This window comes from Sphaerospermopsis aphanizomenoides BCCUSP55 (assembly GCF_001586785.1).
Classification (GTDB): Bacteria; Cyanobacteriota; Cyanobacteriia; order Cyanobacteriales; family Nostocaceae; genus Sphaerospermopsis_A; species Sphaerospermopsis_A aphanizomenoides_A.
In genome coordinates, this window is record NZ_LUFH02000049.1 from 1 (window position 1) to 44,928 (window position 44,928).

Below are 44,928 nucleotides of genomic sequence, written 5' to 3' on the forward strand. Positions count from 1 at the left end.
GGATTAAGTGCTTCATAGCCACCAGCTAAGAAGGCGCGATATAGGGGGAGTTCAAACAGTTCCCGCATCACGTTTCTAGAGCGTTGTAAGTCTTCTACAGTTTCAAATAGCGGTACAACTCGAATTGTTCCTATAGCCAGGGCTGGGTCAAATAGTCTGGCTTCTTTGGCTAGGAGCAGAACTTCCAACACATCGCTGACTTCCCGGCACATACTGATAATGTACGTCTGACAGATGTTGATGCCAAATTCTTGTTGCAGCGATCGCACTATCCGGAAGGTTTCAATTACATCATTGGTTTTTTCCGAAAATGGTAATTCAGCAGGAATTAACGGCCGTCTGGTTTGTAATTCCCCAGTTAACCAAGCCACCCTTTGGGCTTCTGATAGTTCGTTATAAGCTTGGGGTAAAACTTGCAAGTATTCCAAAATCTCATTCAGCGCATCCGAATGACGAGATGATTCTTGCCGAATATCTAGTTGAGTGAGGTTAAAGTCGAAAATTTCTACTTGACAGATCAGGTTGTCTAGTTCTCGACAACTTAGACCCGTTTCCGTCAAATTGTGTTGAATCAAGCGCAGTTCTGCTAAAAATTCCGCCCCTGAACGGTACATAGGGGAATCTTCATTGGCTGGTGTTTCCCGATTATATAAAGCTAGATTGCGATCGCGGGTATTTTCCAGTCTTCTCAGCACATAAGCCAGTTTCAAGCGATATGGTTCTTGACGATAACGTAATGCTAGAGCATCATAAACATCACTCAAAGTAGATTGATCTAACTCCAGCGACTCTAGTAAATCTGGCAGTACATCGCTCCACTGCATTGACACACTCAATAATTCAATCAGTTTCTTCACCGATTGAATGTATCTTTCCAAAACCATTTTCCGCTGATAGCAAGCGGTTTTCCAAGTGACTTCTGGTGTTACTGACGGGTTTCCATCCCTATCTGAACCTACCCAAGAACCAAAAGAACAGAAGTTTTTACTGGGTGGTTCTAACCAAGGAAATGTTTGTGCCAAGGAATATTTAAGACGTTTATACAGTTGAGGAATACCGTCAAATAACACTTCTTGGAAGTAGTGCAGAGCATAATCTACTTCATCTAGAACTGTGGGTTTGAACTGGTGGAGTTCATCTGTACGCCACCACAGGCGGATTTCTTCCAATAATCGCTCTTTCACTTCTTGAGCTTCCCAAGGATAGCCACCAGAACGATTTTCCAAGTTATCTAGCTGCTGTAAAAGGTCTACTACCTGTCGCTGTTTATCCCTGATCGTATGACGGACAATTTCCGTGGGGTGTGCTGTGAAAACCAAGCGGATATCTAGCTGAGAAATCAGCCGTTGAATTTGCTGAGGTGGTACATTCAGTTTAAATAACAGAGGAAATAAAGCAGCAAATGTACCTTTTTCTTTAATTGGTGTTGTATCTGTCCAACTTTGTGATAATGAATCTGCGCCTAATTCCTTGGTGACAGGTAAGTCGTCTTCCCTTTGATTCGTTGAATAAATAATATTGGTCAGATGTTCCTGATCTATGCTATCTGAATCAGAATAGCGGGTTAATTGCTGCTTTTGCTCATATTCCTGTTCTATGATATTAATCAACTGAAAATAAAGAGCAAAAGCACGAGCAGCACGAATAGCCTCGTTGATATTCAGTTGTTCAATCAACTCTACTGCGGAGGAGGTTTGGTCATGAGTCGCTTGTCCTTCTGGGGAACACAAATCGCGCAATTGTCGCAATAAATCCACCATTTTTTGACCACATTCTTGCCGAAGAACCGACTCCCACAATTCCTCTACTACCTGTAGACGATGGCGCAAGAATAATTCCGAGGGGTAAAAACTCGCTGCTGGGGATGAAGAGTATAAAAGAGAACCCATATTCTTTGCTCTGTAAAGCCAATTACTGTTGACAATTTTAGTTTTTTGCTTGTAGCTCTATATGATTAACTGAAACCAATAATTAGGTTGCTAGTTAGGAAAAAGGGGGCATGAGGCATGAGGCAAAGGAGAAAATCAACAATTACCAATTACCAATTACCAATTACCAATTACCAGCCTAAACTAGATGACTAGCGACTTGGGTTAAAGAGTTATATAGATATATCAGATTGCAGATCAATAAGGTACAGAATCTAAATTTAAAGCTGGACAACAAGCCAGTTTTACTGCTGATTTCTGACCAAGACCCGTTGGGGTGGGGTATGGGGTGTGGGGTTTCCAGACCGAGCTAACAACCTTGGGAATACAAGCCCTATCTTTTCAGGACGCGAGCATCCTGGGGAGTTTAAGCTCTGTCCAACCCTGTCTTCCCTACACTCTCTACCCTACACCCTGTTGGTGACTGCTGAATTCTGCTGTATTTAGCTGTTACTTAATTCCTGTTGATCTCCCAAGTTGAGAATAGGTAGGCGATCGCCCCTAAAGACTTCTTCACTGGCTTCACCTAAAGCTTTCAATCCCTCAGCAGTGGCTTTTTCTGCTATAAGTAGCAGTAGCATAGATGCTGTACCTATTTGCAGGAGACAACATTGAGGAATACTAGACAAAATCAGATTTAATCCGTTAGTAGGTGAGGGGTTCTGGTTTAGAAGTGACATTGCTAATTCTTGGTAATTGGCAGATGAGTAAAATTAGGAGGCAGAAGGCAGTGGTTCGACTTCGCTCACCAACCGGAGGCAGAAGGCAGAAGGCAGAAGGTAAATCTTTCTCCCCACACCCCACACCCCACACTCCCAGACAGATAAGACTATCTTTGACCATTTTGCAAGCTCCAAAGGTAACAAAATTGTTAAAAAAAAACTGCAAAATGTGATAAATCTATGTTTCTAGTTTACAAGTACAGGCAAAATCCCCCAATACTCGCTTCCTGTTAAACTTAACTTCATAATGAAAACACTATTACTAGATCGCCAGCAAACCTTAGTGCAGTGGGTAAGCCAAGCAACAGGAATCAACACTTTCGGGGTGAAAGTCCGGTTGTTGGGAAATGACCTACATATCCTTTGTGAAGGTACAGACTGTCCACAACGTTGGCAAACTCTTTCTGATTTGCTGCAAGCACTACAGCAAACAGACTTGGATAGCTTAACCAATGAGGAACAATCCCCAATATACCAAGTATTGGTTTACGGTCGAAAAAAAGGAGAATACCGTCCTCAATGGTGTCATCGGGTCTACTTAAATCAGTTAGATCGGCATCTAGAACAAGTACAACAGGCGCTGTTATCAGAATCAGTCAAATCTAAAACAATTGGGGTCAGTGGGGCGCTGATTGTCTCTAATGAAAGTTTGGCACGTCAGGGCAACCCAGATGCTATTGCTCGTTATCTTAGCGAAAATCTCAGTAACTTGGGTGTGGCAGTCCAAGTTAAAAGTACGCCATTTGAGTCTAAAACCAACTCTCAAAAGATCGGTAATCGTCTGTGGATCTTTTGTCAGTCAAGTTATAGTCCTGATGCTACCTTATTGGCAGAACCAATAGCCCAACAGTTGCGGCATCTCAAGTTGTCTGGCTATGAAGATGCAGTCATTGTCTCCCAAGTTCGGGGTGAGAATGCTCCTGATTGGCGACTGCGGGTGGATTTGACCCCACCAGAAAAAATGCTCAAAGAATGGGCGCGTTGGGGAGATGTACAAGCGATCGCTCGGTTATTAACTGAGGTACTATCAGATTTTAAAATTTCTGTCCAAGCTGCTCTGAAAGAATTTACTCTACATATCTTTTGTACACCAGCTGTTGACCCTTTAAAAAATGCTCCCGCCCCAGAAAAGGAAGCTTGTTTACAAGTTATTGTCTCTCAGCTAGAAGCGATCGCTCCTCAAGGTATTCTCGCTGCTGCTATCTATGGACAAAAAACAGGTGATCAGCAACCTGCTTGGGTAGATTGGGTGTCTCTCCCCGCTTCAATACATCCTGCTTTGGCAACATCTACACTGGCTCTAGGTAGTGCTGGTGACGAACCAGCTATTATCTTTTTGCTGGAAAGGTTACTTAATCATGATATGGATTGGCGCTTAAAAACAGGTGGCATTCGCGTTCTGCTTTTGCGTAAAGGCGATTTACTGCACGTGATGTGTGATGCACCCAATTGTCCCACCCGTCAACAAGTGGCCACTAAAGTCACTCAATTTATTCGTCAACTCAATATTCTTGGACTTACTGGTGTCAGAATTTATGGCCGTCGTGCAGGTGATAGCGAACCTGTTTGGCATCATGGTGTTGATTTTGAACAACGCCACCGATTAGTACCAGAAGCAACACCAGAATTTGCTGCTACATCTGAATACGTAAATGATTTGCTCACTAACGAAACTGATGAGCCTATTGTGCGACCTGATTTAACAACCCAGGAAGTTCAAAGTTTCGTGAAGGAAGCAGCACAGCATTGGCTAGAAACGGCTCATAAACAGGTCAAAAAGTTACTTGTGGAAACTCAATTGTTTGCGGACACTAACCAAGCCATTGAACACAACCCTGATGAGCAAGGAGTTGGGGGTAGTTTCATCTGGATAGCTTTGGGATTTATGCTCACACTCCAAACTGATTGGATGTTAGGTTACGTCATTAATCGTATCCAAAATTCTCCCCAAGGTGCTAGTATTTTATCCTCATCATCCTCCCAATCTCAAACATCTTTGACATCAGGCACGGATCAGAGTCAACGCACAGCATTTTTTACCAGCAGCAACAATACCCAATCTTCTCAATCCTCTAATTCTGCCTTTAATGCTTCTGGTTTTACCCAAAATGATGAGGCGGAAAATTTGCCCAATTCCCCATTAAAACAAAAAGCTAATTCCACCGCTATTCTTTTAGCAGCGCGATCCCGCAAGGCGGGAGCTTCGCTAACACAAATGCCCAGCTTTGGAGCAAGGCAATTAGATGAACAATTAGCACTTTATAAACAGCGTTTAGCGACAACAGGAAAACCACCAGATATCTTAATTATTGGTTCTTCTCGCGCATTAAGAGGAGTTGACCCTGTTGCCCTGACTAAAGCTTTAGCAACTCAAGGTTATGCAACAACTGACGTATTTAATTTTGGTATTAATGGTGCTACAGCCCAAGTTGTAGATTTTATCATTCGCCAAGTTTTGCAACCATCAGAATTACCAAAACTGATTATTTGGGCAGATGGTTCTAGAGCTTTTAATAGTGGACGTAATGATATTACATTTAACGCCATCGCTGCATCAAAAGGATATCAAGAAGTTTTAAAAAGAGCTAATCAACCAAAAAATAGTGATAATTTATCACTACAAGAAACAAATCAATCAGCAGACAACAAAATCACAGATCAGGCACGAAATGTTAATACTTATGAAGTAGCTAATGAGTTGCTAAATCAGGCTTTAATGAATATATCTGTCAGCTATAAAAACCGTGACCAAATTAAAATTTTATTGCAAAAAAAATTACAAGATTTACCATTTAATAACAACCATCAGTCAGTTTCATCAATAAGTAAATCAGCAACTGAGCAACCAGAAGATGAATCTCAATTATCAGTTGATTTTGATGGGTTTTTACCCCTGTCTATTCGCTTCAACCCAGTGAAATATTATCAGAAACATCCCAAAGTATCCGGAAGTTATGACAACGACTATAAATCTTTCCAACTAGCAGGAAACCAAGATACAGCCCTACAATCAGTGATTGAGTTTACTAAAAGTCAGCAAATACCAATAGTATTTGTGAATATGCCCCTTACAGGAGATTACCTAGATCCAGCACGGACAAAATATGAACAACAATTTCAACAATATATGTTAAATGTTTCCACAACTAATGCCAACTTTATCTACCGGGATTTAAGCCAAATTTGGTTAAAAGGACATGACTATTTTTCTGATCCTAGTCATCTTAACCGTTACGGAGCTTATGAAATATCCAAAAAATTAGCTATTGACCCGATGATTCCTTGGAATTTTAAGTAAATGGTGACTAGGAACTGGGAACTGGGAAGAAATTTTTATTAATGACTAATAACCAATGACTAAAAAATGAAGTTTATATCAATATTTTACGGGCTTTTTTTGTTGAGTATTTTGGGAATTTACTGGACTGTAGCCGCACAGAAGTTAAGATTGTGGACTCTACTCATAGCCAGTATGGTATTTTATGCCTCTTGGCATATTCAATACCTACCATTACTGTTAGTGCTGACTTTTATTAACTTCCGTCTAGGTCTAGAAATTGGTAACAACACCTCACCAGGAAAACATTCCCAAGACTGGAAAATTTCTAATGAAGATTGGCAAATTGCTCAATCCGACTGGAATCTTCGTCGTCTAAAAGTTTTGTGTCTTGGTGTGATTTTAAATGTCGGACTTTTATTAAGTTTTAAGTATTTGCCTATTGTTTCAAAATGGATATTTAACGTACCTATAGATTCACCAAATACTCCTTTTAAACTAATTACACCCTTGGGAATTTCCTTTTTTACATTTGAGTGTATCGCTTATTTAATAGATGTCTATCGTGGAGCGCCTGCTACTGAGCAGTTTTTGAAATTTGCTACATACAAATTATTTTTTGCTAAATTAATTTCTGGCCCAATTACTCGTTACCATAACTTAGCAGTTCAATTCAATACACTGCAATTTCCTAATATTGATAAATTGGCAGAAGGATTATGGTTAATTGCTAGAGGTGCAGTTAAAAAAGGTATTCTCGCCGATAATCTGGGAATTTTTGTTGATTTATGTTTTGGTAACTTACAAAGAGCAGGTAGCACAGATTTATGGTTAGCTACCTTTGCTTACGGCTTACAATTATATTTAGATTTTAATGGTTATGTAGATATTGCCCGTGGGAGTGCTTTACTTTTTGGGTTAGTTTTACCTGAAAATTTTGATTTCCCCTATTTTAGTACCAGCATTGCAGATTTTTGGCGACGCTGGCATATAACTTTGGGTGATTGGTTACGTAATTATCTATACTTTCCTTTGGGTGGTTCTCGTCGGGGATTACTTCGTACCTGCACAAACTTATTGATAGTGATGCTAGTTGCCGGTATCTGGCATGGTTCTGCGTGGGGCTTTATAATTTGGGGAATATTGCATGGTGTAGCTTTAGTAGTTCATCGTCTCACAGAAGCCATCAGCGATCGCTCGAAAATTTTGATTCTATTTTGGCAAAACCCTGTCGGTATAGTTTTCGCTTGGTTGTTAACCCAATTTATGGTTTTCACATCTTGGATCTGGTTTCGTCTCCCCAACATCCAAGATTCTGTTTTAGTTATACAACACCTTTGGGGTAAGACTGCTGATGCCCAGTTTGCAGAAAAAGTCTATGTAGAAGCCCTTAATATGAGCCAATATCAGCTTTCTTATTTACTCATCAGTTTATCTGTTCTAATGATTATCATCTATGCCTTTAAACGAGGGATGAAGTTAGAGTTTAGCTGGCCTATCAAACTTGTTTTCGTACCTTTATGCTTCTATGCCGTTTGGATATTAGCACCTGAAGGTGGTTTGCCTTACATATACTTTGATTTTTAGTATTTTTTGTGAGGACTTACGCAGAAAAAACGAAAAATTAAAGGTTTGGACAAAGGGGTAAAGTGATAGAAAAATTAAGGTCGAGAAGAGGAAACCCTCTACACCCAGTCCATGACTTACGTCAAGCTGTAGTATCACATATAACTTCCGTGCCTAAGTCCTGTACTGCTTGGCTGTAAATCCGGTTACATTATCAAAAAACATAAAAGTATTATATATACTAATATAACTGGTCTTTACAAAACTAAACTGAGCCTCTAATATTATAGGCAAGTAGGCAAAACAACCTACAAAATATCATAAACAAAGCAATCATAAAATGACCACAACCTTACAACAGCGTTCAACCGCTAACGTATGGGATCGCTTCTGCGAGTGGATCACCAGCACCGAAAACCGTATCTACATCGGTTGGTTCGGCGTATTAATGATCCCCACCCTGTTAGCAGCAACCACCTGCTTCATCATCGCCTTCATCGCAGCTCCTCCCGTTGACATCGACGGTATCCGTGAGCCAGTTGCAGGTTCTTTAATCTACGGAAACAACATCATCTCTGGTGCAGTTGTTCCTTCTTCTAACGCTATCGGTTTGCACTTCTACCCCATCTGGGAAGCAGCTTCCTTAGATGAGTGGTTGTACAACGGTGGTCCTTACCAATTGGTAATTTTCCACTTCCTCATTGGTTGCGCTTGCTACCTGGGTCGTCAGTGGGAATTGTCTTACCGCTTAGGTATGCGTCCTTGGATCTGCGTAGCTTACTCTGCACCTTTGGCATCTGCTACCGCAGTATTCTTGATCTACCCCATCGGTCAAGGTTCTTTCTCCGACGGTATGCCTTTGGGTATCTCCGGAACATTCAACTTCATGATCGTGTTCCAAGCAGAACACAACATCTTGATGCACCCCTTCCACATGTTGGGTGTAGCTGGTGTATTCGGTGGTTCCTTGTTCTCTGCAATGCACGGTTCTTTGGTAACTTCCTCCTTGGTTCGTGAAACAACCGAAACCGAATCTCAAAACTACGGTTATAAATTCGGTCAAGAAGAAGAAACCTACAACATCGTTGCAGCACACGGTTACTTCGGTCGCTTGATTTTCCAATACGCTTCATTCAACAACAGCCGTTCCTTACACTTCTTCTTGGCTGCATGGCCAGTAGTTGGTATTTGGTTCACCGCATTGGGCATCAGCACAATGGCGTTCAACTTGAACGGTTTCAACTTTAACCAATCCATCATTGATTCTCAAGGTCGTGTCATCGGTACTTGGGCAGATGTAATCAACCGCGCTAACTTAGGTATGGAAGTAATGCACGAGCGCAACGCTCACAACTTCCCCTTAGACTTAGCTGCTAGTGAAGTTGCTCCTGTTGCTTTGACTGCTCCTGCAATCAACGGCTAATATTCAACTGGGTTTAATAAGCTTAGTTAAATAAAAGATACCCTCCAGTGATGGGGGGTATTTTTGTTTGTCTGAGATTTAAGGATTTACAGGATGTGTTTTTTTTATGGGAGTAAGGATTTTTAGGATTTAAGGATTTACAGTTTACAGGATGTGGTGATTTTGAAAATTACGTAAGATATAATCTTAGTAATTTATAAATTTTCATATTCCACAAAAATATCAATAATATATCAGACAAATAAAAATATTAAACACCAACCAAAAAATCATCAATTAAAATCCTGTAAATCCTCAAATCCTGGACATCCTGATTCAGACAAAAAACCACAACGTCAACTCAAATCCTAAAAATCCTAATTCCAACCAAAACCCCGCTTTCGATATTATAATGACCGCACCTGGCTGTTTTGAAATTGAAAACAGAATATATTTAAACCTGTAAATACTTATTACTGAAAATTTATGAGCGAAGCTTTATTTAGTATTGAAAATTTGCGTGTAGCTTATCCGCAACGTGGCGTAGAAGAGGAAAATTGGGCAGTTGATGATGTATCTTTTACTCTCTTAGCTGGTGAAAGAATGGGTTTGGTGGGTGAGTCTGGTTGTGGTAAATCGACTATTGGTAGGGCAATCATGCGTTTGTTACCTGCTGGGAGTCGAGTTGAAGGTAAAGTATTTTTTCGAGGTGATTCGGTCTTATATTTAACACCTATTCAAATGCGAAAATTTCGCGGTGAAGCGGTGGCTTTGGTTTTTCAAGACCCAATGACGCGCCTTGACCCGTTGATGACCATTGGTAATCATTGTCTGGAAACTCTACAAGCACATTTCCCGGAATTAACCACACAACAAGCCAAGGAAAAGGCTTTAGCAACTTTAGAAAAGGTGAAAATTCCTGCTAGTCGCTGGAGTCAGTACCCCCATGAGTTTAGCGGAGGGATGCGTCAACGGGTAGCTATTGCGTTGGCTTTACTTCTAAATCCTAAATTAATTGTTGCTGATGAACCCACAACCAGCTTAGATGTAACAGTTTCTGCCCAGATTTTACAAGAATTAACCCGATTGTGCGACGAGGAAAACATGGGATTATTATTGATTTCCCATGATTTGGCTATGGTAGCGGAATATTGCGATCGCATCGGTGTCATGTATCAAGGCAAAATGGTAGAGATGGGTAAAACCGAAACTGTATTTAAACAACCCCAACATGAATATACCCAATCTCTATTAAAAGCAGCCTTATATATTCAAAAAGAAGAGGGAATGGGTAACAAGGAACAGGGAACAGTAAGTAAGGAAAATCCCATTTTAAAAGTTACAGAACTCAAACAACATTACACCATAGAACCAAATTTTCTTGAACGTCTATTTAAAGGTGAAGGACAAACAATTAAAGCTGTAGATGGGATTAATTTAGAATTATATCCAGGGGAAATATTAGGATTAGTAGGAGAATCTGGTTGTGGTAAAAGTACACTTTCTAGAACCATCTTACAATTAATTCGTCCCACAGCCGGAAAAGTTGAATTTTTAGGACAAGAATTAACAAATTTATCCCGTCAAGAAATCCGTTCTTCCCGTAGACAAATTCAAATGGTATTTCAAGATCCCCATGCTTGTTTAAATCCAGCTATGACTGTGGGACAAAGTATAGCTGATCCTTTGTTTATTCACAATTTAGCTAATGCTGAACAAGCCAAAGAACAGGTTTTATGGATGTTAGAAAAAGTGGGTTTAACACCAGCAGAAACTTATTATCAACGTTATCCTTCTGATTTATCGGGAGGACAACAACAACGAGTTGCAATAGCTAGAGCATTAATTACTCGTCCTAAATTAGTAATATGTGACGAACCTGTGAGTATGTTAGATGCCAGTGTCCAAACACAAGTGCTAGATTTGATGTTGCAACTCAAAGCCGAATTTGAATTAACTTACTTATTTATCACCCATGACTTATGGTTAGCAAGATTTTTGTGCGATCGCATCGCCGTTATGAATGGTGGTAAAATAGTAGAACTAGGTCGCACCAAAGAAATTTTCGCCAATCCCCAACACCCCTACACCAAAACCCTTTTAGCTGCTGCACCTTTATTAGCCAGGGTTTAATATGAGTTGTAATTGTAGGGGTTTAGCACTGCTAAACCTTTGTATATTGCTTGCACCAGTGCTTCGCTATCATCGCCAAAATACTTCCACAAAAAAGCGCAAAAAAAGAGTATGAGGTGGTTGACAACAGACTTTAAATTTGTTATGATAAACTCGATAAGGAAGAATTATCTTGCGTTAAGCATATTTAATGTCTAAAAATCCACCTTCTAATTCATATAAAAATAAGACCTATTCCGCAGATAAATGGCAAGAGAGAATCGCACAAATAGCATATCGTTTTAATAAAGAATATCAAAAAGAACCCTTTGAAGTTCCCACAGAAGTAGAAGAAATGCCAGTTTATAAAGAATGGAAAAACGGCATCTTAGCTTATAAAATTGCTTCTCCATTTTGGGAAATTGCCCAACCTCAAAAAAACCAAAACTGTTTAGATATCGGTTGTGGTGTCAGTTTTTTAATATATCCTTGGCGAGATTGGCAAGCATATTTCTACGGACAAGAAACTAGTAATATAGCACGCGATACTCTCAATTCTCGTGGTTCACAATTAAACTCAAAACTTTTCAAAGGCGTAGAATTAGGGGCAGCACATCATTTAAACTATCCTTCAGAACAGTTTGATTTAGTCATAGCTACTGGATTTAGTTGTTATTTTCCTCTAGAATATTGGAATCTTGTATTACTAGAAGTCAAACGAGTATTGAAACCTGGTGGACATTTTGTATTTGACATTCTAAATTCCGAACAACCTTTAGCAGAAGATTGGGCAGTTTTAGAAACTTATTTAGGTGCTGAGGTATTTCTAGAACCTGTATCTGAGTGGGAAAAAACAATTAAAGCTGCTGGTGCTAAAGTCGTGAAACGGCAATTAGGAGAATTATTTGAGTTATATAAAGTAAAATTTTAAAATAAAATTGGCTGAATGTTCAGATGCTGTGAGAGAAGGTTTAGCCTGAACATTTATTGACCAAAAGCTAATTATAATTATGACTGTAAAGACAAGACTTAGCGAACGCCATATACGAGACAAGATTTCTTCTCCATTAACATTAAATTCAATATCCAGAAAACTTAATAAATTCTCTGGACACAGTGTATTATTTGTAAATATTTTACTGAGAATTTTGTCCCTAAAACCGCAATGAATATCCGCCATGCCACAGAAGCAGACTTGCCGACTATTGTAGCAATTTATAACGCCGCAGTTCCTAGCCGCATGGCAACCGCCGATTTAGAACCTGTATCTGTAGAAAGTCGCGTGGCTTGGTTTAAAGGGCGATTACCCTCACAACGTCCTCTGTGGGTAATTGAAGTAGAAGGTGTGATTGCTGGATGGCTGAGTTTTCAATCATTTTATGGCAGACCTGCTTACCATTCCACAGCCGAGATTAGTATTTATATTTCCCCAGATTTCCAGCAACGAGGTTTAGGAAAGCAACTTTTAGAAAAAGCAATTAGTGAAAGTCCAAATTTAGGTTTAAAAACTTTAGTCAGCTTTATTTTTGCTCATAATTATCCGAGTTTAAAACTGTTTGAAAAATTTGGTTTTCAACATTGGGGACATTTGCCCAAAATAGCCGATTTAGATGCGGTTGAAAGAGATTTAATTATTATGGGGTTGCGAGTGTGTGAAAAGTAAAATAGTAAGTGACAGGTGACAGTTAAAAGGAAACAGATATAGATTATTTTCCTCTTACTTTCTGCCTCCTGCCTTCGTTAAATATTTAACGAGATGTTAAACTATCAAAGCGGTATTCAGTCCCCACTTTTAGCCTGTTAGCATTGTACCGAGGAGACATCAACAAAGAAGAATCATAAGGATTTGGTAAATCAGGAGTGCGAAGATAAGGATCATTCATCGCTTGTTGCATCATAACATCCTTATAAACAGTATTCACCAATTCAGCATCTTTAGCAATTTCATTATCTGGGAAAGTTGTTCCGAACTTGCCACCTGGGCCAAATAAAGAATCTACCTGACGCTTTAAACTGCCATTGTCATAAAAATTAGAATCATAGCGAAAATACGCTCTTTCAAAAGTATCAGGAATTAATTCATAATTCTCTGGCTGCATTTGAGCAACTGTCATCACGGGAAACGCTGTGCTACCAACCAGCATTACCAGCAGTCCAGTCAAGCCTCTCAAATTTATACTCATGTTCACGACTCCTCAATTTTTGGGCGTATCTTAATTTATGCTTAATTTCAGAACTCTCAAAAGTTCAACCTTTGGTGTAGCACAACTTTTAATGATTTGTAATGTCTTATTCTACCGAAACATCTAACCAATTGGATATTTGGGCAACTACTACTGATTTAACTACCCTGCATCAGAAGTTACTAGATTTATTTTGCCAGCTTGCTTATCAAGAAGGTGATTTTATTCTCTCCTCTGGGCAACGTAGTTCTTACTATATTAATGGTAAACAGGTAACACTTCACCCTCAAGGTGCTTTGGCCGTAGGACGATTACTTTTACAACTCTTACCAGTAGATACACAGGCAGTAGCAGGGTTAACACTGGGTGCTGATCCCATTGTTTCCGCTGTGAGTGTAGTTTCCGTCTATGAAAATCGACCTATACCAGCGTTGATTATTCGTAAAGAAGCTAAAGGTCATGGCACAATGGCTTATATTGAAGGGCCGACCTTACCCGCAGGTGCAAAAGTAGTGGTTCTGGAAGATGTTGTCACTACTGGACAGTCTGCACTCAAAGCTGTTGAAAGGTTGCAAGCAGCAGGTTACATCGTAGATAGAGTAATTTCTTTAATAGACAGACTACAAGGAGGCGCAGAGTTATATAAATCTGCTGGATTACAATTTGACGCGCTGTTTTCTATTCGAGACTTACAAGAACGCTATCAGCAAATATAGCAGGTGACAGGTGACAGGTGACAGGTGACAGGTGACAGTTAAGAAAATTTATTCTTACTTTTGCCTCTTGCCTTTTGCCTTTTGCCTCTTGCCTTCTAAAGTTAGTATCTTTTTGGTAAGTATGCAACTTATAAGTGCGTACTTTTAATTTTATCTAGCAATACTTTAATATAAATACAACAAGTTCTTTATAACTTGTAAAAAATAAATTTTTTGGAAGTTGTTATTCCTGTTGATTATTAAGCTAAATGTCATTCAAAAATTGAATTTTGATTGATAAAAAATCAGCAGCATAACCGATTTTTAACAATTAAAACCCATTCTTAATGAGGTGAAATTATGTCTCAAAATACTCTTAACTACATCATTCATAAAGGCAATTTACGAGGTCATAGTCAAATTGACTGGCTTAATAGCTATCATACTTTTTCCTTTAGTCATTTTTATGATCCCAACCGTATGGGATTTCGTTCTCTCAGAGTAATTAATGACGATCGCATTGCTCCTGGTGCTGGCTTCCCTACTCACGGACATCGAGATATGGAAATACTCACCTATGTCTTATCAGGTGCAGTTGAACATCAAGATAGTTTGGGTACAGGGTCTGTAATTCGTCCTGGTGAAGCACAAATTATGAGTGCGGGAACTGGGATTATGCACAGCGAATTTAATCATTCGCAAACTGAAGAATTACACCTTTTGCAAATCTGGATTTTGCCAGACCAACAAGGACTATCACCAAGATATGACCAAAAAACTTTTCCTGTGGAAGAAAAACGAGGAAAACTACGTTTAATTGCTGCCAAAGATGGACGTGATGGCGCTATAACTATTCATCAAGATGTGGATTTATACGCCTCTATTTTACAGCCGGGTGATGTGGTAAATTATCATGTTCAACCCCATCGTTATGCTTGGTTACAAATAGCTAAAGGTGAGGTTTATTTTAATGGTAAACCGCTAAAAACAGGTGATGGAGTGCAAATTAGTGGAGAAGAAAAACTAGAAATTAGTACAAACCTCAGTGCAGAAATCTTGCTTTTCGACTTAGCTTAATAGAATTTTTGAATACAGAAACGAATCCCAGCACCGAAGTTTTATGAACGGACTGGGCTTTTTTTTCAACCTAATGTTGCTCTTCTAAATGATATTTGACAATCAACAAACAATTTCTGTTATCAGAATCACGTTCATAAACAACACGATCTGCCACGCGCCGAATCAGAAACCATCCATAGCCGTGGTCTTGCAAAGTACCTGGTTGTGGTTCTGGGACCTCATCGGGATTAAAAGGTTTACCATAATCCCACATTCTCATTTCTAGCCGATCCATCCACAGACTTAGTTCAATTTCTATGTCTGTTTCTGGTGGTAAGGCCAGATGAGCATGACGAACTGCATTGGTAAAACCTTCTACCAATGCTAAATTGAGTTTGTGAAGTTGGCTTTCTGGCCAACCTCGTTGAGTTAAATATTGCAGAGAAAACTTTTCAAACCATTGTTGTACCTGGTTTTGGAGCTTAAGATCGCTCTTCACCGTCAGATGGTCTTGCTGCACTATGGTAAGCATTGACCGTGACTTGAATATTAAGTAATGGAAAAAAGTTAGTTTTGTAGTTCTTTTGTTGGTTCAAAATTTTGGAGTTTTTGTTTGACATCCAAAATTGAAAATCCCCAACAAAACCTAGATTCTGAAAATTAACGCCTGCTTGTTTCAAAAGCATATCATCCAGAAGTATGAGCTGCTAATGGGTTGTATCAGCCTTGCGGCTAGTCATCATTATACCCATAACTTCGGTATATGCTCTTGAAACTCACAGGCGTTACTGCTTACAGCACTTTATGGAAACTAAACTTTGAGGCAACTAAATAATTAGAACAGTCCCAAAGTTAGAGATTTATCCAATGGTAATGCAGCACCGATTCCTAACCAGATGGTAACTAAAGTACCAAACAAAAATACTGTTGTTGCCACTGGACGACGGAAGGGGTTTTGGAACTTGTTAACGCTCTCAATGAAGGGAACGAGAATCAATCCCAAGGGTACGGAAGCCATTGCTAATACTCCTAACAGTTTGTTAGGAAGTGAGCGTAAAATTTGGAAAACTGGGAACAGATACCACTCTGGCAGGATTTCCAAGGGAGTAGCAAAAGGATTAGCAGGTTCGCCGATCATTGCGGGATCTAGTACAGCTAGAGCCACAATACAAGCAAATGAACCCATGATCACGATAGGGAAGACGTAGAGCAAATCATTAGGCCAAGCGGGTTCACCATAGTAGTTGTGACCCATGCCCTTGGCAAGTTTAGCTCTTAAGATAGGATCGCTCAGATCCGGTTTTTTCTGTGTGGACATTTTGAGATGTGGTCTCCTGCTTAAGTGAAGGTAAAGCATTAGTGAAAGCTATCAGCTATTTAGGTTCAGCTGTTCGCTTTTGCGTTTGATGGTAAGCCACACATTTAGTATGACACTAAGTTTCACTTTGCTAGTTGAAGTAAGTGCCTATATGTTTTTAGGGCTTACTGCTTTCAGATAACAGTGTTTGTTTTTAACTTAAATGTTATTTGCCATAAGTTTAAAACAAACATCTCTGATCTGGAAGCTGTTGTTACCTATTCACGGATAACTTTAGATTACAAAGGCCCAGAAATACCTTGCTTACGGATCATCAAGAAGTGGAACAGCATGAAGACCGCAATTAACCAGGGTAAAACAAAGGTGTGGGCGCTATAGTAGCGAGTTAGTGTAGCTTGACCGACACTAGAACCACCACGGAGTAAGTCAGAAATTAGAACACCAACTACAGGAATCGCTTCGGGTACACCACTAACGATTTTCACCGCCCAGTAACCAACTTGGTCCCAAGGCAAGGAGTAACCGGTAACACCAAAGGAAACTGTAATTACAGCGAGGATAACACCACTTACCCAGGTCAATTCACGGGGCTTTTTGAAACCACCAGTCAAGTAGACGCGGAAGACGTGGAGAATCATCATTAACACCATCATGCTGGCAGACCAGCGGTGAATGGAGCGAATTAGCCAACCGAAGTTGACTTCATTCATGATGTACTCCACAGAAGAGAAGGCTTCTGCGACTGTGGGCTTGTAGTAGAAAGTCATAGCAAATCCAGTAGCAAACTGGATCAGGAAGCAAACTAGGGTAATTCCACCCAAGCAGTAAAAGATATTGACGTGGGGAGGGACGTACTTACTGGTTACATCTTCAGCGATCGCTTCTAAATCCAAGCGTTCCTCAAACCAGTCATAAACGTTGGCCATACAATCTCAAGTTCCTAAAAATCAGTTGCGGTTGATAAAACTCCCAAATATCAATTTTGGGATTTTCACAAAGAGTAGCTCTTTCGCAGAGTTGTTAAGGTTTTCAGAAACTTAACATTCTGTAAATATGGAATATATTGCGATCTCTTTGCAAGCCAACGCTGAAAATGTTGGTTTCAAAGTAGATTTTATCGTTTTTGAGGAGGGATATGCTCACCAACAGTTGCTTAACTTGCCTAACAATTGGATGAGAGCCATCCACCTCTTCTATAAAAAAAGTAACATAGTCGAGAGATAGATTTCATCAAAAAGGTGGCAACGAGTCATCCAATTTGGGATTTGGGATTTGGGATTTGGGATTGATCCCACTGATAAATCAGGGGGTTTGAGGATTTGGGATTTTAGACCTTCGCAAGTTTCAGCGGTTTGGCGATGTCTTTGTCCAGCAGTAGAAAAACTCCTGATTGATGCCACGGATAAATCCCCCGACTTGTCCCATCAAGGAATTATTGGTTAGTCACAGGTAATTTGGGTTGACATGGAATGGAAAATAGGGCTAGGAACTGAATCACAATATCTATCTAAATCTACTCATTTACTGAAAGAGTTTCAACTTTAACACCCAAAAAGTGTTATTATTGTCCAGTATTTAGGTGATAACCAAGCCTAGAATACTCAATAGTAGGGTGAGTTAAACCCAATCTTAAAGCCTGTGGACTGGGTAGTGCCGACACTTCCAGAACGAAGCAGGAAGTAAATGAAACTCAAAGTAGATTTGAGTCGGTTTTATATAACGGTTCATGAACAAACAGGTTTTTCGGTGGGGATTTTCATTACTTTTGGCTTTTTGTTTGGTTTTTGGCTCGCTTGTGTCACCAGCAATGGCTATGACGCAGGAGCAAAAGCTAGTTGCTGAGGTTTGGCGCATTGTTAATCGCTCTTATCTGGATGAAACATTTAATCATCAAAACTGGGCAGATGTACGTCAACAGGCGCTAAAAAAACCTTTGCCAAACGATCAAGCCGCATACTCGGCAATTCAGAAGATGCTCAAAAGCCTCGATGACCCTTTTACCCGGTTTCTAGACCCAGAACAGTACCGCAGTTTGCAAGTTAATACTTCTGGAGAACTAACGGGTGTGGGTTTACAAATTGCCCTCAATCCTCAGACTGGTGGATTGGAGGTAATTACACCTATAGAGGGTTCGCCGGCACAGAAAGCAGGGTTAAGACCCCGCGATCGCATTTTGAAAATTGAAGGATTATCCACAGAAAATCTTACTCTTGATGAAGCTGCGACGCGAATGCGCGGACCTATCGGTACTGTTGTCACTCTTTTAATCGGACGAGATGGAGAAGCAGACCAGGAAATTATCTTAGTGCGCGATCGCATTGAACTTAATCCTGTCGTAGCTGAATTGCGTTTATCCCCCCAAGGAAAACCTATTGGCTACTTGCGCCTATCTCAGTTTAACGCTAATGCCACAATGGAATTGGCACACGCTATTTCTAGTCTAGAAAAAAAAGGCGCAGTTGCCTACATTCTTGATTTGCGAAATAATCCCGGTGGCTTGTTACAAGCGGGAATTGAAGTTGCCCGTCAATGGTTAGATTCAGGTACTATTGTTTACACTGTCAATCGCCAAGGTGTTCAAGGAAGTTTTGAAGCTTTCGGGCCTGCTTTAACAGAAGATCCCTTGGTAATTTTGGTTAATCAAGGAACTGCTAGTGCTAGTGAGATTCTTGCTGGTGCTTTGCAAGACAATGGACGCGCCAAGTTAGTAGGTGAAACTACTTTTGGCAAGGGACTAATTCAATCTTTGTTTGAGTTATCTGATGGTTCAGGTCTAGCTGTCACCATAGCTAAGTATGAAACTCCTAACCACCGCGATATAAATAAATTAGGTATTAAACCAGACACTATAATACCCCAACCACCTATCACTCGTGAGCAAATTGCTACAGCAGCCGATAGCCAATATCAAGCTGCTATGGAACTGTTAAGCAAAAATTCGGTAGTAGCTGGAAAAGGGTAACAAGTCAAAAGTCAAAAGTCAAAAGTTTTACTTTTTGACAAATCAACAGGATTGAAAAAGGAATCAGTATTAGATTTTTGAACCTGAGTTATTTTGTACTTGTTGGTCTCAACTCTGGTTATAAAGTTCTCACTGTCACGACTTGCGGAGGTGTAGAGTCAGGTGGATAAATCACATCTAACTGCACCATTCGTTTAGTTCCTGGTTTTAATACCACTTTCAGTAAAGGATCTAAAACTTGGCCTGTACGATGCCATAGGTGTACATAGCGCGTTTGTTGCTTACCATCATCATCTGTATATTTGAGTCGCACCGTACCCCGGAAAAAAGGAAAATCTAAAGACGGTTTTCTAAAACGTACACCTTTTTGAGCTAATTTATCTTCCTTTAATGGTGTTTCTAAGGTGACAGATACAGTCTGGTCTTTATCAGTCCTATTACTTAAAGGCAAACTGAGACTATATTCTACGCCATAATTACCATGTGCTTCATAAGCCGTATCTGGATAGCGTACCAGCATTTTTGCAGTTTGGCTTTGTTCTGTACCCAATTTACCACCACGCAAAGTTGCGATCGCATAGGAAATAGCCTTTCCAGGTTCGGGAATAGTCAAGGTTTGGGTTTTTGGGTTATCTACCAAATTTGCTTTCCAAGTTGCACCTTCAGATACACCTGCTACCCGTCCATAAATTAATTGACCTCCTTTAGCATCGGGTGGTGTGGGGGTTTTATCTCTTGGCCCTGCAAAATTACCACTCTTTAATAAATCTTGCCATTCTGCTAAAGTGGGCGCACGGTCAGTACCATCAGCATTTTTCTTCGCAAACATAGCTAAACTCGCTGCATAAACTTTACCACTACTACGCAAGCGGAAAAAGCTAGACCGACCATTGACAGGTTTTTCTAAATTTCGCACGGGGATAGAATGATTTAACAACATTCGACTTCCCCCAGCAGGAATTATTAACTTAGTTGGAAAATCTTTTTGACGCACTCCCCGCAGTACATCTGCTACAGCCCTAGCTCCTGGGCCTGAAAATACTTTACCATCATTATTTTCCAAGTAGGGCGCTAAAGTCACAAAAGGCGCATCCACCATTAAATAACTTGCACCTTGTAAAATATCCACAGTGATAGGTTTTTTACCTGGGTTATGCAACATCACACCCAGATACAGAGTTTGCAAATCTTTGGGAGTATGAGTATAGTGGTGAGCAAATAAATCAAATCGTCCTTGAAAGGGAAAATTCAGATGTGCAGTTGGAACTTTTTTCCCATCAGGTGCAAAGGTAGAAAGTAAAATCCCTTCTGTTTTAATCCATTCTGGACTGTTGCTATTGAAAACGGGTATTTTATCTAAGCTACCAGGTAAAGGGCGCACTTCTCCAACTTGAACAATTTCTTGGGGTGCTGGTTTAGGTGGCGTTTGGGCATCTGCTTTATTTTGGCTATGATGTAAATTTAATGTACATCCAATGGTTTGAGTAATAGCGAGTCCTGATATGAGTATGAATACAGGTTGACTAAATCTATTTTTTAGCTGACTAATTGGCATAAGACAGAATCTTCCAGAAAGCGATGGAGTAGAAAATTAGCAATTATAGATACAGGTTGTGGAAAGTTGATTTCCGATTTTATTAGGGAACAGGAGTGAAAGATTTTTTTCAGGCTTGTTAGGTAAATTTTGCACATCTTAAAGCGCATACTGATTTATCACAATTACTATCTGCAATTTTCTGTAATTAGGGTAAATTTAAAGGTAGCCTTGTCATTTCGACTCAGGAGTTAAATTGATGGATATACTCATTGAATCGACAAAGGATTTTGAAAAAGATTTAGAAAAGTTTACCGATACGGAGAAATTTAGAATTATTAAAGAAATGAATCGTAATTTTGAACTGTTATCTTCTGAAAATAATTCTTTTTATGAACATAGCGAACAACTCAGAAACATAAAACTAAATCATGATTACGATTCTACGATATATTGTTTAAAAATTAATGAGCAACAAAGAATTATTTTAACTATTGATGATGATCCAATTTTTGGTTGTATATTAATCACTTTATTTAGAATAGTGAATGTAGAAGAAGCGCAACAGGCATATAATGCCATTGCAGAGTTAATTTATCAAGATTTCACGGTGGAAGAAAATCAAGATTTAGAATTTCATTGTTGTTAATGGCACAAATTAAACCTCTTCTCGATGAATATGGTGTAATTCATGAAGCGATGAAAATTTTACCAGAGGAATTGAAAATTGATTTTCTAGAAGCTTTGGCTGAATTAGAAGATAATGAATGTCACAGAACAAGAACGTTTCCAAAAACAAGATTACATAAAGTGACAGGAATTAAACAAGCTATTTATCGTGCGGATATTGATAAAATCTCTGGATGGCGGATTCATTTACAGTATATTGAAGGGAAAATTCATCTCAAAGATATTATCGGTGGTCAACATCACGATAATGTAATTGAAGTGATTAAATTAAAGAAGGATAGATATGATTAGCAATTGACAATTGACAATTGATAATTGAATGAGATACAAAACTATCTGGGAAATATATACACTAAGAGACTTTCAACTCTGTTCCCTGTTCCCTGCTATAATTGATTTTATCCTAAAATGTTATCAACATTCAATTGAATTTCAGGAAATGCTTGTATCTCTAAAATATCACCCTGACGGAAAGTCTTAATTTCACTATAACCATTGTCTGTAGGTTGGCAATAAACTATGATTACTTGTTCATAAATATCAACTAACCAAACTTCGGAAATACCGCTACTAGCATAAAGCGGAATTTTCACTTCTCTGTCGTATTCAATGCTGCTATCTGCAACTTCAATTAACAGCAAGATATCCTGTGGTTGGGGATGTCCAGCTTCATAGAAATCTGCACGGGGTTTGAGTAATGTTATGTCTGGTTGTGGTTCTGATAAATTGTTTAATATAATTGGATTTTGAGAATCAATTATTGCTTGTTCAGCTAACAGTTGAGATAGTAAATTAATTAATCTTCTCACGCAAGTTGCGTGTCTTCTACCAATTGGTGACATTTCAATAATTTCCCCATGAATTAATTCTACTCTGTCATCTTCTGTCAAAATACCAGCTTCATTCATTTGGTGGTACTGGGAAATATTAAAGCGTCTTTTTGCCAATTGTACAACCATGATGATTCTCCTAGGTTGACTTCATAGTTTAACTATAGCAATCCTGACACAAAGCAGGACTGCTATTTTGGAGGTTACAAATAATCAAAAAATACTTCTGGTACTAATCTTAATTCTCCTGATTTAAATCTGGCAATATCTACCCATAAAGCGCGATGTTTACGTTCTGGTGTTTCAGAAAAGGTTAAACTTTCAATTTGGTAAAACTGAGGATCTGCAAAATCGCATTGATAAAGTTGGATGATTTCGTGTCCCTGTTTACCGTTGAAGATAAACAGGTTTTCAATACAACTTAAATAGCGAATGTTAGTTAATTCTGCTTGAATTTCTTCCTGAAATTCTCTTGCTAAAGCTATGTGACTAGGTTCACCAAATTCTACACCACCACCTAAAGCGCGGTAAAATGTGGATTGTTTAGTGGGGTCGTATCCTTCAGAAACAAATATTCTCTCACCATCTCGAATTAGTGCTAGAACTATAACGCGAATTTCACCTGGGTTATTCATTGTTGCTGTTAATTATCGTAAATTGAGTAGGCGCGAGTTTCATTATCTTCAACTGGCCAATCTGAATTTTCGCCACCAAGATATAGCATTTCAATAGTGACGTATTCTTCGCTTAATTGAGTAAGAGCATTAATAAGTATATCGAGAGCAATCGCATCACTAGTTCCCAAATCAAACCAGCATCTTCCCCATTCTCCCTCATACTCAAATTCGCCCATGTTGTGCATCAAGGCGAGAAAGCTTTTATCATAACCTTGTGGATCATAATTCATATAGCTGATGTCCAAACCAGTTTCTTGTACCTGGAGATTTTCAGCGTTGAATGCTCCCAATTTACCTAGATAAAACCAGGAGTTGAAGACTTCTTCTACATATTGTTTTTCTTGTTGTGAGGGAATGGTACTAAATTTTAGCCAAATCCAAACATTAAAAGGATCAAATTCGCGGAATTCAATGTGCATTTTTGGTAATGGGTGATTGGTAATGGGTAATTGGTAATGGGTAACTGGTAATTGGATTATTTATCTTCCCTATTCCCTGTTCCCTATTCCCTTCTTTCGACTAATTATCACAGATTATTCAACCGATTCATAGCTTGAGAGCGTTCGTATTCTATTTGTTTGACTAGACCGGCGGAAAGTTGGGATTTTTTAGTTAAAGCTTTGTCAAAATTAGCGATCGCATCCTTAATTAAATCCTGGCTTTTTTCCTTTTTCCCCTTTTCGTGGAGAATTTGGGCTTTCAGATAATAAATTTCTGGGTTATCGGCTGTTATTTTTAAAGCGCGATTGACATAATCTAACGCCTGAGAGTATTTTTTCAAATCTCGATAGGCCAAAGCAATACCCCGGTTGACTAAATATCCCGGTGCTGCATTTTTTTCTAAATTTTCAATTGCTTGATCTGGACTGGTAAAAGGCAAATTAACAGCTAACATTAAATTCATATAGCCGCGAATTAAGTTTAACTCTGGATCATTTTCAGAAATAGCTTCTGCTTTGTCTAAATATTCATAGACCTTTGTCAATCGGCTTAATGCTTTTGATACTCCATTAACACTGCCATCACGGAGGAGAATTACTGCACCTTCTAAAAAATTCCCCACTCCTGTGTATAAATTTCCTCTTAATGGGTCACTAGCAATTAGTTTTTGACCAGCTTCTAAGGTCTTTTTACTATACCTATCTAAGCCACCCAAATCTTGATTTGTGTATGCTAAAGCCGCTTTCATTGCATAAGCTAGAGGTTCATCTGGTTCATCGGAGATGGCTTTTTTGAGAAAATCTTCTGCTGCTGGATAATTTCCGTCTTGGAAAATCGCTTTAAAAGCCGCTTCGGTGCGATCGCCTATTTTCCGGGGTTCACTACTCCGAAACGGATCACCAGCATAAGCGGTATTAGCCCATAAATTCATGGACATTACAGTAGCTAAAGCCACTTTAGCCAACAGAGGAAATCGGCAAAACATCATGAATGGAGGAATCAAAAATTTTGTAGACATGATAATTTCCAGAATAATTACGGTTGTAATTGTCTTATGTTTTACTTAAAATGCCAAAAATATCGTTAATTGCAAGATGCGTCTTTTACTGCCAAAATTTCTACATAATTTAGACTGTGGGGAATGATTCAGGTTTCCTGATTGGTGGTAGCGATTTTCTCCTATAAGTCTGCCACAATAGAAAAAAGTGAATGATTCTTGCTGCTAGATCAAGTTTTTGATTATGAAACTTTGCAGAATTTACTAAATGCTTTTGTTCTAGCTCATCAGTTATAGCAGTAGCCAATGTGGTTAGGACATGATGAATCTCCGAAACTGAGTAATAATAAGGATTTCACTCTTGCCTTTTGCAAGAAAGCCTCTTGCCTTCAGCTATATTCGCTGACTTTTGGTAATTTTAACAAATGCTCTATCTCAGAAACCTAACTTATCACCCCACAGCCAGCCCAAACGCAATTCTCAAATCCATTAACCTGGAATTAGCCCCCCAGCACCTAGGTTTGATTATTGGCCCTAGTGGTTCGGGTAAAAGTACCTTACTAGAAATTTTATCGGGACTAGCTGATCCCACTTCTGGCGCAGTTTTTTGGCGAGAACAACAACTGATAGCTGAACAGCTACAACAACTAGCTGGGATAGTGTTTCAGTTTCCAGAAAGACACTTTTGTGGTGGTACAATTTTAGAAGAATTACGTTTAGGACATCCCGAATTAGGGTCAGAGCGAGTTCACCAGGCATTAAACGAAGTCGGATTAGATCATTTATCCCTATCTACACCACCTCATGCTCTCAGCGGTGGACAGCAAAGGCGTTTAGCTTTAGCAGTACAATTAATTCGTCAGCCTAATGTACTATTATTAGATGAACCAACAGCAGGTTTAGATTGGTCAATGCGTCGTCAACTAGTCAATTTATTAGCCAAATTGAAAAAAGACTGGACATTGTTAGTTGTAACACACGACGCTGGGGATATGTTGCCAATAGCAGACCGTTGCTGGACATTAAATCATGGAGTTTTAGAATCAGTTGAACCTAAAACATTAGAACAGAAAAGTGCCGAAACAGCAGTAAATTGAAAAATTAAAAATTTTGTGCTAATTCGCCAACAAAAAAACAAGTATTGATTAAATCAACATGAATTTATAATCTGTATCTAGTTTACCAGCAATGGTAGAACTTTGGAAAAAAACATTAAATTGGCAACCTACAAATCAGCAGCAAAATCAATTCCAACAACTTTATCAATTAATTATCGAAGCCAACCGCAATCTTAATTTAACTCGTATTACCGAACCAGAAGAATTTTGGGAAAAACATCTTTGGGATTCTTTGAGGGGAACTGCACCAAAACAAGAATTTATCCCTGTTTTGCATGAAGATGCCTCTGTAATTGATATTGGTACTGGTGCAGGTTTTCCTGGTGTACCAATTTCTATAATTTTTCCTAATACTCAAATAACTTTGTTAGATTCTACTCGTAAAAAAATTAATTTTATTGATACAATATTAACCAATCTTTCACTAAATAATGCTAAAACTCTGGTGGGGAGAGTGGAAGAAATTGGTCAGGAAAATCAACATAGACAAAGCTATGATTTAGCAGTAATTCGCGCCGTAGGTAATGTTTCAGCTTGTGCCGAATATAGCTTACCGTTGGTCAAAAAGGGCGGTTTAGCTGTAATTTATCGCGGAAGTTGGACAGAAGAAGAAAACCAAAGTTTAGAAAGTGCAGTTAAGCAATTAGGTGGAAGAGTTGAATTAATTGAAGAATTTACCACTCCTTTAACTAATAGCATTCGTCATTGTATTTATTTGCGGAAAGTGGGAAATACACCAGCTAATTTTCCTCGTGCTGTTGGTATTCCTACTCACAAGCCTTTGTAATGTTGTTAATAGTTAATATTGGAATCAGGATTTACAGGCTGCTTAATTCACAATACCTGAGCGAAATTCCCGCAGTGCTTGAGCATGATTTTCAATCTTAATACACTGTGTCAATAAAGCTACATTTAAATTGGGTAAAAGTTGGGATTTAGAAACCATTTCATATCCCTGATTTCCTAAACTATAAAACAACAATTCATCATTGACCCAAAACCAAACTTCAGGAATCTTCAAGCGTTTGTATGCTTCCAGTTTGTCAATTCCGCCACTGGTGACAACAACTTCAATGACTAAATCAGGATGTTCTCTATTGAGTCCCAGTTCATAAGATTCATCAGCTTCACGTTTAACTTTTTCAAATTCGCTTTCAAGAGTCATTGAACCCGTGGGAGTAAAATCTAAACCCAGAAATTCTAGATAGATTTCTAATAAAGCAGCAATACGTTTTTTGATAGTTTCGTGTTTTTTACCTGGCACTTTGCGAATCTCCAAGACACCATCTAAAAAAGACAGCCTTACCCCTGGGCGGTCAATTAGTTGTTCAACAGCTTTAAATTCTCGCCAGGTTAGGTCACTAATTAAAATTGGTTCTGTTTCTCTTTCAATGAGTGCAACGGTCATGATCTAGACCCCAATTTAGTTATTGAATTAATTATAAATGATCAAATATGTTAATATGTGAATCCCCGACTTATTTAAGAAATCGGGGAACTAAGTTCTTAAAAGACTCGATGCTGCAAGGATGGCATTTGTCGGCGCACCTGTTCTAATCTGGTGGGTTTGATTTCTGCGATCGCTACTCCTGGTTTATCTCCCGCATCTGCTAAAATCACACCCCAAGGATCGATAATCATGGCGTGTCCGTGGGTTTGACGACGAGCATAGTTAGTACCAGTTTGGGCTGGTGCAATTACGTAACAGGTATTTTCTATTGCCCTAGCTTGTAGTAATACTTGCCAGTGGTCTTTACCTGTAAAAGCTGTGAAAGCCGCAGGGACAAAAACAACATCTGCTCCCTTGTCTGACAAATGTCGGTACAATTCCGGAAAGCGGACATCATAGCAAATGGAAAGTCCGATATTACCTAATTGTTCCGAGAAATGCACTGGCGGTAATTCTTTTCCAGCCATAACGGTGCTAGATTCTTGATAGGTGTTACCATCAGGGACATTCACATCAAATAAATGCACTTTATGGTAGCGAGCGAGTTCTTCACCGTTCATGTCCACTAATAAAGCAGTATTGTAGACTTTACCTGTACTATCTACAGGCACAGGAAAGCCACCACCAAGGATGGTAATTTGGTGGCGTTGCGCCATTTTTTTCAGAAATGCTTCTGTTTCTTGAGCAATAATATTCCCTTGAGCGAGTTTATCTTTTTCCTCTCCCATAAAGGAGAAATTTTCTGGTAAACCCACCAACTCTGCACCCTGATGCACAGCCAGATCAATTAATTCTTCTGCTTGTGCCAAATTTTCCTGTAGATTAGGCACACTGGTGATTTGAATAGCGGCGGCTAAATAAGACTTCATGGATTCAACAACAAACAGTGGATGACGAGATAGATTTTCAAATATATCCTTACTTCTAGAGTCATGGGATCTAGTGAAAATTGCGTTATAACATAAGTTGCTACTGGTGAGAACGCAAATAGCAAGAGGCAGCAGTAATCAGCAAATTTGACTAATATACAGTTAGTAGTTTTATTGACAAATGTCCTCAAGCTACTTTGACCAGAGTTACCCGGAATGGGTAAACTGCAATACCACGCCACTTGCTTCAAGCCGGGAAACCCGTCCAACGCAGTGGCTTCTCTATCCCTAAGCTAAAAACCGCAGGGACTATTTTTCTAGCTATATTCAAACTAGCTATCCGCATGAATTAGCCTACCACTTTTCTTGAAAATACTCACCTATCCAAATTAGGGTTTAGGGGGTTAATAAGGGTGTGCGGTAGGCGGTATGGGGTCTAGGGTATCCCGATCAATAAATTGAGGAGTCACTGCACAGTCACTGTAAAATCAAACTCTCATCATTTTTTTCTCATTTCATCCATGCAACTGGTATTTACTCATTAAATCTTAAAAAATAGCATTACATTAAAGCATAACCGCGTTTATATATATCCTGTGCGTAATCAGTCCAAGCACCTTGTCCCCAATATCGAAAACAGCTTGTTTGTAGCAATAAGTTATGTAATAAAATTTGGCGGTAATGATTTTGTCTAGTGACAGATTCACCTGATGTATCAGCTAATAATTGATCAAATTTTTCATGAAATGAATTACTTAATTCATACATGGGAGATAAAACATTTTCGTATCCTTGTACCCAACTAATATGATTTGTCCATGATGCGCCATCAACATGAAAATTATGGTTGGTTTTCTTGATTTCTTGAATGGCTTTTTCTACAGCATCTGGTTGAAAATTATCTGTGGAAATTTGCTGCCAAATTTGATGTTGTCCTACTGGTTGACAAAGGGGAAAATCATCAGGTTGGCAACCAGCGTTTGCTAATAATTCTAAATATTCTGTACCACATACACCAACAATTCCTGTTTTACCTCCACCATGCTGCACCATATCCCACCAGGCTTGTTTAAACCCACTGGGAAATTCATTCATCATTACACCACCGTTTTCACCATCACCGATTTGACTAACTATAGGTGGTACTAAAAAATCACCTAATTGTTGTTTAGATAAGGTTTTAGCTTCATAATATGGCTGCATTTGAGCAACTAATTTAGTATCTGAACCTTGGGTTTTAATTAGGGCAATAATACTAGTTGTTTCCCCTTGGGAATTGCGAGCAATTAAACGATGTGGTAAATGTTTTTTGGTAATAGATTCACCGTTGATTGTTTCTATTGTATGTTCCTGTACTAATAACCAACGATATCCACATTCTTTCAGGGCTTTAATAAATGCAAATAGGGTATCTGGATGATTTGGTAAGTGCATTTCTGGTGGTGAAAATCCTTTGACTCGTGCTAGTGCTTCCCAACCAAAAATTGCCGCAAAATGATGTTGCCAAGCGATAATATGGAGTTTAATATCTGCTATGGGGGTGGAAGGAATGACAGCATGACTCCACATTGTTCCCAACCATTCTACATAAGGTTGATAGGTGGAATCACAGGTAATGCGTTTGAGGTTGTCGAGGATGTCACTTCGTCCCATTTGTCGCAGTCCCCATAAAAGATTACCAGAATAATCCAACATAATACGGGGATTGCAACCTTGATTTACTAGTTCGGGGATGAAGTCTCCCATGCGACTGTAACAATAAGCAAAAGGTGCAGCGTTGTGGTTGTCTCCTTCCTGTTGATGTTCAAACATATATTGCAAATTGCTGATCAGTGAACCGCTATGTCCCGCTGGTATAGTGGGTTGGTGCATATGGAGAGCGATCGCAAATACAGCATTAATATCTGCTAATTTAATATTGGTTGTTGGTAAAAATACAGGTTGATCATGATTGACTACAGAAAGCACTTCTGTTTCCCACCCAGAAATATTTGGTAAATCATTGATGATTTCGGGCAAAGTTGGCAGATTATGAGGTAATTTAAACATTTATGTTTGCTCAGAAACGATGTACAACAGTTAATTTTGCACCGATATTTTAGTAATGAATACTCCCAGTCACGCTATTTTAAATTTGGTGATTTTTAATCAACAAATCCGTACTCAGTCCAGTTTAGCGATTTTGATCGGTGCAGTCCTTCCAGATATTCCCATTTTTGTGTTCTACTTCTTGATGAAGTTTGTTTACCGTTTATCAGAAAGGCAAATTTGGTCTGAGGTTTATTATCAACCTTTTTGGCAAGCTGTTGTCAGTACGTTTCATTCAATTCCTTTAGCTTTGTTGGGTATATTAATTGGTCATATTGCTAATTGGCAAGTGATTGAGGTGTGTTTTATCAGTATGGTGTTACATTCTTTGTTAGATTTGCCGGTTCACAATGATGACGCGCATCGGCACTTTTTTCCGTTGAGTAATTATCGTTTTATCAGTCCTTTTTCTTATTGGGACGTAAATCATTACGGTAGGATTGTTGCTTTGGTAGAAATTCTATTAGTTTTAGCAGCAAGCATTTATCTTTTTCTCGGTATTCAAGCTTATTTAGGTGCGGGTTTGTTGATTGCAGTTAATGTGTTTTATTGGTTTGGATATTTTCGGTTTTATTTGAAAAGGAAGTAAGTATTTATTATTATTTTTAATTTTAATTTCAGCAAAAATAAGTTAGAAAAAAGCAATAATCTGAAATTGATATCAATGTTAAAGCGTTAGTTATTTCCCTTGAACAATATTATTCATATTATTGATTTATATTTATTACTCAATAATTAACAATTATATAGAATTATTAAACATCGATAAAATACCAGACTATTAAATCAATAATAAGGTAAGATTTTATTCAAGCATTTTTTCAAACATCTAAATTATTAGAGCATTAATTATGGTCAATCAGCTATTTTATGGTGATAATTTAGAAGTGTTGAGAAAACACATCAAAGATGAAACCGTGGATCTTTGTTATATTGATCCGCCATTTAATTCTAAACGCAATTATAATCAAATTTATAATAATGTCGGTAAAGAAGATCAAGCACAAGCACAGGCTTTTATAGATACATGGACATGGGATGATCACGCTAATCAAGGTTTAGCAGAAATTCAAGAAAACTATTTAGGACATTTCACTTCTCAAAGCATTGATTTGATTTCTGGCTTAACAAAAGTTTTAGGTAAAGGTAGTTTATTAGCTTATTTGGTAAGTATGACTTTGCGGGTTGCAGAAATTTACAGGGTTCTGAAACCTACAGGTAGTTTTTATTTACATTGTGATCCGACGGCATCGCATTATTTAAAGATATTTATAGATGCTATTTTTTGTTCTCAGGGTTGAAATTTTCAAAATGAAATTACTTGGAAAAGAACTACTAACTCAGGAAGTAGTAAATCTATTTCTAAGCGTTTTCCTTCTAATGCGGATATCATTTTGTTTTACACTAAATCTGATAATTATTATTTTCAGCATATTAGACAAGAATATTCAGATAAATATAAATCAAGATTTACAAAAAAAGATGAAAGAGGATATTATTATTTAGATAATCTTAAAACATATTCTGAAGAAAGATTGCGAAACCTCCAAGCTGAAAACAGAATTGAATATACAAAAAATGGAACTCCTAGAATCAAGAACTATCTTCATGAAACTCAAGGAGTTATTATGGATAATATTTGGACAGATATACAATCAATTAATTCTCAAGCAAGAGAAAGACTTGGTTATCCTACACAAAAACCAGAAGCATTGTTAGAAAGAATTATTCAAGCTAGTAGTAATGAAGGTGATATAATTCTAGATGCTTATTGTGGTTGTGGGACAACGGTAGCAGTTTCCCAAAGATTAAATCGGCAATGGATAGGGATTGATATTACTTATCAAAGTATTAGTTTAATTCTCAAAAGATTAGAAGATGCTTTTGGTAAAGGAGTATTAGACAATGTTATGATCAGTGGCATTCCTAAAGATATGAAATCTGCGGAAGCTTTAGCATTGAAAAAAGATGATCGCACTCGCAAAGAATTTGAAAAATGGGCAGTATTAACTTATGCTAATAATCGTGCTACCATCAATCAAAAAAAAGGTGCAGATAAAGGTATTGATGGAATAGCTTATTTTACAGGAGATAAAGACGAACCAGAAAAGATTATTTTGCAGGTGAAATCTGGAAATGTTAAATCTGGAGATATTAGAGATTTACAAGGAACAATTACCCTGGAAGGTGCAGCATTAGGAGTTTTTATTACTTTGAAACCACCGACTAAGGAGATGATTAAAACTGCCAAAGAAGCAGGAATTTATAAAAGCCGTTATATGAGTCAACCAGTAGATAAAATTCAAATTGTTACTGTACAGGAAATTATCGAACAACAAAAACGTCTAGATATTAGATTAAGTTTGGAAGTCCTAAAATCTGCGGAAAAACAACGGGAAGTGAAACAAACACAACTAGAACTTTTTGCTGATGAATAAGTACAAAAATACAGGACTTACGCAAAACAGAAGGAAAGTAGCGGTAATTCATGAATTACCGCTACGTAATATTAGTTTAATAGTATTTAGCGATGACTGAATTTTCAATAAAGCTATCCCACTAAAGATAAATCTGCTGTCAATCTCTGCAAAACTTGTTTCAAAACTATTGCTGTCCAATCAATATCCGCTTCCGTTGTTTGTTTTCCTAAAGTTAACCTCATTCCAGACAAAGCTGCTTTTTGCGAATAACCCATTGCTAATAAAATCGGACTGGGGCTTAATTTTCCACTATGACAAGCAGCACCTGCACTAATGCCAATTCCTGCTAAATTTAACTGACGAACTAAGGTTTTACCACTAATTTTTTTGCCATCTGCATATTCTAAATAAAAGCTGAGATGATGAGGTAAACGGTGAATTCTGTCACCTGTGGGAATTAAACCGGGAACATCTGCTAAAAGTAAAAATAAGCGATCGCGCAATTGTGTTAATCTCAATCTTTCCGTTTCTAATTCTTGTTTCGCTAATTCCGCAGCAACTCCAAAACCAGCAATAGCAGGTGTTGCTTGTGTTCCTGAACGCAGTCCTTTTTCTTGTCCACCACCACCTAATAATGGTATTAACTCTACACCTGGACGCACATATAAAGCACCTGCACCCAAGGGTCCATATATTTTATGACTAGATAAACTTAATAAATCAACTGATAAATTCTCTACATCTATAGGTAAACGTCCAGCAATTTGTACTGCATCGGTATGGAATAAAGCACCATGTATTTTGGCTATTTTTCCTAATTCTGCTATCGGTTGAACAGTTCCTACTTCACTTTGTCCATAAATAATAGATACTAAAACTGTGTTATGTCGCAAAGCTGCTTTTAAATCTTCAGGATTAATTCTACCTTTACCATCTACTTTCAACCTGGTGACATCCCAACCCCAATTTTCTAACATTCGCACTGGTTCATTAATAGCAGAATGTTCCACACTAGAAATAATAATATGTTGGGGTACAGAATAACATCGCGCCACACCCATAATTGCTAAATTATCTGCTTCCGTTCCTCCAGATGTAAAGATCATTGATTCAGGAACAGCATTAATTAAATTTGCAACTTGTATTCTTGCTTGTTCTACCACCAATGCGGCACGGTTGCCCCATTCATGTAAACTAGAAGGATTACCCCACTGTTGATTTAACACTGCTTGCATTGCTGCGATCGCTTCTGGACGAGTGGGAGTAGTAGCACTGTAATCTAAATATATTTGCATAATATTTGCATAAAACAATAATTGAGGTCATCTGCAATTCGACATACACCTGATGGGTAATAATAAATAATGTCTACCCTGAATCTATTTTACAGATTACCGTGTCTATTTTTCCTCATATCAGGTTTTTATCTTCTATCTGTTTATCTCTATTGACTCTCATCAGTTGTCAAAAAGTCCAATCTTCAAATCAGCGTTTAGCACCATTACCACAAGATCCATTAATTCAAGTTTACTTTAATCAATCTGAATCTTCAGAATACCAAGAAACTTACCGTCAGCAAACCCGCCTAGGAGACGACTTAGAAAAGCAGATTATTGATGCTATTTCCCAAGCGAAATCTACCATAGATGTAGCAGTCCAAGAATTACGTTTACCTAAAATCGCCCAAGCATTAGCAGCAAAACAAAAAGCTGGTGTGAAGGTGAGGATAATTTTAGAGAATAACTATTCTCGTCCTTGGAGTAGCTTGAGTGCAACGGAAGTACAGAAACTAGAACAAAGAGAACAGGAACGATATCAAGAATTTCGCAAATTTGTGGATATCAATCAAGATCATCAAATCACACCAGCAGAAATTAATCAACGTGATGCCTTAGTAATTATCCAAAATGCCCAAATTCCTTGGATAGATGATACAGCAGATGGTTCTTTTGGTAGCAGTTTAATGCATCATAAATTTGTGATTGTCGATAATCGCTTTGTGATAATTACTTCCGCTAACTTTACTTTAAGCGATACTTCAGGAGATTTTAGTAATTCTAGCAGTTTAGGTAATGCCAATAATTTATTAAAAATTGACAGTCCAGAATTAGCAAACTTATTTACAGAAGAGTTTAATATTATGTGGGGTGATGGTGCAGGAGGTAAATTAGATAGTAAATTTGGACTGAAAAAACCTGTGCGTTTACCAAAACAAATAAATTTAGCAAATAACAAAATTACAGTTCATTTTTCGCCCACATCCTCAACTCAACCTTGGAGTAATTCTAGTAATGGTTTAATTGCTAAAACCTTAAATTTAGCAACCAAAACAGTTGATATGGCATTATTTGTATTTGCTGATCAGGATATTGCTAATATTTTAGAAAATCGTCACCATCAAAATGTAGAAATTCGGGCTTTAATTGAACCGCAATTTGCCTATCGTTCCTACAGTGAAGCTTTAGATATGATGGGATTAGCTTTAAGTGATAACTGTAAATATGAAGTTGATAATAAACCTTGGAAGAAGCCAATTAATACAGTCGGTGTACCTATTTTAGCCAAAGGAGATTTACTGCATCATAAATTCGCCGTCATTGATAACCAAACCGTAATTACAGGTTCACACAATTGGTCAGAAGCTGCTAATAATGGCAATGATGAAACATTATTAGTAGTTGAAAATCCTACGGTTGCTGCTCATTATCAACGGGAATTTAACCGTCTTTACGCCCAAATTAAACCAGGATTACCGCCAAATATTCAAACAAAAATTGATGCCGAAGTAAAAAAATGTCCGCAAATCAAAACTCCTTCATCTCTTCCTGAATTAAGGAGTAGCAAAATAAATCTCAACACAGCAACGCAGTCAGAATTAGAAACTCTTCCTGGTGTGGGTAAGAAATTAGCCCAAAGGATGATTATTGCCCGTCAACAGCAAAAATTTACATCTTTACAAGATGTAGAAAAAGTGCCAGGAATCAGTGCTAGGATGGTAGAAAAATGGGACGAAATCATCACATGGTAAGAATTTCATTTTTTTCTAACTCCATCCATAGAAAGGATAACAATGTAAATCTATTCTTTGAGAAAGAGGAAAAATAATGAACTACTTATTAACATCAACCTAACCGATATTACCCGGAGTTGGTTTATGTCTATCAAGATAAATGAATTACCCCAAGATATCAAAGCAATTTTACCAGAACACGCACAACAGATTTTTGTTGCTGCTTTCAATGCGGCGCAAAGTAATGGCATGAATGAAGAAGATACCCTAGAAGTAGCTTGGAGTAGCGTTAACAATGAATATGAACCTGATAGAGAAGGTAACTGGCACAGAAAACCAGATGACCCCGCTACACATCATAAAGCTGTCATGTCTGGTGGTAATTAGAAGAATCCATGAAACGGTAAAGGTGTGTAATCAATACAGTTTAAGATACTGTGTTAGATGTTAACGGAATTTTATGGTTTCCAGCGATTTTCGGGGTAAGTTGCTAGTTAGGGCTATCAGAAATGGCTAACGCCTCCCGTCAGGGATACAGGATGTCCAGGATTTAAGGATGAACAGGATTAAGAGGATGTTTGAAAAGTCATGAAAGATACTAAAAACCCCTGTGGTAAACCTCTCCCCTACAAGGAGAGAGGCTTTAAAATCCCCATTCCCTTGTAGGGAAGGGGGCTGAGGGGTTAGGTTTGAGAAAATTTGTGTTAATAATACTTTTCAAACATCCTCTAATACCATTTCTTTGTGAGGCTGCGCCGAATTTTGTAACCTGGTCTTTTCCTCCTCTGTGTTCTCTGTGTCTCTGCGGTTCGTTCCTTTCTAAATTTGGCGCATCTTTATACAGAATTGGTATAAGACTGTACATAAGGGTAATTATAACAAATGGGTAATTCCTAGTGTTTTAAACCGCTTTTTTTTGAGCTTTTTTTTGAGCTTTTTTTTGAAAATTTATTATCCTGTACTAAATGAAGAGTATGCTGTACAAATTGCTAGAGATTGGAACACAAAAGACAAAGCTTCTGGATATGTGGGTTATGTAACACGATTTAAGAGGATGTTTGAAAAGTCTCTCATGGTGTATCAAAGATTTTCAGATCCCCCTAAATCCCCCTTAAAAAGGGGGACTTTGAATCTAGTTCCCCCCTTAATAAGGGGGGTTAGGGGGGATCTAGAAGTGTTGAAAATAACCATCTCAAACTTTTAAAACAACCTCTAAGGTAAAAACCGAATTTCTCAATCAATACACTGTGCAAACTGTCGGTAGTTCTCAACATCAAGAGTATTGGATACCTGCTGAAAAATTAGATGAATTTAATGCTAATATTGTAGATATAATTGAAGTTATTGCTGAATTTAGAGCGACGTTGAATTAAAACCAGGTATGTTAATTATCAAAGACGAAATAAAAATTCGTCCCATGCAAGATAATAAACAAGATTATCTACTCATGACCAAATGGCGTTCCGATGAAGAAGTATTAAAATTTTATGGTGGTAGAGATGATCCTTATAATTTCAAAAAAGTTATCCAAACATATAAACCTAGAATCTTAGGCAAAGAACCTTTAATTCCTTGCATTTTTGCCTATAAAAATCTAGATATTGGTTATTTACAATATTATGCTCTCAATCAATTACCACCACATCTGAGAGAAATGTATTCTCTCACAGAAACAGAAGATGTTTATGGCATTGATTTATTTATTGGTGAAACTGAATATTGGAATCAGGGCATTGGTACAAAAGTGCTTTCAACCGCGATAAATTATGTTTTTACACAACTGCACGCTGTTAAAATCGTCATTGACCCAAATGTAAAAAATCCCCGTGCTATTCGCTGCTATGAAAAATGTGGGTTTGTAAAAATTAAGCTATTACCCTGCCATGATCTGCACGAAGGAAAGTATCAGGATTGTTGGTTAATGGCAATAGACCGCAATAAATCATTACAATAAAACAAACTACTTGCTGAAATTTAGTCGTCTATAAAAACCATGACTCAACCAACTACAAAAATTTGTATACTAGGTGGCGGCTTTGGTGGATTGTACACCGCCCTGCGTTTAAGCCAATTACCCTGGGAATCTACACCCAAACCTGAGATTATTTTAGTAGATCAGAGCGATCGCTTTGTCTTTGCCCCGCTGTTGTACGAACTCCTCACCAACGAACTCCAAGCTTGGGAAATAGCCCCACCATACCAAGAACTGCTACAAGGTACAGGTGTGCGGTTTCATCAAGCAGTCGTTTCAGAAATCGACACCGACAAGCAACAAGTACAATTACAAGATGGCCAAAAAATTGCCTACGACCGTTTAGTATTAGCATTAGGCGGCGAAACACCCCTAGATTCAGTTCCCGGTGCAAGTAACTATGCTTACCCATTTCGCACCATCACAGATGTTTATCACCTAGAAGAAAAACTCAGAATTTTAGAAGCATCAGAATCAGAAAAAATTCGTGTTGCTATTGTGGGTGCTGGTTACAGCGGCGTAGAATTAGCTTGTAAACTAGCAGATAGAATTGGGGAAAAAGGACGTTTCCGCCTCATTGAAATCAGCGACCAAATTTTACGAACTTCCCCAGAATTTAACCGCGAAGCCGCCAAAAAAGCCTTAGATACCAGAGGCGTGTTTATAGATTTAGAAACCAAAGTATTATCAATCCAAGAAAATACCATCTCCCTAGAGTATAGAAACCAAGTAGACGAAATTCCTGTAGATTTGGTAATTTGGACAATTGGCACCAGAGTTTCCCCAGTGGTGAAAAATCTACCCCTCAAACAAAACCAACGAGGACAAATCTCCACAACACCAAAGCTACAAGTGCTAGAACATCCCGAAATCTTTGCTTTAGGAGATTTAGCAGACTGTCTTGATGCAGAAGGAAAACAAGTCCCCGCAACCGCACAAGTCGCCTTTCAACAAGCTGATTATACCGCTTGGAACATTTGGGCTTCTTTAACAAATCGTCCATTACTTCCCTTCCGCTATCAACAGTTAGGAGAAATGATGGCCTTGGGGGTCGATAACGCCACCCTCACAGCTTTAGGCATTAAACTAGATGGCTCTTTAGGTTACATCGCCCGTCGTTTAGCTTATTTATACATATTACCAACGTTACAACATCAATTGAAGGTAGGGTTTAGTTGGTTGGTGAGTCCGATGATCAAAACCTTGTCTAAGTAAAATTAGGTGACAGGGAATAGGGAATAGGTAGAAGGCAGAAATTTTGGATTCTGGATTTTGGATTGTTTTTTGGTTGACTCCAATCTAAAATCTAAAATCTAAAATCTAAAATCTAAAATCTAAAATTTTTTCCCCCACACCCTTACACCCTTACACCCATTCAGTTACAATCCTGATGACGCAGGTTGAGGGGTATGTGTTTGAATAACACAAATATTTAGTTAGGAATTATGAAAAAACCGAAAGTAATTTTTTTAGATGCTGTAGGTACACTCTTTGGAGTTAAAGGCAGCGTAGGCATAGTTTATAGTCAAATAGCCCAAGAATTTGGCGTTTCTGTTGCCCCGGAAATCCTCAATAAACACTTTTTTAAAAGCTTTAAAGCTGCACCACCACCCATATTTCATGATACAGATATTAAAGATATTCCCCAGCGAGAATTTGATTGGTGGCGAACTATTGCCCTCAACACCTTTGAAGGTGCAGGTGTGATCCAGGAATTTTCTGATTTTTCCGCTTTTTTTAGCGAACTATATATTCACTTTGGTACTGCTGAACCTTGGTTTGTCTATCCAGATGTGCCTCTAGCTTTGGTAAACTGGCGACGGTTGGGAGTTGAACTGGGTGTGCTGTCTAATTTTGACTCTCGTTTATACTCAGTATTGCAAAGCTTGGGACTCAGAGACTATTTCCAATCCATTACCATTTCTACCCAAGTACGTACAGCTAAACCAGATACGCAAATTTTTAACATTGCTTTGCAAAGCCATGACTGTTCGCCAGAGGAAGCATGGCATATTGGTGATAGTATTGCAGATGACTATAATGGTGCGAGAAAGGCGGGTATGAGGGGTATTTGGATTAACCGCCAGCATAATTACTAGCTGATTATTATCAGTATTAATTGACTACTTAACTGTAATCATTCAGTCTTCACCTGCTATATATCCCATATATAGGAATCATATTTGATTCTTCAAAAACACTCCGTACACTTCCCCTGTTCCCTGTTCCCTGTTAAGAGTTCCCTCTCTACACAGATAATTTCAAAAATCAAATACCAGTCCTATAAACAAATGAAAGTAAGTTTATTACAAACTTGGCAGCATTTTCAACTATCTTTTTCAGTAGAAATCAGTCCGAATATAACAGTAGATGCCGGTAAAGCTGTTTTAGAAGCAGCAGAAATTATTCAAAAACAAGATGCTAATTTGGAAGTCTTAAAATCTGTACTCCAAAATTCATCTTCATTATTAGATGTGCTGTGTTTACCTTTAGAACAAATAATTGGAAAAGAATTATCCTTTGTGTCTTTGGGTGTGAATATCTTGCGATTTTACGCTGATATTACCCAAGAATGTCCTACTTTAAAAGACTGTGTAGTTATAGTTAGTCAAGCAGCTTATTTACAAAGTTTGCGAGATATTTTATCTTTATACCCTTCTCTAAATTGGGATATTAACTCAGTTAATATGGAAGAAGTAAGACAAAAATTGCAAAATATCAATACTCTGGAATTAGATGTTAAAACGGCAACGGATACAATTACCTGTTTTCAGCAATCAGAGTTAGCAGCAGCATTCAACCAATTATTATCAGCCCGATTATTAGTACCAAACGTTAGCAAATATTTAGCCAATCTTTTGACCCAAAGAATAGCTGCTAATACTCATCGTTATATAATTGAATTTTGGAGCAAATCACGTAATAATATCCAAAATCTTGTTTCTGAAGACCTTATAAAATTATCAAAACAACAGCAAATAATTCAGGATATTGATGAATATTTAAAAACCCATATTTCCAGGCAATCATTAGAAAAATTATTCAATCAAAGCTACTCTCTAAAAGATATTTATATTCCTCTACAAGCTAAATGTTTAGGTCAAAATGTCAATGTTGTGGATTTAGAAACTTGGGCTAAAGGAGTGCTTCTTAATCAAAGCAAATCAGCACAATTGATCTGTGTTCAAGGTCAACCAGGAAGCGGTAAAACTTCTTTTTGTAAAATGTTCGCTGATTGGGTAAGACAACATTTACATCCTGTATGGACTCCGATTTTGATTTATTTAAAGGATATTGAATTTTTTGAATATTTTTTAGAAGAAACTTTAGAGGAAGAATTAAAATTCATTATTCATGAAAATAATGATAACTTGTTAAACAATCAAAATACCAATTTTCTTTTTATTTTGGATGGCTTAGATGATTTACAGGGTGATGTAGAGACATTTATTCAACAAGTAGCAGCTTTTCAACAAAAATGTCAAAATCAACCGGAAATGGGTCATCGCCTTTTAATTACTGGGGAAACAACTACTTTTCAATATATCCAGAATTTACCCGAGAATTTAGAACGAGTAGAAATCCTACCATTGGATCAACAATTGCAAGAAAAATGGTTTAAAAAATGGTATTCATTACCGGATAATCAAGGTAAAAATGTAGATTTACAAGATTTTTTAAGCAGTAAAAAATGTCCACAATCAGTCAACCAATTAGCTTATAATCCGCTGTTTTTGCAGTTGTTAGCAGTTATATATCAACAACAACCTGGGGTGATTGAGAAAGTAGAGAAATCTCATCAAAGAACTGCTAAAGTGGTAATTTATCAAGAATTTGTAAATTGGTTAATTACCAAGCAAAAACCAGCCACAGAATTTAGTGATGTAAATATTCAGGAAAATTCCAATAACCAATCAGATGTAAAACATCTTCTCAGAGAAGCTGCTGTTTGTATTATTCAATCTGGAGGTTTATTTGGCTCGATGTCTATGCTTCAATCCCGATTACAAGATGATGACATAGATATCAAAACAACTTTAGCAGATTTGTATATACTTCCTGAACAAAAACCAGGAGACATATTTGCAGCTTTTCATCAAGATTTTAGCGAGTTTTTGTTTGCTGAACAACTCACGAAATATCTATATGATTGGTCAAGATTTAATACTGAAGACCAAATTAAACAGATGAATTGGCAAATTTATGATTTGCTAGGTTTTGGTAAAATCACACCAAATATTATTGAATATGTCATAGGAATGCTCATACAGATTCCTGATTTATATTGGATCAATTTATTCAATGTTTTGGATAACTTTTACATTAACTGGTGTCAAGGGAAGTTTATTGATACAGCAGAAGAAACTTTAGCACAAAACAAGCTGAAAAACTTACAAAAATACAACCAAAATTACAGGATTAACAATTTAGGTCAGCGTCAGGTTGATATTTATGCAGGATTGAATGTGATGATTTTGCTGTTAGAATTACAGCGATATGCTCAAGAACATGATGTCCTCAAAGAATACATCATTTTCTATCCATCAGGTCAACCCCAAGGGAATAGTTTAAGATCAGATTTGTTGCGGCTGATTAACTACAGTAATTGCTTGCAGGGGGAAAGTTTTAAAAGTATAGTGGGGCAGTTCCTCAGTGCTACTCACTTGAGAGCTACTTATCTCTTCCAAGCAGATTTAAGTTACACAAACTTGAATCAAGCAGACCTGAGCCGTGCGGACCTAAGCCGTGCCTATTTGTTACACACTAACCTCAGCGGTGCCTATCTCATTGCTGCTAAACTAATCCAAGCAGACTTGACTGGTGCTAACCTCAGTGGTGCTAACCTGATTCGTACTGACTTGAGAGGAGCAAACCTGAGCTATGCTAACCTCCAAGATGCAGATTTGAGTCAAGTAGACCTCAGTGGTGCTAATTTGAAGGGTGCTAACCTCAGCGGTGTTTATCTGAGTGGTGCCAATTTAGGTGATGAATTCTTTGGTGAGATCCGCTGGGATAAAAATACTAACTGGAAAGATGTAGACGGGTTAGAAGAGGCTAAGAATCTGCCAGCAGCCCTAAAAAAACTTTTGGGAATCAATTAAACTGAACAGGTTCTAAAACTCTCATTGAAATCACATCACTCAAATGCCCTAACCTGCTTAACACAGGGTTTTTTGCAACGAATTTGTACCCACAACCATATTAAATATCCAAAATAGACTTGCAGTTTGAGGATTTTTGTAGTAGAAAGGCAACCAAGGTAAATACCAAGCCTCAGCAAAACTAGAGAAATTATACTGGTTCTTGATGAGGCTGTGCTAAATTTCTTTACTTATTCCTTGTTCAATCCTCTTAATTGATAAAGAGGTAATACTTTTGACTTTTGACTTTTGACTTTTGACTTGTGAACCTTGATCCCCGTTTGATCCCGATTTAGATAAAATGACAAAGCATAACTCTAAAACTCAACCCCGCTTTTGACTGCGACATGATAATTAATCAACTGAACAATGGTTTCACCCTATTTCTAAGTCTGCTAGTCGAGGCGATGCCTTTTTTACTGCTAGGGGTGTTATTCTCCAGTTTGCTACTGTTCTTTATTGATGAACGCAAATTAGTAGAGAAAATGCCCACCAATCCCCTACTAGGGGCTTTATTTGGCAGTATGATTGGCTTTTTGTTTCCGGTGTGCGAGTGTGGTAATGTACCAGTGGCGCGGCGGTTATTGATGCAGGGAGTACCCACACCAGTAGCAATTGGTTTTTTACTAGCAGCACCGACAATTAACCCCATAGTGATTTGGGCAACTTGGACAGCATTTCGAGACCAACCAGAAATAGTAGTATTACGAGTTGTGTTGTCTTTAGCGATCGCTACTATTATCGGTTTTGTATTTAGTTTTCAGCGAGATTTAAGTCCGTTTTTACAACCTGCGATCGCTCGTTATCTGAAATATAATCCACCCACCAAACCAGAATCTAAACGCAAGAAAAGATATCAACCAGAACCAGAACCAGCATCTGCTAATACTATCTTGCAATCAGGGACTTATATTCTCGGAGGCAAAGCAGGTATATCCACAAGAATAGGTGGTAATTTAAACCAAACAAATACCTCTACTTCTAACCTCAACAAACCTTTAGCTGATAAACTCCGTCTAGTCTTGGATAATATAGTTCAGGAATTAAGGGAATTAGGCGGCGTGATGGTATTAGGAAGTGCCATTGCTGCTGCAATTCAAGTTCTAGCACCCCGTGATATTATTCTCAGTTTGGGTGCAGGGCCAATTACCTCAATTCTGGCCATGTTAGTTTTAGCAGCAGTAGTATCAATTTGTTCTACAGTCGATTCTTTCTTTGCTTTGTCTTTTGCTTCTACCTTTACCAGTGGTTCTTTATTAGCATTCCTGGTATTTGGTCCAATGATTGACATTAAAGGTGTAGGCTTGATGTTATCAATTTTCAAACCTAAAGCCCTAATTTATCTATTTGTTTTAGCCGGACAGTTAACACTTTTATTCACATTAATTTTGAATTTGCACGTCATGTAATTTTTAGATTAGGGAACAGGGAACTCTTAATAGGAAACAAAGTTGAAATTCCTATAATTGTATAGATTTCTGGACATTTTTGGATCTCAGTAAATTTTATACCGCTATAAATCAATCAAATATGTTACCGCTAATGACCAAAAATTTCTTGATAGTAACAAGCCTTCATATTTATCCTTGGGGTAAATAATCCAAAATCCAAAATCCAAAATCCAAAATCCAAAATCCAAAATCGAATGACTTCAATTCAAAACCCAAAACCTAAAATACCCAATCAATTACTCCCTTGGCTAGATGTTCTAGCAATCACCGCTTGGGGAATTTTAATGCTCAAACACTGGCTCACAGGTAAACTATATTTATTAATTCACCCTGATTACTTTTGGTTAGTAATTGCGGGTGGATTTGGTTTATTAATGGTTGGATTGTTCAAAGGATTACAACTTTGGAAACAACGCCGTCGTTATGAAACACCTAATAACCAACAACATATAAATTTATTTCCCCCTGGTTGGAGCAGTGCTTTACTCTTAATCACAGCAATTTTAGGATTGATCATTACACCCCGTGTATTTGCCTCTCAAACAGCACTGGATCGAGGTGTAACCGAATTACTGGGAGCAACACGGGCCCAACCCCAAGCATTTCGCGCTACCATTCGACCAGAAGAGCGATCGCTCATAGATTGGGTACGCACACTTAACGTCTATCCAGAACCCGATGCCTATACAGGCCAGAAAGTTAAAGTCCAGGGATTTGTCATCCATCCCCCAGAACTAGATCAAAACCACCTATTATTAGCGCGATTTGTGATTACCTGTTGTGCCGCAGATGTCTACCCAGCAGGATTACCAGTACAACTGGCAGGGAACCGCAATCAATACCCACCAGATACATGGCTAGAAGTAGAAGGACAAATGATCACAGAAAAAGTCGCCGATAAACGCCAACTCACTATTAAAGCTTCCTCCCTCAAAAAAATTCCCCAACCCAAAAATCCATACAGTTATTAGGGAACAGGTGACAGTCAAGAAAGCAGGGGAGGCAGGGGAGCAGGG

At 38.1% G+C, this 44,928-nt stretch carries 40 protein-coding genes and 1 pseudogene; 26 read left to right on the forward strand and 15 right to left on the reverse strand.

Going from position 1 to position 44,928, the window contains the following annotated elements; translation table 11 throughout:
• On the reverse strand, positions 1–1,889 hold a 1,889-nt coding region (locus tag A0J48_RS13850; protein ID WP_200323926.1), incomplete at its 3' end, for a phosphoenolpyruvate carboxylase.
• Between the two features lie 482 nt (positions 1,890–2,371).
• Positions 2,372–2,608, reverse strand: coding sequence for a hypothetical protein (locus A0J48_RS13855; protein WP_200323927.1), 237 nt, complete (start codon positions 2,606–2,608; stop codon positions 2,372–2,374).
• 289 nt (positions 2,609–2,897) lie between these two features.
• On the opposite strand from A0J48_RS13855, the gene A0J48_RS13860 reads away from it, so the two are divergent.
• From A0J48_RS13860 to A0J48_RS13885, 6 genes are all read left to right on the forward strand, one after another.
• Positions 2,898–5,948: a DUF1574 domain-containing protein gene (locus A0J48_RS13860; RefSeq protein WP_200323929.1), complete on the forward strand. Its 3,051-nt coding sequence runs from the start codon at positions 2,898–2,900 to the stop codon at positions 5,946–5,948.
• A 66-nt stretch (positions 5,949–6,014) separates the two neighbouring features.
• Entirely contained in the window at positions 6,015–7,514 is a 1,500-nt protein-coding gene (locus A0J48_RS13865) for an MBOAT family O-acyltransferase (protein ID WP_200323931.1), read from the forward strand.
• Positions 7,515–7,833: 319 nt separating this feature from the next.
• The gene (psbA, locus tag A0J48_RS13870) at positions 7,834–8,916 is read left to right on the forward strand and encodes a photosystem II q(b) protein (RefSeq protein ID WP_200323933.1); all 1,083 of its coding nucleotides are present in this window, start codon (positions 7,834–7,836) and stop codon (positions 8,914–8,916) included.
• Positions 8,917–9,381: 465 nt separating this feature from the next.
• Complete coding sequence (locus A0J48_RS13875; RefSeq protein ID WP_200323934.1) at positions 9,382–11,028, forward strand: dipeptide ABC transporter ATP-binding protein; 1,647 nt, start codon at positions 9,382–9,384, stop codon at positions 11,026–11,028.
• A gap of 190 nt (positions 11,029–11,218) precedes the next feature.
• The gene (locus tag A0J48_RS13880) at positions 11,219–11,938 is read left to right on the forward strand and encodes a class I SAM-dependent methyltransferase (RefSeq protein ID WP_200323935.1); all 720 of its coding nucleotides are present in this window, start codon (positions 11,219–11,221) and stop codon (positions 11,936–11,938) included.
• A 234-nt stretch (positions 11,939–12,172) separates the two neighbouring features.
• Positions 12,173–12,670: a GNAT family N-acetyltransferase gene (locus A0J48_RS13885; protein ID WP_200323936.1), complete on the forward strand. Its 498-nt coding sequence runs from the start codon at positions 12,173–12,175 to the stop codon at positions 12,668–12,670.
• Between the two features lie 85 nt (positions 12,671–12,755).
• Here the strand turns inward: A0J48_RS13885 and A0J48_RS13890 are convergent, their stop codons facing one another.
• Positions 12,756–13,190 carry a hypothetical protein gene (locus tag A0J48_RS13890; protein ID WP_200323937.1) on the reverse strand — a complete coding sequence of 145 codons (435 nt, stop codon included), beginning with the start codon at positions 13,188–13,190 and terminating at the stop codon, positions 12,756–12,758.
• A 101-nt stretch (positions 13,191–13,291) separates the two neighbouring features.
• Here A0J48_RS13890 and pyrE point away from each other — a divergent pair, with 101 nt between their 5' ends.
• On the forward strand, positions 13,292–13,906 hold the full coding sequence (pyrE, locus tag A0J48_RS13895; RefSeq protein WP_200323938.1) for an orotate phosphoribosyltransferase: 615 nt from the start codon (positions 13,292–13,294) through the stop codon (positions 13,904–13,906).
• 339 nt (positions 13,907–14,245) lie between these two features.
• The gene (locus A0J48_RS13900; RefSeq protein ID WP_200323939.1) at positions 14,246–14,962 is read left to right on the forward strand and encodes a pirin family protein; all 717 of its coding nucleotides are present in this window, start codon (positions 14,246–14,248) and stop codon (positions 14,960–14,962) included.
• A 70-nt stretch (positions 14,963–15,032) separates the two neighbouring features.
• Here the strand turns inward: A0J48_RS13900 and A0J48_RS13905 are convergent, their stop codons facing one another.
• From A0J48_RS13905 to petB, 3 genes are all read right to left on the reverse strand, one after another.
• Positions 15,033–15,476 carry an ATP-binding protein gene (locus tag A0J48_RS13905; protein WP_200323941.1) on the reverse strand — a complete coding sequence of 148 codons (444 nt, stop codon included), beginning with the start codon at positions 15,474–15,476 and terminating at the stop codon, positions 15,033–15,035.
• A gap of 303 nt (positions 15,477–15,779) precedes the next feature.
• A complete protein-coding gene (gene petD / locus A0J48_RS13910; protein ID WP_200323943.1) occupies positions 15,780–16,262 on the reverse strand; it encodes a cytochrome b6-f complex subunit IV in 483 nt (160 codons plus the stop codon).
• Positions 16,263–16,540: 278 nt separating this feature from the next.
• A complete protein-coding gene (petB, locus tag A0J48_RS13915) occupies positions 16,541–17,188 on the reverse strand; it encodes a cytochrome b6 (RefSeq protein WP_200323945.1) in 648 nt (215 codons plus the stop codon).
• A 757-nt stretch (positions 17,189–17,945) separates the two neighbouring features.
• On the opposite strand from petB, the gene A0J48_RS27010 reads away from it, so the two are divergent.
• The gene (locus A0J48_RS27010; RefSeq protein WP_234300914.1) at positions 17,946–18,104 is read left to right on the forward strand and encodes a hypothetical protein; all 159 of its coding nucleotides are present in this window, start codon (positions 17,946–17,948) and stop codon (positions 18,102–18,104) included.
• Positions 18,040–19,224, forward strand: coding sequence for a carboxyl-terminal processing protease CtpA (ctpA, locus tag A0J48_RS13920; RefSeq protein WP_411841134.1), 1,185 nt, complete (start codon positions 18,040–18,042; stop codon positions 19,222–19,224). The genes A0J48_RS27010 and ctpA overlap by 65 nt, the downstream gene beginning before the upstream one ends.
• 118 nt (positions 19,225–19,342) lie before the next feature.
• Here the strand turns inward: ctpA and A0J48_RS13925 are convergent, their stop codons facing one another.
• Positions 19,343–20,779 carry a DUF3370 domain-containing protein gene (locus A0J48_RS13925; RefSeq protein WP_200323948.1) on the reverse strand — a complete coding sequence of 479 codons (1,437 nt, stop codon included), beginning with the start codon at positions 20,777–20,779 and terminating at the stop codon, positions 19,343–19,345.
• Positions 20,780–21,017: 238 nt separating this feature from the next.
• Between A0J48_RS13925 and A0J48_RS13930 the strand changes: the two genes are divergently transcribed.
• The gene (locus A0J48_RS13930; protein WP_200323951.1) at positions 21,018–21,407 is read left to right on the forward strand and encodes a hypothetical protein; all 390 of its coding nucleotides are present in this window, start codon (positions 21,018–21,020) and stop codon (positions 21,405–21,407) included.
• Entirely contained in the window at positions 21,407–21,739 is a 333-nt protein-coding gene (locus A0J48_RS13935) for a hypothetical protein (RefSeq protein WP_200323953.1), read from the forward strand. Before A0J48_RS13930 ends, A0J48_RS13935 begins: the two co-directional genes overlap by 1 nt.
• Before the next feature lie 107 nt (positions 21,740–21,846).
• On the opposite strand, the gene A0J48_RS13940 is transcribed toward A0J48_RS13935, so the two are convergent.
• From A0J48_RS13940 to A0J48_RS13955, 4 genes are all read right to left on the reverse strand, one after another.
• Complete coding sequence (locus A0J48_RS13940; RefSeq protein WP_200323955.1) at positions 21,847–22,407, reverse strand: Uma2 family endonuclease; 561 nt, start codon at positions 22,405–22,407, stop codon at positions 21,847–21,849.
• A gap of 74 nt (positions 22,408–22,481) precedes the next feature.
• Entirely contained in the window at positions 22,482–22,913 is a 432-nt protein-coding gene (locus A0J48_RS13945; protein ID WP_200323957.1) for an NUDIX hydrolase, read from the reverse strand.
• An 8-nt stretch (positions 22,914–22,921) separates the two neighbouring features.
• Positions 22,922–23,374: a DUF3531 family protein gene (locus A0J48_RS13950; RefSeq protein ID WP_200323959.1), complete on the reverse strand. Its 453-nt coding sequence runs from the start codon at positions 23,372–23,374 to the stop codon at positions 22,922–22,924.
• 107 nt (positions 23,375–23,481) lie between these two features.
• The gene (locus A0J48_RS13955) at positions 23,482–24,414 is read right to left on the reverse strand and encodes a Sll0314/Alr1548 family TPR repeat-containing protein (protein WP_200323961.1); all 933 of its coding nucleotides are present in this window, start codon (positions 24,412–24,414) and stop codon (positions 23,482–23,484) included.
• Between the two features lie 404 nt (positions 24,415–24,818).
• Between A0J48_RS13955 and A0J48_RS13960 the strand changes: the two genes are divergently transcribed.
• Both A0J48_RS13960 and rsmG read left to right on the forward strand, forming a co-directional pair.
• A complete protein-coding gene (locus A0J48_RS13960) occupies positions 24,819–25,490 on the forward strand; it encodes an ABC transporter ATP-binding protein (protein WP_200323963.1) in 672 nt (223 codons plus the stop codon).
• A 91-nt stretch (positions 25,491–25,581) separates the two neighbouring features.
• Positions 25,582–26,298: a 16S rRNA (guanine(527)-N(7))-methyltransferase RsmG gene (rsmG, locus tag A0J48_RS13965; protein ID WP_200323965.1), complete on the forward strand. Its 717-nt coding sequence runs from the start codon at positions 25,582–25,584 to the stop codon at positions 26,296–26,298.
• A 42-nt stretch (positions 26,299–26,340) separates the two neighbouring features.
• Here rsmG and A0J48_RS13970 read toward each other — a convergent pair whose 3' ends face one another.
• The 3 genes from A0J48_RS13970 to A0J48_RS13980 all read right to left on the reverse strand — a co-directional run bounded on the left by A0J48_RS13970 (position 26,341) and on the right by A0J48_RS13980 (position 29,879).
• The gene (locus A0J48_RS13970) at positions 26,341–26,919 is read right to left on the reverse strand and encodes a Uma2 family endonuclease (protein WP_200323967.1); all 579 of its coding nucleotides are present in this window, start codon (positions 26,917–26,919) and stop codon (positions 26,341–26,343) included.
• A gap of 98 nt (positions 26,920–27,017) precedes the next feature.
• Positions 27,018–27,830, reverse strand: coding sequence for a carbon-nitrogen hydrolase family protein (locus A0J48_RS13975; protein ID WP_200323969.1), 813 nt, complete (start codon positions 27,828–27,830; stop codon positions 27,018–27,020).
• Between the two features lie 561 nt (positions 27,831–28,391).
• Complete coding sequence (locus A0J48_RS13980; protein ID WP_200323971.1) at positions 28,392–29,879, reverse strand: glycosyl hydrolase family 57; 1,488 nt, start codon at positions 29,877–29,879, stop codon at positions 28,392–28,394.
• Between the two features lie 55 nt (positions 29,880–29,934).
• Between A0J48_RS13980 and A0J48_RS13985 the strand changes: the two genes are divergently transcribed.
• From A0J48_RS13985 to A0J48_RS27020, 3 genes and pseudogenes are all read left to right on the forward strand, one after another.
• A complete protein-coding gene (locus A0J48_RS13985) occupies positions 29,935–30,507 on the forward strand; it encodes a metal-dependent hydrolase (RefSeq protein ID WP_200323973.1) in 573 nt (190 codons plus the stop codon).
• 262 nt (positions 30,508–30,769) lie between these two features.
• A pseudogene (locus tag A0J48_RS27015) lies at positions 30,770–31,765 on the forward strand (DNA methyltransferase); the annotation flags it as partial.
• Positions 31,766–31,852: 87 nt separating this feature from the next.
• A complete protein-coding gene (locus A0J48_RS27020) occupies positions 31,853–32,356 on the forward strand; it encodes a restriction endonuclease (protein WP_234300917.1) in 504 nt (167 codons plus the stop codon).
• A gap of 113 nt (positions 32,357–32,469) precedes the next feature.
• On the opposite strand, the gene A0J48_RS14000 is transcribed toward A0J48_RS27020, so the two are convergent.
• The gene (locus A0J48_RS14000) at positions 32,470–33,633 is read right to left on the reverse strand and encodes a cysteine desulfurase family protein (RefSeq protein WP_200323979.1); all 1,164 of its coding nucleotides are present in this window, start codon (positions 33,631–33,633) and stop codon (positions 32,470–32,472) included.
• A gap of 101 nt (positions 33,634–33,734) precedes the next feature.
• On the opposite strand from A0J48_RS14000, the gene A0J48_RS14005 reads away from it, so the two are divergent.
• The 9 genes from A0J48_RS14005 to A0J48_RS14040 all read left to right on the forward strand — a co-directional run bounded on the left by A0J48_RS14005 (position 33,735) and on the right by A0J48_RS14040 (position 44,883).
• Positions 33,735–35,366 carry a DUF655 domain-containing protein gene (locus tag A0J48_RS14005; RefSeq protein WP_200323981.1) on the forward strand — a complete coding sequence of 544 codons (1,632 nt, stop codon included), beginning with the start codon at positions 33,735–33,737 and terminating at the stop codon, positions 35,364–35,366.
• Between the two features lie 126 nt (positions 35,367–35,492).
• The gene (locus tag A0J48_RS14010; protein ID WP_200323983.1) at positions 35,493–35,735 is read left to right on the forward strand and encodes a ChaB family protein; all 243 of its coding nucleotides are present in this window, start codon (positions 35,493–35,495) and stop codon (positions 35,733–35,735) included.
• Positions 35,736–36,595: 860 nt separating this feature from the next.
• A complete protein-coding gene (locus tag A0J48_RS27455; RefSeq protein ID WP_267910307.1) occupies positions 36,596–36,721 on the forward strand; it encodes a hypothetical protein in 126 nt (41 codons plus the stop codon).
• 8 nt (positions 36,722–36,729) lie between these two features.
• A complete protein-coding gene (locus tag A0J48_RS14015) occupies positions 36,730–37,302 on the forward strand; it encodes a GNAT family N-acetyltransferase (RefSeq protein ID WP_200323985.1) in 573 nt (190 codons plus the stop codon).
• Positions 37,303–37,341: 39 nt separating this feature from the next.
• Positions 37,342–38,535 carry an NAD(P)/FAD-dependent oxidoreductase gene (locus tag A0J48_RS14020; RefSeq protein WP_200323987.1) on the forward strand — a complete coding sequence of 398 codons (1,194 nt, stop codon included), beginning with the start codon at positions 37,342–37,344 and terminating at the stop codon, positions 38,533–38,535.
• A gap of 230 nt (positions 38,536–38,765) precedes the next feature.
• Positions 38,766–39,419 carry an HAD-IA family hydrolase gene (locus tag A0J48_RS14025; RefSeq protein WP_200323989.1) on the forward strand — a complete coding sequence of 218 codons (654 nt, stop codon included), beginning with the start codon at positions 38,766–38,768 and terminating at the stop codon, positions 39,417–39,419.
• A gap of 192 nt (positions 39,420–39,611) precedes the next feature.
• Positions 39,612–42,422 (forward strand): pentapeptide repeat-containing protein, encoded by a 2,811-nt coding sequence (locus A0J48_RS14030; protein ID WP_200323991.1) that lies wholly within the window; start codon positions 39,612–39,614, stop codon positions 42,420–42,422.
• A gap of 392 nt (positions 42,423–42,814) precedes the next feature.
• The gene (locus A0J48_RS14035) at positions 42,815–43,870 is read left to right on the forward strand and encodes a permease (protein ID WP_200323995.1); all 1,056 of its coding nucleotides are present in this window, start codon (positions 42,815–42,817) and stop codon (positions 43,868–43,870) included.
• A 236-nt stretch (positions 43,871–44,106) separates the two neighbouring features.
• On the forward strand, positions 44,107–44,883 hold the full coding sequence (locus tag A0J48_RS14040) for a TIGR03943 family putative permease subunit (protein WP_200323993.1): 777 nt from the start codon (positions 44,107–44,109) through the stop codon (positions 44,881–44,883).
• The last annotated feature ends 45 nt before the right edge of the window (positions 44,884–44,928 follow it).

Bases quoted from the DNA above. Each gene is read 5' to 3' on its own strand.
- A0J48_RS14025 (WP_200323989.1), top strand. From the start codon at position 38,766: ATGAAAAAACCGAAAGTAATTTTTTTAGATGCTGTAGGTACACTCTTT.
- pyrE (WP_200323938.1), top strand. From the start codon at position 13,292: ATGTCTTATTCTACCGAAACATCTAACCAATTGGATATTTGGGCAACT.
- A0J48_RS13940 (WP_200323955.1), bottom strand. From the start codon at position 22,407: ATGGTTGTACAATTGGCAAAAAGACGCTTTAATATTTCCCAGTACCAC.
- A0J48_RS13950 (WP_200323959.1), bottom strand. From the start codon at position 23,374: ATGCACATTGAATTCCGCGAATTTGATCCTTTTAATGTTTGGATTTGG.
- A0J48_RS14015 (WP_200323985.1), top strand. From the start codon at position 36,730: ATGTTAATTATCAAAGACGAAATAAAAATTCGTCCCATGCAAGATAAT.
- rsmG (WP_200323965.1), top strand. From the start codon at position 25,582: ATGGTAGAACTTTGGAAAAAAACATTAAATTGGCAACCTACAAATCAG.
- A0J48_RS13865 (WP_200323931.1), top strand. From the start codon at position 6,015: ATGAAGTTTATATCAATATTTTACGGGCTTTTTTTGTTGAGTATTTTG.
- A0J48_RS27020 (WP_234300917.1), top strand. From the start codon at position 31,853: ATGAAATCTGCGGAAGCTTTAGCATTGAAAAAAGATGATCGCACTCGC.
- A0J48_RS13935 (WP_200323953.1), top strand. From the start codon at position 21,407: ATGGCACAAATTAAACCTCTTCTCGATGAATATGGTGTAATTCATGAA.
- A0J48_RS13925 (WP_200323948.1), bottom strand. From the start codon at position 20,779: ATGCCAATTAGTCAGCTAAAAAATAGATTTAGTCAACCTGTATTCATA.
- A0J48_RS14030 (WP_200323991.1), top strand. From the start codon at position 39,612: ATGAAAGTAAGTTTATTACAAACTTGGCAGCATTTTCAACTATCTTTT.
- A0J48_RS14020 (WP_200323987.1), top strand. From the start codon at position 37,342: ATGACTCAACCAACTACAAAAATTTGTATACTAGGTGGCGGCTTTGGT.
- A0J48_RS13880 (WP_200323935.1), top strand. From the start codon at position 11,219: ATGTCTAAAAATCCACCTTCTAATTCATATAAAAATAAGACCTATTCC.
- A0J48_RS13890 (WP_200323937.1), bottom strand. From the start codon at position 13,190: ATGAGTATAAATTTGAGAGGCTTGACTGGACTGCTGGTAATGCTGGTT.
- A0J48_RS27010 (WP_234300914.1), top strand. From the start codon at position 17,946: ATGAAACTCAAAGTAGATTTGAGTCGGTTTTATATAACGGTTCATGAA.
- A0J48_RS13855 (WP_200323927.1), bottom strand. From the start codon at position 2,608: ATGTCACTTCTAAACCAGAACCCCTCACCTACTAACGGATTAAATCTG.
- A0J48_RS13860 (WP_200323929.1), top strand. From the start codon at position 2,898: ATGAAAACACTATTACTAGATCGCCAGCAAACCTTAGTGCAGTGGGTA.
- A0J48_RS13955 (WP_200323961.1), bottom strand. From the start codon at position 24,414: ATGTCTACAAAATTTTTGATTCCTCCATTCATGATGTTTTGCCGATTT.
- psbA (WP_200323933.1), top strand. From the start codon at position 7,834: ATGACCACAACCTTACAACAGCGTTCAACCGCTAACGTATGGGATCGC.
- A0J48_RS13945 (WP_200323957.1), bottom strand. From the start codon at position 22,913: ATGAATAACCCAGGTGAAATTCGCGTTATAGTTCTAGCACTAATTCGA.
- A0J48_RS13960 (WP_200323963.1), top strand. From the start codon at position 24,819: ATGCTCTATCTCAGAAACCTAACTTATCACCCCACAGCCAGCCCAAAC.
- A0J48_RS13900 (WP_200323939.1), top strand. From the start codon at position 14,246: ATGTCTCAAAATACTCTTAACTACATCATTCATAAAGGCAATTTACGA.
- petB (WP_200323945.1), bottom strand. From the start codon at position 17,188: ATGGCCAACGTTTATGACTGGTTTGAGGAACGCTTGGATTTAGAAGCG.
- A0J48_RS14040 (WP_200323993.1), top strand. From the start codon at position 44,107: ATGACTTCAATTCAAAACCCAAAACCTAAAATACCCAATCAATTACTC.
- A0J48_RS14000 (WP_200323979.1), bottom strand. From the start codon at position 33,633: ATGCAAATATATTTAGATTACAGTGCTACTACTCCCACTCGTCCAGAA.
- A0J48_RS13980 (WP_200323971.1), bottom strand. From the start codon at position 29,879: ATGTTTAAATTACCTCATAATCTGCCAACTTTGCCCGAAATCATCAAT.
- A0J48_RS13885 (WP_200323936.1), top strand. From the start codon at position 12,173: ATGAATATCCGCCATGCCACAGAAGCAGACTTGCCGACTATTGTAGCA.
- A0J48_RS13970 (WP_200323967.1), bottom strand. From the start codon at position 26,919: ATGACCGTTGCACTCATTGAAAGAGAAACAGAACCAATTTTAATTAGT.
- A0J48_RS13875 (WP_200323934.1), top strand. From the start codon at position 9,382: ATGAGCGAAGCTTTATTTAGTATTGAAAATTTGCGTGTAGCTTATCCG.
- A0J48_RS13930 (WP_200323951.1), top strand. From the start codon at position 21,018: ATGGATATACTCATTGAATCGACAAAGGATTTTGAAAAAGATTTAGAA.
- A0J48_RS14010 (WP_200323983.1), top strand. From the start codon at position 35,493: ATGTCTATCAAGATAAATGAATTACCCCAAGATATCAAAGCAATTTTA.
- A0J48_RS13985 (WP_200323973.1), top strand. From the start codon at position 29,935: ATGAATACTCCCAGTCACGCTATTTTAAATTTGGTGATTTTTAATCAA.
- petD (WP_200323943.1), bottom strand. From the start codon at position 16,262: ATGTCCACACAGAAAAAACCGGATCTGAGCGATCCTATCTTAAGAGCT.
- A0J48_RS13905 (WP_200323941.1), bottom strand. From the start codon at position 15,476: ATGCTTACCATAGTGCAGCAAGACCATCTGACGGTGAAGAGCGATCTT.
- A0J48_RS13975 (WP_200323969.1), bottom strand. From the start codon at position 27,830: ATGAAGTCTTATTTAGCCGCCGCTATTCAAATCACCAGTGTGCCTAAT.